The sequence below is a fragment of the Bradyrhizobium sp. MI1.7 genome, assembly GCF_055811795.1.
Genome location: NZ_JBVVPO010000067.1, coordinates 1 through 47,381, shown reverse-complemented (window position 1 = coordinate 47,381; position 47,381 = coordinate 1). Strand labels below are relative to the sequence as shown.

45 protein-coding genes are annotated in these 47,381 nt (G+C 65.2%); 25 read left to right on the top strand and 20 right to left on the bottom strand.

What is annotated here, in order from left to right; genetic code table 11:
- Positions 1–280: 280 nt before the first annotated feature.
- The 5 genes from AC0L3X_RS37865 (at position 281) to AC0L3X_RS37845 (ending at position 6,760) form a co-directional block, all read left to right on the top strand.
- Positions 281–2,548, top strand: coding sequence for an acyl-CoA dehydrogenase (locus AC0L3X_RS37865; protein ID WP_354131837.1), 2,268 nt, complete (start codon positions 281–283; stop codon positions 2,546–2,548).
- Positions 2,548–3,831 (top strand): acetyl-CoA C-acetyltransferase, encoded by a 1,284-nt coding sequence (locus tag AC0L3X_RS37860; RefSeq protein WP_354131836.1) that lies wholly within the window; start codon positions 2,548–2,550, stop codon positions 3,829–3,831. The genes AC0L3X_RS37865 and AC0L3X_RS37860 overlap by 1 nt, the downstream gene beginning before the upstream one ends.
- Positions 3,832–3,833: 2 nt before the next feature.
- On the top strand, positions 3,834–5,930 hold the full coding sequence (locus AC0L3X_RS37855; RefSeq protein ID WP_354131835.1) for a 3-hydroxyacyl-CoA dehydrogenase NAD-binding domain-containing protein: 2,097 nt from the start codon (positions 3,834–3,836) through the stop codon (positions 5,928–5,930).
- Positions 5,931–5,937: 7 nt separating this feature from the next.
- Positions 5,938–6,348 carry an acyl-CoA thioesterase gene (locus tag AC0L3X_RS37850; RefSeq protein WP_063985193.1) on the top strand — a complete coding sequence of 137 codons (411 nt, stop codon included), beginning with the start codon at positions 5,938–5,940 and terminating at the stop codon, positions 6,346–6,348.
- 220 nt (positions 6,349–6,568) lie between these two features.
- Positions 6,569–6,760, top strand: a complete 192-nt coding sequence (locus AC0L3X_RS37845; protein WP_028134810.1) for a hypothetical protein — start codon at positions 6,569–6,571, stop codon at positions 6,758–6,760.
- 317 nt (positions 6,761–7,077) lie between these two features.
- On the opposite strand, the gene AC0L3X_RS37840 is transcribed toward AC0L3X_RS37845, so the two are convergent.
- Together AC0L3X_RS37840 and AC0L3X_RS37835 are read right to left on the bottom strand one after the other, a co-directional pair.
- Complete coding sequence (locus tag AC0L3X_RS37840) at positions 7,078–7,473, bottom strand: nuclear transport factor 2 family protein (RefSeq protein ID WP_354131834.1); 396 nt, start codon at positions 7,471–7,473, stop codon at positions 7,078–7,080.
- A 327-nt stretch (positions 7,474–7,800) separates the two neighbouring features.
- Positions 7,801–8,265 (bottom strand): nuclear transport factor 2 family protein, encoded by a 465-nt coding sequence (locus AC0L3X_RS37835; RefSeq protein WP_354131833.1) that lies wholly within the window; start codon positions 8,263–8,265, stop codon positions 7,801–7,803.
- Between the two features lie 154 nt (positions 8,266–8,419).
- Between AC0L3X_RS37835 and AC0L3X_RS37830 the strand changes: the two genes are divergently transcribed.
- Positions 8,420–9,118, top strand: coding sequence for an HAD family hydrolase (locus AC0L3X_RS37830; protein WP_039146404.1), 699 nt, complete (start codon positions 8,420–8,422; stop codon positions 9,116–9,118).
- Between the two features lie 91 nt (positions 9,119–9,209).
- Entirely contained in the window at positions 9,210–10,055 is an 846-nt protein-coding gene (locus AC0L3X_RS37825) for a DeoR/GlpR family DNA-binding transcription regulator (protein WP_014497447.1), read from the top strand.
- A 4-nt stretch (positions 10,056–10,059) separates the two neighbouring features.
- Here AC0L3X_RS37825 and AC0L3X_RS37820 read toward each other — a convergent pair whose 3' ends face one another.
- Both AC0L3X_RS37820 and AC0L3X_RS37815 read right to left on the bottom strand, forming a co-directional pair.
- Positions 10,060–10,485, bottom strand: coding sequence for a type II toxin-antitoxin system VapC family toxin (locus AC0L3X_RS37820; protein WP_208085075.1), 426 nt, complete (start codon positions 10,483–10,485; stop codon positions 10,060–10,062).
- Complete coding sequence (locus tag AC0L3X_RS37815; protein WP_208085076.1) at positions 10,482–10,763, bottom strand: type II toxin-antitoxin system Phd/YefM family antitoxin; 282 nt, start codon at positions 10,761–10,763, stop codon at positions 10,482–10,484. Before AC0L3X_RS37815 ends, AC0L3X_RS37820 begins: the two co-directional genes overlap by 4 nt.
- Before the next feature lie 229 nt (positions 10,764–10,992).
- Between AC0L3X_RS37815 and glpD the strand changes: the two genes are divergently transcribed.
- The 7 genes from glpD to AC0L3X_RS37780 all read left to right on the top strand — a co-directional run bounded on the left by glpD (position 10,993) and on the right by AC0L3X_RS37780 (position 18,707).
- Positions 10,993–12,543: a glycerol-3-phosphate dehydrogenase gene (gene glpD, locus AC0L3X_RS37810; protein ID WP_354131832.1), complete on the top strand. Its 1,551-nt coding sequence runs from the start codon at positions 10,993–10,995 to the stop codon at positions 12,541–12,543.
- Positions 12,540–13,616, top strand: coding sequence for an ABC transporter ATP-binding protein (locus AC0L3X_RS37805; RefSeq protein WP_354131831.1), 1,077 nt, complete (start codon positions 12,540–12,542; stop codon positions 13,614–13,616). The genes glpD and AC0L3X_RS37805 overlap by 4 nt, the downstream gene beginning before the upstream one ends.
- Positions 13,617–13,628: 12 nt before the next feature.
- Positions 13,629–14,714: an ABC transporter ATP-binding protein gene (locus tag AC0L3X_RS37800; protein WP_063985187.1), complete on the top strand. Its 1,086-nt coding sequence runs from the start codon at positions 13,629–13,631 to the stop codon at positions 14,712–14,714.
- Positions 14,714–15,688, top strand: coding sequence for a carbohydrate ABC transporter permease (locus tag AC0L3X_RS37795; protein ID WP_063985186.1), 975 nt, complete (start codon positions 14,714–14,716; stop codon positions 15,686–15,688). The genes AC0L3X_RS37800 and AC0L3X_RS37795 overlap by 1 nt, the downstream gene beginning before the upstream one ends.
- Positions 15,688–16,494: a carbohydrate ABC transporter permease gene (locus tag AC0L3X_RS37790; RefSeq protein WP_063985185.1), complete on the top strand. Its 807-nt coding sequence runs from the start codon at positions 15,688–15,690 to the stop codon at positions 16,492–16,494. The genes AC0L3X_RS37795 and AC0L3X_RS37790 overlap by 1 nt, the downstream gene beginning before the upstream one ends.
- 10 nt (positions 16,495–16,504) lie before the next feature.
- Positions 16,505–16,834 (top strand): DUF2160 domain-containing protein, encoded by a 330-nt coding sequence (locus AC0L3X_RS37785; protein ID WP_135216342.1) that lies wholly within the window; start codon positions 16,505–16,507, stop codon positions 16,832–16,834.
- Positions 16,835–16,964: 130 nt separating this feature from the next.
- Positions 16,965–18,707 carry an ABC transporter substrate-binding protein gene (locus AC0L3X_RS37780; RefSeq protein ID WP_354131893.1) on the top strand — a complete coding sequence of 581 codons (1,743 nt, stop codon included), beginning with the start codon at positions 16,965–16,967 and terminating at the stop codon, positions 18,705–18,707.
- Positions 18,708–18,930: 223 nt separating this feature from the next.
- Here AC0L3X_RS37780 and AC0L3X_RS37775 read toward each other — a convergent pair whose 3' ends face one another.
- The 3 genes from AC0L3X_RS37775 to AC0L3X_RS37765 form a co-directional block, all read right to left on the bottom strand.
- A complete protein-coding gene (locus AC0L3X_RS37775; protein WP_354131830.1) occupies positions 18,931–20,031 on the bottom strand; it encodes an alkene reductase in 1,101 nt (366 codons plus the stop codon).
- Between the two features lie 173 nt (positions 20,032–20,204).
- Positions 20,205–20,708, bottom strand: a complete 504-nt coding sequence (locus AC0L3X_RS37770; protein ID WP_063985181.1) for a DUF1993 domain-containing protein — start codon at positions 20,706–20,708, stop codon at positions 20,205–20,207.
- 107 nt (positions 20,709–20,815) lie between these two features.
- Positions 20,816–22,117, bottom strand: coding sequence for a lytic murein transglycosylase (locus AC0L3X_RS37765; protein WP_354131829.1), 1,302 nt, complete (start codon positions 22,115–22,117; stop codon positions 20,816–20,818).
- A 325-nt stretch (positions 22,118–22,442) separates the two neighbouring features.
- On the opposite strand from AC0L3X_RS37765, the gene htpX reads away from it, so the two are divergent.
- Together htpX and AC0L3X_RS37755 are read left to right on the top strand one after the other, a co-directional pair.
- A complete protein-coding gene (gene htpX / locus AC0L3X_RS37760; RefSeq protein ID WP_354131828.1) occupies positions 22,443–23,399 on the top strand; it encodes a zinc metalloprotease HtpX in 957 nt (318 codons plus the stop codon).
- Between the two features lie 149 nt (positions 23,400–23,548).
- Positions 23,549–24,190, top strand: coding sequence for a tetratricopeptide repeat protein (locus AC0L3X_RS37755; protein ID WP_014497431.1), 642 nt, complete (start codon positions 23,549–23,551; stop codon positions 24,188–24,190).
- Positions 24,191–24,436: 246 nt separating this feature from the next.
- On the opposite strand, the gene AC0L3X_RS37750 is transcribed toward AC0L3X_RS37755, so the two are convergent.
- On the bottom strand, positions 24,437–24,790 hold the full coding sequence (locus AC0L3X_RS37750) for a hypothetical protein (protein WP_071916202.1): 354 nt from the start codon (positions 24,788–24,790) through the stop codon (positions 24,437–24,439).
- A gap of 162 nt (positions 24,791–24,952) precedes the next feature.
- Positions 24,953–25,312, bottom strand: a complete 360-nt coding sequence (locus AC0L3X_RS37745) for a hypothetical protein (protein WP_473317241.1) — start codon at positions 25,310–25,312, stop codon at positions 24,953–24,955.
- Positions 25,313–25,984: 672 nt separating this feature from the next.
- On the opposite strand from AC0L3X_RS37745, the gene AC0L3X_RS37740 reads away from it, so the two are divergent.
- Positions 25,985–26,278, top strand: coding sequence for an antibiotic biosynthesis monooxygenase (locus AC0L3X_RS37740; RefSeq protein WP_014497428.1), 294 nt, complete (start codon positions 25,985–25,987; stop codon positions 26,276–26,278).
- Positions 26,279–26,424: 146 nt separating this feature from the next.
- On the opposite strand, the gene AC0L3X_RS37735 is transcribed toward AC0L3X_RS37740, so the two are convergent.
- Positions 26,425–27,870, bottom strand: a complete 1,446-nt coding sequence (locus AC0L3X_RS37735) for a helix-turn-helix domain-containing protein (RefSeq protein ID WP_063985175.1) — start codon at positions 27,868–27,870, stop codon at positions 26,425–26,427.
- 241 nt (positions 27,871–28,111) lie between these two features.
- On the opposite strand from AC0L3X_RS37735, the gene AC0L3X_RS37730 reads away from it, so the two are divergent.
- From AC0L3X_RS37730 to AC0L3X_RS37720, 3 genes are all read left to right on the top strand, one after another.
- A complete protein-coding gene (locus AC0L3X_RS37730) occupies positions 28,112–29,746 on the top strand; it encodes an isocitrate lyase (RefSeq protein WP_354131827.1) in 1,635 nt (544 codons plus the stop codon).
- Between the two features lie 30 nt (positions 29,747–29,776).
- On the top strand, positions 29,777–29,986 hold the full coding sequence (locus AC0L3X_RS37725; RefSeq protein WP_008137787.1) for a DUF4170 domain-containing protein: 210 nt from the start codon (positions 29,777–29,779) through the stop codon (positions 29,984–29,986).
- 183 nt (positions 29,987–30,169) lie between these two features.
- On the top strand, positions 30,170–30,724 hold the full coding sequence (locus AC0L3X_RS37720; RefSeq protein WP_354131826.1) for a hypothetical protein: 555 nt from the start codon (positions 30,170–30,172) through the stop codon (positions 30,722–30,724).
- 134 nt (positions 30,725–30,858) lie between these two features.
- Here AC0L3X_RS37720 and AC0L3X_RS37715 read toward each other — a convergent pair whose 3' ends face one another.
- Positions 30,859–31,740 (bottom strand): metallophosphoesterase family protein, encoded by an 882-nt coding sequence (locus AC0L3X_RS37715; RefSeq protein WP_354131825.1) that lies wholly within the window; start codon positions 31,738–31,740, stop codon positions 30,859–30,861.
- A 128-nt stretch (positions 31,741–31,868) separates the two neighbouring features.
- On the opposite strand from AC0L3X_RS37715, the gene AC0L3X_RS37710 reads away from it, so the two are divergent.
- The gene (locus AC0L3X_RS37710; protein WP_354131824.1) at positions 31,869–32,360 is read left to right on the top strand and encodes an NUDIX domain-containing protein; all 492 of its coding nucleotides are present in this window, start codon (positions 31,869–31,871) and stop codon (positions 32,358–32,360) included.
- 50 nt (positions 32,361–32,410) lie between these two features.
- On the opposite strand, the gene AC0L3X_RS37705 is transcribed toward AC0L3X_RS37710, so the two are convergent.
- From AC0L3X_RS37705 to AC0L3X_RS37695, 3 genes are all read right to left on the bottom strand, one after another.
- Positions 32,411–32,815, bottom strand: coding sequence for a VOC family protein (locus AC0L3X_RS37705; RefSeq protein ID WP_354131823.1), 405 nt, complete (start codon positions 32,813–32,815; stop codon positions 32,411–32,413).
- A gap of 55 nt (positions 32,816–32,870) precedes the next feature.
- Positions 32,871–33,251 (bottom strand): DUF2304 domain-containing protein, encoded by a 381-nt coding sequence (locus AC0L3X_RS37700; RefSeq protein WP_063985170.1) that lies wholly within the window; start codon positions 33,249–33,251, stop codon positions 32,871–32,873.
- A 64-nt stretch (positions 33,252–33,315) separates the two neighbouring features.
- Positions 33,316–34,065: a glycosyltransferase family 2 protein gene (locus tag AC0L3X_RS37695; RefSeq protein WP_354142005.1), complete on the bottom strand. Its 750-nt coding sequence runs from the start codon at positions 34,063–34,065 to the stop codon at positions 33,316–33,318.
- Positions 34,066–34,190: 125 nt separating this feature from the next.
- On the opposite strand from AC0L3X_RS37695, the gene AC0L3X_RS37690 reads away from it, so the two are divergent.
- From AC0L3X_RS37690 to AC0L3X_RS37680, 3 genes are read left to right on the top strand one after another with little or no spacing between them, the layout of a single operon-like run.
- Positions 34,191–35,363: a hypothetical protein gene (locus AC0L3X_RS37690; protein ID WP_354131821.1), complete on the top strand. Its 1,173-nt coding sequence runs from the start codon at positions 34,191–34,193 to the stop codon at positions 35,361–35,363.
- 53 nt (positions 35,364–35,416) lie between these two features.
- Positions 35,417–35,932, top strand: a complete 516-nt coding sequence (locus AC0L3X_RS37685) for a GNAT family N-acetyltransferase (RefSeq protein ID WP_166350180.1) — start codon at positions 35,417–35,419, stop codon at positions 35,930–35,932.
- A gap of 30 nt (positions 35,933–35,962) precedes the next feature.
- Positions 35,963–36,445, top strand: a complete 483-nt coding sequence (locus tag AC0L3X_RS37680) for a GNAT family N-acetyltransferase (RefSeq protein ID WP_354131892.1) — start codon at positions 35,963–35,965, stop codon at positions 36,443–36,445.
- A 131-nt stretch (positions 36,446–36,576) separates the two neighbouring features.
- Here the strand turns inward: AC0L3X_RS37680 and AC0L3X_RS37675 are convergent, their stop codons facing one another.
- The 6 genes from AC0L3X_RS37675 to AC0L3X_RS37650 form a co-directional block, all read right to left on the bottom strand.
- On the bottom strand, positions 36,577–38,964 hold the full coding sequence (locus AC0L3X_RS37675; protein WP_354131820.1) for a TonB-dependent receptor: 2,388 nt from the start codon (positions 38,962–38,964) through the stop codon (positions 36,577–36,579).
- 147 nt (positions 38,965–39,111) lie between these two features.
- The gene (locus tag AC0L3X_RS37670) at positions 39,112–39,516 is read right to left on the bottom strand and encodes a DUF2946 domain-containing protein (RefSeq protein ID WP_063985167.1); all 405 of its coding nucleotides are present in this window, start codon (positions 39,514–39,516) and stop codon (positions 39,112–39,114) included.
- Between the two features lie 145 nt (positions 39,517–39,661).
- The gene (locus AC0L3X_RS37665) at positions 39,662–41,725 is read right to left on the bottom strand and encodes a hypothetical protein (RefSeq protein ID WP_354131819.1); all 2,064 of its coding nucleotides are present in this window, start codon (positions 41,723–41,725) and stop codon (positions 39,662–39,664) included.
- A gap of 7 nt (positions 41,726–41,732) precedes the next feature.
- Positions 41,733–44,546, bottom strand: coding sequence for a DUF4159 domain-containing protein (locus AC0L3X_RS37660; RefSeq protein WP_354131818.1), 2,814 nt, complete (start codon positions 44,544–44,546; stop codon positions 41,733–41,735).
- The gene (locus tag AC0L3X_RS37655) at positions 44,543–45,487 is read right to left on the bottom strand and encodes a DUF58 domain-containing protein (RefSeq protein ID WP_063985164.1); all 945 of its coding nucleotides are present in this window, start codon (positions 45,485–45,487) and stop codon (positions 44,543–44,545) included. Before AC0L3X_RS37655 ends, AC0L3X_RS37660 begins: the two co-directional genes overlap by 4 nt.
- Positions 45,487–46,485 (bottom strand): AAA family ATPase, encoded by a 999-nt coding sequence (locus AC0L3X_RS37650; protein WP_071916189.1) that lies wholly within the window; start codon positions 46,483–46,485, stop codon positions 45,487–45,489. The genes AC0L3X_RS37655 and AC0L3X_RS37650 overlap by 1 nt, the downstream gene beginning before the upstream one ends.
- A 257-nt stretch (positions 46,486–46,742) precedes the next feature.
- Between AC0L3X_RS37650 and AC0L3X_RS37645 the strand changes: the two genes are divergently transcribed.
- Positions 46,743–47,357: a DUF1285 domain-containing protein gene (locus AC0L3X_RS37645; RefSeq protein ID WP_473317240.1), complete on the top strand. Its 615-nt coding sequence runs from the start codon at positions 46,743–46,745 to the stop codon at positions 47,355–47,357.
- Positions 47,358–47,381: the final 24 nt, after the last annotated feature.

Sequence of the window (47,381 nt, the reverse complement as noted above, 5' to 3'; positions counted from 1 at the left end):
CCATTTTTCAGCAATTGCGACGAGAGCGGTGGGGACGCGTCGCGATTGGCACCCAAAGCCACCGAAGATGGTGAGCTCTGGCTCACACCCCCCCCACCCCCCCGACGGGGCATTCAGCCCGATTCCCCTCCCCGGAACTGCCCCCACGCCCCGGCCGTTATGGCCCCCGGGGCGGCCGCTCGGCCGCGTCAATTCGCGTCTTTTTGCTCGCGAAGTGTTCACTTACCCCGGCCACTTTCCGCTAAAATGCCGATAACCGCGCCGATGCATGAGGTCAGCCATGAGCTTCCGCCGCGACACCATCACAAAGCCGATCTTCTCCTGGGCGCGCGGCGTGCTGCCGGCGATGTCCGACACCGAGCGCGAGGCGCTGGAGGCCGGTGACGTCTGGTGGGATGCCGATCTCTTCACCGGCAACCCCGATTGGTCGAAGCTGCTGAAGGTGCCTCAGGCGACGCTGACCCCCGAGGAGCAGGCCTTTCTCAACGGCCCGGTCGACGCGCTCTGCGCCATGCTCGACGAGTGGAAGATCTTCTGGGAATGGCGTGACCTGCCGCCAGACGTCTGGCACTTCGTCAAGCGTGAGAAATTCTTCGGCATGATCATTCCGAAGGAATTCGGTGGTCTCGGCTTCTCGCCCTATGCCCATTCAGAAGTGGTGCGCAAGATCTCGACCCGTTCGATCGCCGCCGCCGTCACCGTGATGGTGCCGAACTCGCTCGGGCCCGGCGAGCTTCTGATGCGCTTCGGCACGAAAGAGCAGCAGGAGCGCTGGTTGCCGCGCCTCGCCGACGGCCGCGACATTCCGTGCTTCGGCCTGACCAGCCCCGAAGCCGGCTCCGACGCCGCCTCGATGGTCGACACCGGCATCATCTGCAAGGGCGATTTCGAGGGCCGCGAGGTCATTGGCCTAAGGCTCAACTGGCACAAGCGCTACATCACGCTCGGCCCGGTCGCGACGCTGCTCGGGCTCGCCTTCAAGGCCTACGATCCTGATCATCTCGTGGGCAGTCAGGAAGAGCTTGGCATCACCGTCGCGCTGATCCCGACCAATCTGCCCGGCGTCAAGATCGGCCATCGTCATCTGCCGTCGATGCAGGTGTTCCAGAATGGCCCGAACTGGGGCCGCGACGTCTTCATCCCGCTCGACTATGTCATCGGCGGCAAGGAGAGACTCGGGCAGGGCTGGAAGATGCTGATGACGGCGCTTGCCGCCGGCCGCGGCATCTCGCTGCCGTCGCTGTCGGCAGCCGGCGCTGCTTATGCCGCCCGCACCACCGGCGCCTATGCCCGCATCCGCGAGCAGTTCGGCATCTCCATCTCCAAATTCGAGGGCGTCGAGGAGCCGCTCGCGCGCATCGTCGCGACCGCCTACCAGCTCGACGCGGCGCGCCGGCTGACCTGCGCGGCGCTGAATGCCGGCATCCATCCCGCCGTCATCTCCGGCATCATGAAGCTGCACGCGACCGAGCGGATGCGCACCGCGGTCGACGACGCCATGGACATCCATGGCGGCAAGGCCGTGATCGACGGTCCGCAAAACTATCTCGGCAATCTGCACCGCGCCGTGCCTGTTGGTATCACGGTCGAGGGCGCCAACATCCTGACCCGCAACCTTATCGTGTTCGGGCAGGGCGCGATCCGCGCGCATCCCTATCTGCTCGACGAGATGAACGCGCTTGCGGACACCGACCGCGAGCGCGGGCTCACCGCCTTCGACAAGGCGTTCTGGAAACATGCCGGCCATAGTTTCCAGACGCTGTTGCGTGCGTTCGGCCGGAGCTGGAGCTTCGGCGCCTTTGCGCTTGCGCCGGATGCGGGCGATGCCACGCCATTCTACCGCCAGCTCGCGCGCTACTCCGCGGCCTTTGCGCTCTGCGCCGACATGGCGCTGCTCACGCTCGGCGGCGCGCTCAAGCGCAAGGAGATGCTGTCGGCGCGCTTTGGCGACATCCTCTCCGAGCTCTATCTGCTCTCGGCCGCGCTGAAACGCTGGCAGGACGAGGGCCGGCAGAAGGAAGACTTCGCTGCGCTGGAATGGTGCATGGCGACCGGCTTCAAAACCATCGAGAACCGGCTTGCCGAAATCCTCGCCAATCTGCCCAACCGTTTTGTCGCTTTAATCCTCAAGCTCGTGGTCCAGCCCTTCGGCGCGCGGGTGCTCGGCCCGTCCGACCGTGTCGTGCACCAATGCGCCAGTCTCGTGCTGGAGCCGTCGGCCGCGCGCGAGCGTCTCACGCCGGATCTCGCCCATGTCGACGACGACGGCGGCTTTGCCCGGCTGGAGCGCGCGTTCAAGCTGGTTGCGGGTGCCGATGCCATCGCCAAGCGCATGCGTGCGGCGCATGTCCGGGACTGGAAGGATGGCGTCGCCAAGGGCGTGATCACGCAGGCCGAAGGCGAGCAGCTTGCGGCCGCTCAAGAAGCCGTCACAAAAGTGATCGAGGTCGATGATTTTGCGCCCGAAGCGCTGTCGCCGATTTACAAGAAAACCGGAGATGTGCATCAGTTCTTCCAGGAACTCGGTGAACAGAGGGCGGCGAGCTGATGGCACGACCGGTTTTCATCGTCGACGGCAGCCGGACGCCGTTTCTCAAAGCGCGTTCGGGGCCGGGACCGTTCACGCCGGTCGATCTCGCCGTCCAATGCGGCCGGCCGCTGCTGACGCGTCAGCCGTTTTCGCCCGATGATTTCGACCAGGTCATCCTTGGCTGCGTCAACGTGATCGCGGACGAGATGAACCCGGCTCGCGTCGCGGCGCTCCGGCTCGGCATGGGCGAGGACATGGTCGCCTTCACCGTGCAGATCAATTGCGGCTCCGGCATGCAGTCGATCGACACGGCTTACCGCTACATCCGCGAGGGCCATGCCGACATGGTCCTCACCGGCGGCACCGAGGCGCTGAGCCACGCGCCGCTGGTCTGGCCGAATTCCGGTGTGCGCTGGTTCGCCGGCCTTGCCACCGCCAAGGGTATGGCCGCGAAGCTCGCTGCCGCCTTCAAGCTGCGGCCGCGCTATCTCAAGCCGATCATCGGCCTGGAGCGCGGCCTCACCGATCCCATCACCGACTTGAACATGGGCCAGACCGCCGAGGTCGTCGGCCATCTCTTCGGCATCACGCGGGCACAGTCCGACGCCTATGCCGCCGAGAGTCATCGCCGGCTCGCGCATGCGCAGGCGGAAGGTTTTCTCAAGGGCGAGGTCGAGACCGCGTTCTCCCGCGACGGAAAATTCTTCGACCATGACGACGGCGTGCGGCCGGACTCGACGGCCGAGACGCTCGCAAAGCTCCGGCCAGTGTTCGAACGCCCCTGGGGCCAGGTCACCGCCGGCAATTCGTCGCAGATCACCGACGGCGCCTCCTGGGTGATCCTCGCCTCCGACGCGGCGGTCGCAAAGCACAAATTGACGCCGAAGGCCGTTATCGTCGACAGCAACTGGGCCGCGCTCGATCCCAGCATCATGGGACTGGGACCCGTAATGTCGGCGACGCCGCTGCTTCAACGCAACGACCTCACCGTCAAGGACGTCGAGACCTGGGAGCTGAACGAGGCCTTCGCGACGCAGGTGCTGGGCTGTCTCGCCGCCTGGAACGACGACAAATTCTGTCGCGAGATCCTTGGCCTCGACGGCGCGGCCGGCGAGATCGACCGTGACAAGCTCAACGTCGATGGCGGCGCCATCTCGCTCGGCCATCCCGTCGGCACCTCCGGCAACCGCATCGTGCTGCATCTCGTCAATGCGATGAAACGGCTTGGCACGCGCCGCGGCGTTGCGACCGAATGTATCGGCGGCGGGCTCGGCGGCGCCATGCTGATCGAGGCGGTGTGACCATGGATTCCAGGATCATGACCGCGCTCGGCAACCGCGTGCTGGAGCTTGGGCCCAGGCCTGCGACCGACGGCCCCTACAAGCACTTCAAGCTGACGCGCGATGCCGACGGCGTCGCCTGGCTGCTGTTCGACCGCGCAGATGCTAGCGCCAACACGCTGTCCGCGGACGTGATGGAGGAGTTCGATGCCGTGCTCGCGGCGATCGAGACCGAACGTCCCGCAGGCCTTGTCATCCGCTCGGCAAAGCCGTCCGGCTTCATTGCGGGCGCCGACGTCAACGAATTCCGCGGCGCCAGCGATCCCGAGATGGTCGAGACACGCATCCGCGCGGCGCATGCGGTGGTCGATCATCTGGAGGCTTTGAGGTTGCCGACGGTCGCGGTCATCCATGGCTTCTGTCTCGGCGGCGGGCTGGAGGTCGCGCTGGCCTGCCAGTCGCGCATTGCGATCGACGGCGCGCGCTTCGGCTTCCCGGAGGTGATGCTCGGCCTGCATCCCGGCCTCGGCGGCACCGCGCGCTTCACCGCGCTGGTGAACCCGACGCAGTCGATGGCGCTGATGCTGACCGGCCGCACCATCGATGCGCGCCGCGCCAGATCGCTCGGCCTCGTCGATACCGTGACGCAGGAGCGGCACGTCCGCAACGCGGTGAAGGATGCGCTGTTCGGCCGCTTGAAGCGGGCGCGTCCGGGCCTTCTGACTCACGCGGCCAATTTCGGTCCCGTGCGCGGGCTGCTGGCCAGGCGCATGCGCTCGGAGGCGGCGAAGGCCGCGCCCCGCGAGCATTATCCGGCGCCTTACGCGCTGATCGATCTCTGGGAGACCCATGGCGGCAGCAAGGCCGCGATGCTGAAGGCCGAGCAGGCCTCGTTCGCCAGGCTGATGGTGACGCCGACCGCGCAGAATTTGATCCGCGTGTTCTTCCTGCGCGAGCAGATGAAGAAGACGGCCGGCGGCGGCAACACGATCAAGCACGTCCATGTCATCGGCGCCGGCGCCATGGGTGGTGATATCGCGGCGTGGTGTGCGGGGCAGGGGCTGCGCGTCTCGCTCGCGGACATGAAGCCGGAGCCGGTCGCCGGCGCGGTGAAGCGCGCGGCCGAGCTTTACGGCAAGATCATTCGCAGGCCGACCGAGGTGCGCGATGCGCTTGATCGTCTGATCCCCGACATGGACGGCGAGGGCGTTCGCAACGCCGATCTGATCATCGAGGCGGTGCCGGAAAAGCTCGAGCTGAAGCAGAAGGTCTATGCGGGCCTCGAGCCGAAGATGAAGCCGGGCGCGATTCTTGCGACCAACACGTCGAGCATTCCGCTCCAGGATCTGCGCACCACGCTGGCGCGGCCCGATCGTCTCGTCGGCCTGCACTTCTTCAACCCGGTGTCGCGGCTGCAGCTGGTCGAGGTCGTCAGCCATGACGGCAACGACGCGCAGGTGCTGAAGGAGGCGCTCGCCTTCGTCGGCGCGATCGACCGTCTGCCGCTCTCCGTGAAGAGCTCGCCCGGGTTCCTCGTCAACCGTGCGCTGACGCCCTACATGCTGGAGGCGATGGTGATGCTGGATGAGAGGATCGACCAGCGCCTGATCGACGCGGCGGCCGAGCAGTTCGGCATGCCGATGGGGCCGATCGAGCTCGCCGACCAGGTCGGGCTCGACATCTGCCTCGACGTCGGTGACATGCTGCGGACCAAGTTCGGCGATCTGCTCCCGCCGACGCCGGCGTGGCTGCGCGAGAAGGTCGCCAAGGGCGAGCTCGGCCGCAAGACGGGCAAGGGATTCTACACCTGGAAGGACGGCAAGGCGGAGAAGGCGCCGTTGCCCGAGACCGGCCCGCGCGTCACCGACGAGATGATCGACCGCCTGGTGCTGCCGATGTCCAATGTCTGCGTCGCGGCACTCCGCGAAGGTATCGTCGACGATGCCGATGCGGTCGACGGCGCCATGATCTTCGGCACTGGATATGCACCGTTCCGCGGCGGTCCGCTGAACTACGCGCGCACGCGCGGCGTGGAAAATGTCGTATCCACCCTGCGCGCGCTGGCCGAGCGATTCGGCGGGCGCTTTGCGCCCGATCCGGGCTGGGACAATTTTAGGTGAGACCGACATGACCGAGAAGTCCGACACCGAGCCGCGCGGCGATCTCTGCATTCGCACGCTGGCAATGCCCGCCGACACCAACGCCAACGGCGACATCTTCGGCGGTTGGCTGCTCAGCCAGATGGATGTCGGCGGCGGCGTGTTCGCATCGAAGCTCGCGAGGTCGCGTACGGTCACCGTGGCGATCGAGGCGATGAATTTTCGCAAAGCGGTCTATGTCGGCGATCTCGTTTCGGTCTATGCCAATCTCGTCCGCGTGGGCCGCACCTCGATGACCGTGCATCTCGAAGCCTGGGCGCTACGGCGCAGGGAGCTCCAGCCGATCCTCGTCACCGACGGTCATTTCACCTACGTCTCGATCGATGATGACGGCCGTCCGCAAGCGATCCAGCGCAACGATCCGCCGATCGCGACGTAATCGCGCGCGACGCTCTGCCCCATCTCACGCAAACTTGCGGCACGCCAAACGCGGCGCGACTGAGTCACCGCGTCGCGGCTTCGCCTAGAACAAGTCATAAAACGGATGAGGTCCCGGCGTACTCAATTGCGTGTCGATTCGGGGTGGAAACGGCCTCAAGTGCTCAGGAACCTTTGGGCAGGATTGCCGTTATTTGCCCGCACTGAGGAATCTACGGACCATGCCGGACAGCTACATTATCGAAGTCGACTCGCAAACCGCAGGTATCGTCGTTCGTTCTCAGGGAGGCTATTGTTTCTTCGCCTCGTCCCACCGCTTCAATCGCCTTGAAGGCCAGCTCTTCCGCAACGCACGCGAAGCCGAGCGTGCCGCGCGCAAGCTGGTTAATGGCGATGTGAAGGAAGCGGCGTAGGCGCCTTCCGCTGGTGATTTCTGACGCGCAAAGCGTGGTCGGAATTTTTTGCAGCCCTTGATGCCGCTGCCTTTTCCTTCTCCCTTCATGTCCGCCGAAGCCTTGGCGAAGGCGGATGTGGGAGAAGGTGGCGCGAAGCGCCGGATGAGGGGTTGTTTCCGCGAATTCAATCGTGAGAGGGTCGCCCGCGGGGGCAACCCCTCATCCGTCTCGCCGTTGTCGCCATAGCCGATGCAAAGCATCGGCGTTCTCAAGAACGGCGGCCGAAGGCCGCCTATGCCACCCTCTCCCACAGGGGGAGGGGGTAAGAGCGTCGATCACAACTTCGTCGCGGAGCGCGACAACAACTTCCACTCGTCGCCTTGCTTCAGCCAGTTCATCAGGATGTGAAGGCTGTTTGCCACTTTCTGTCCGCCGGTCATCATCTCGGCCAGCCAATGGAAGCGCACGATCGCGGCGGGACCAACGATCTTGATGGTTGGATCCTTGTACGTAATCGACAGGAATTCGGTCTTGCCGTCGGTGGCGTTGGCGATAAAGGCCGCCTTATCCTCGAGGAAGCCGCTGGAATGGCTGTAGCTCAGATCGTCCGCGCACAGCGCGCCGAGGGCCTTCGGATCGGCCGCGATCTGGGCGAGGCGAAATGCCTCGACGTTCTTTGCCACCGCCTCGTGGTCCGTCGTGGCAGCATGGTCGTGATTGAGTGTCATCATATCCTCCGTCCTTGATCTTGCGCCCACTGTTGCAGCCGCACTTGATTGTGTCGAGCGCCAGGTCGCAATCGTCGTCGCAATACGCTGCATTGCGCCAGGCGGCGCGATTTCTGACGCGCAAAGCGTGGTCGGAATTTTTTGCAGCCCTTGATGCCGCTGCCTTTTCCTTCTCCCCTTGTGGGAGAAGGTGGCGCGAAGCGCCGGATGAGGGGTTCTATCGGCGCATTCGGAAGCGAGAGAGTTACTCGCCGAAGCATACCCCTCACCCGTCTCGCCGCTGCGCGGCGAGCCACCCTCTCCCACAGGGGGAGAGGGTAAGAGTCGCCATCACAACTTCGTTGCCGCCCGGGACAGCAGCTTCCAATCGTCGCCCTGCTTCTGCCAGTTCATCAGGATGTGAAGATTGGTCGATACTTTTTTCCCATCGGCCGCCATTTCCTGTTCGCCCATCCAGTGGAAGCGCACGATCGCGGCGGGGCCGACGACCTTGATGGTCGGGTCCTTGTACTCGATCGACAGGAATTTTGATTTGCCGTCGGTGGCGTTGGTGACGAAGGTCGCCTTGTCCTCGACCTTGCCGTTGGAATGGCTGTAGCTCACCTCATCGGCGCAGAGCGCGCCGAGCGCCTTGGGATCGGCCGCGATCTGGGCAAGGCGGAAGGCCTCGACCTTCTTCGCCACGGCTTCCTCGTCCGCCGAAGCGGCCAGCGCCGGTGCGAGAGCAAGCGCAGAGACCGCAAGGGTTGAGACGGCAAGAGTCGAGAGAGCCAGATCGCGTCGGTTGATCGTCATCGTTTCCTCCTTTTTGATCTTGCGCGGAGTGTTGCAGCCGCGCGCGACTTTGTCGAGTGTCGCTTGGCGGTCATGTCGATGCGTCATTGCGCGATCGGGGCTGCATTGATACGTGTTTCGCATTGATGCATCGTGCATTCGGGAAAGTACGGAAATGATCGAGGCCAAAGGGCAGGCGCAGGGGCAAGTGACGGGCAGGGCGCTGCTGTTCGACATCGACGGCACACTGGCCAACACCGACCCGCTGCACCTCAAGGCGTTCAACCAGGTGCTTGGGCCGCGCGGCCATGTGTTCGATCACGCGCGCTTTTCGAGGGAGCTGCAAGGCTTCGCCAATGCGTCGATCGGCGAACGCTTTCTGCCCGACGAAACCGTGGAACGGCGCGCCGTGATCCTCGGAGAGAAGGAGGTCGTCTTCCGCACACTCGTCGCCGGACAGATCGAGCCGCTTCCGGGTCTGATGGCGCTGCTCGACCGCGCGGATGCCGCCGGCATTCCCATGGTCGCCGTGACCAACGCGCCGCGTCTGAATGCCGAGCTGTTGCTCTCCGGTCTCGGCATCACGCACCGCTTCAGGGCGCTTGTGATCGGCGACGAGCTGCCGCACGGCAAGCCGCACCCGCTGCCCTATCAGGAGGGGCTGCGTTTCGTCGGCGGCAGCGCGACGGCTTCGATCGCGTTCGAGGATTCCCGCTCCGGCGTGCAGTCGGCGACGGCCGCCGGCATTCCGACCATCGGCATCCGGACGAGCCTCAGCCATGCCGACCTTGTTGGCGCCGGCGCGGTTGCCTCCGCCAGCGCGTTCGACGATCCGGAACTGCTCGCGCGTCTCGCCGCCGCGATGGCATGGTGAGAGGCTTTGTCCGTTAACCGTGATCGCTGAGCGCATTGACCGAACGTGCGAACCGCCGCACCATGCGCTTTCCTGATTTGAGGCCATCGCCGTGACCGGATTGACCCATCGCCAAGCCGAAATCCTCAACATCGCGCGCGCCTCGGGGCGCGTCATGGTCGAGGAGCTCGCGCGCCGGTTCGAGGTCTCGGCGCAGACGATCCGCAAGGATCTCAACGATCTCTGCGAGCGCCGCTCGCTCACCCGTATCCACGGCGGCGCCATCATCGCCTCCGGCGTCGAAAACCTCGCCTACGAGGCGAGGCGGTTCGTCGCCGCCGACGAAAAGAAGGCGATCGGGGCTGCGGCCGCCTCGCTGATCCCGAACGGCTGCTCGCTCTTCATCAACATCGGCACCACGACCGAGGAGGTGGCGAGCGCGCTGACCTCGCACGAGGACCTCCTCGTCATCACCAACAATCTCAACGTCGCGATGCTGCTCTACCGCCATCCCCGCATCGAGGTGGTGGTCGCCGGCGGCACGGTGCGGCGGGCCGACGGTGCCGTGGTCGGCTCGACCGCGACGCAGCTCATCGGCCAGTTCAAGGTCGACTACGCCATCATCGGGGCATCCGCGATCGACGAGGAGGGTGCGCTGCTCGACTTCGACTATCGCGAGGTGCAGGTGGCGCAAGCCATCATCGCCAATGCCCGCAGCGTCATGCTGGTTGCCGACTCCACCAAGCTGCGACGCAGCGCGCCGGTGCGCATCGCCCATATCACCCAGATCCAGACCTTCGTGACCGACCAGGAGCTGCCCGAGCGCCTCGCCACCATCTGCCACAGCAAGGGCATCGAGGTGATGGCGGCGATGCCGAAGGGGGCGGATATCGATGATGCGACGGCCGATGCTCAGGATGCGGCACCGGAAGCCGCGCCGGTGGTGCGGCTGAGATAGCGGCTTACGCGTTGCTCCATGGGTTGAGCAGCGGAACGCCGAAGGCCGCAAAATCCTTCACATTGCGTGTGACGAGCGTGAGATTGTTGGCGAGCGCGGTGGCCGCAAAGAAGCCGTCCATCACGGACAACGCAACGCCATTGCGACGGCTCTGCGCCATCAGGTCGCCCCAGCGCTCGGCGACCACGTGGTCGATCGGCAGGATGCGCTGCGCGAACCGAGCCGGCAGGTCGTGGGCGAGCCAAGCGGCCAGCGCGGCGCGCCGACGGCCATCATCCAGCAGGGCGATACCGCAGCGAAGCTCGGCGATCGAGGCAACGCTGATGAACGCGCGATCCTCATCGACCGTATCGAGCCATGCCAGGACTTTCGCGGAAGGCGCCGGCCGCTGAACCTCCGACAGCACGTTGGTGTCGAGGAGCAGGTTCACGGCATCTCGTCGCGCGGTTCATCCTGCACCCGTTCAAGTTCGAGGTCGGCACCGCGCAGCGGCGAAGCCAGCAGGAATTCGGCCAGCGTGCCTTTGCGCGCCGTCTTTCGCGCCCATTCATCCGCGGAAACGACAACCGCATTGGGCCTGCCGTGTCGGGTGATGATCTGGGGGCCAGTTTGGGCGCGATCGACCACCTCGGACAGGCGTGCCTTGGCATTGGCGAGCGTCCACGTGTCAGTCGACGGCGAATCGGGGGTGGTGCTGCGGTCTGTCATGCCGAATATAACCAATATAACTATTATGACTATATAGGCTCTACGTGACTATTCAAGTTCGTATTGCGGTTTGGAATGGCACCAGATGTGCCCATTCCCATGGCGAATTGCCCACGAGAAAGTTCCTCTTTCACTTCCTTTCGCCTCTCTTTCATCTTGCTTTCGTTTTTCGGTGTGATCTAATCAAAAACGAAAGTAGTCGCTCGAAGGAACGAGCGGTCGCCGGGGGATGCGTCTGTTGGAGCGTATTTTCGACCTCGCCATTATCGGAGGCGGTGTTAACGGCTGCGGCATCGCGCGCGACGCGGTGGGCCGGGGCAACACGGTTTTCCTGTGCGAAATGAACGATCTGGCGAGCGGGACCTCGTCCTGGTCGACCAAGCTGGTGCATGGCGGCCTGCGCTATCTCGAATATTACGAGTTTCGCCTGGTCCGCGAGGCGCTGATCGAGCGCGAGATCCTTTGGGGCATCGCGCCCCATATCATCCGTCCCCTGCGTTTCGTTTTGCCGCATCACGCCGGCCTGCGCCCGGCCTGGCTGCTGCGCCTCGGCCTCTTCCTCTATGACCATATCGGCGGCCGGCACCTGTTGCCGGCGACGCGTTCGGTCGATCTCAGGCGCGACGAGGTTGGCCGTCCGCTGATCCCGAACCGCTACAGCCGCGCGTTCGAATATTCCGACTGCTTCGTCGACGACGCCCGTCTCGTCGTGCTCAACGCGCGCGATGCCGCGGACAAGGGCGCTGAGATCCGCCCCCGCACCCGCGCGACGGATATCAAGCAGTCCGGCGGCATCTGGACCGTCAGCATGGTCAACACGCTGACCGGCGAGCGTTCGCAGGTCCAGGCCCGCGCGGTGGTCAATGCCGGCGGCCCCTGGGTCGAGGATGTGCTCGGCCGCGGCGCCGGCGTGAACGCGAAGGCCAAGGTGCGCCTGGTGCAGGGGTCGCACATCGTAGTCAAAAAGCTCTACGACCACGACCGCGCCTACATGTTCCAGAACGCGGACGGCCGCATCATCTTCGTGATTCCGTACCAGGACGATTTCACGCTGATCGGCACCACCGATCGCGATTATGACGGCGATCCCGCCAAGGTGAAGGCGACGCCCGAAGAGATCGAGTACCTTTGCGCCGCCGCGAGCGAATATCTGGCCAAGCCGGTGACTTCAGCGGACGTGGTCTGGACCTATTCCGGCGTGCGGCCGCTCTATGACGACGGCGCCAGCGAAGCCAAGGCGGCGACGCGCGACTACGTGTTTGAGCTCGACACACCCGGCGGCGTGCCGCTGCTCTCGATCTATGGCGGCAAGATCACGACCTACCGCCGGCTCGCCGAAGAGGCGTTGGAACGGCTCGCGCCCTATCTTCGCAGTGCGAAAGCGCGCGAAGGCTGGACCGGCAAATGGCCGCTGCCCGGCGGGGACATGGGCGTGTCCGACGTCGACGGCCTGATCGCCGAGCTCCAGCGCGGCTATCCCTTCCTCAGCCATGAGCATGCGCGGCGCCTCGCGCGCGCCTATGGTACCCGCGCCATCAAGCTGCTTGGCGATGCCAAGTCGGCCGCCGATCTCGGCCAGGCCTTCGGCGCGACACTGACCGAACGCGAGGTCCGCTACCTCATGGCCAATGAATGGGCGGTCACGGCGGAAGACATCGTCTGGCGCCGCTCCAAACTTGGCCTGCGACTATCTGCCGACGAGGTTGCTGCATTGAACGACTGGATTGCAACCCACGCTGTGCCGCAAAGTCCCCTGCTGGAAGCGGGAGGACGCTCATGACCGTGACGCTCGATCATGTGACCCGGACCGTCGAGGGGATACCGCACATCCGCGACGTCTCGCTGACGCTCGAGAGCGGCACGCTTAACGTGCTGCTCGGGCCGACGCTGTCAGGCAAGACCTCGATCATGCGGCTGCTCGCCGGCCTCGACAAACCGACCTCAGGCAAGGTGCTGGTCAACGGCAAGGACGTCACCGGTGTCGACGTGCGTAAGCGTTCGGTCGCGATGGTCTATCAGCAGTTCATCAACTATCCCTCGCTGACGGTCTACGAGAACATCGCCTCGCCGCTGCGCGTGCAGGGCAAGCCGCGCGAGGAGATCGAGAAGCGTGTCGCGGAAGCCGCGCGGCTGCTCCGGCTCGAGCCGTTCCTGAAACGCACGCCGCTCCAGCTCTCCGGCGGCCAGCAGCAGCGCACCGCGATGGCGCGCGCGCTGGTGAAGGGCGCCGATCTCGTGCTGCTCGACGAACCGCTCGCCAATCTCGACTACAAGCTGCGCGAGGAGCTGCGTACCGAGCTGCCGCGCATCTTCGAGGCGTCCGGCGCGATCTTCGTCTATGCCACGACCGAGCCGACCGAGGCGCTGCTACTCGGCGGCAACACGGTCTGCATGTGGGAGGGGCAGGCGCTCCAGATCGGCGAGACGCCGAACGTCTACCGCCGTCCGCAGACGCTGCGGGTCGCCCAGGTGTTCTCCGATCCGCCGCTCAACCTCGTCGGCATCGAGAAGAAGAACGGCTCTGTGCAATATGCGGGCGGCATCGCCGCGCCGGCCTCCGGGCTCTATTCATCGCTCGCCGACGGCGCCTATCGCGTCGGTTTCCGCGCGCATCAGCTCGCCCTCGCCAACGGCGAGGCCGACCGTCATGCCTTCCACGCCACGGTGACGGTGACCGAGATCACCGGTTCGGAGAGTTTCGTGCATCTGACCCGCGACGGATCGAACTGGGTGGCGGTGCTGCACGGCGTGCACGAGTTTGAGCCCGGCCAGACCATCGATGCCGTGCTCGATCCCAATGATATCTTCGTCTTCGACGCGGCCGACCGCCTGGTCGCCGCGCCGGGCTCTTGAGGGAGATGCGACATGGCCCGCATTGACCTCGTCGATCTCGCCCACTCTTACGGCGGCAATGATGCGCCGCAGGACAGCTTTGCGCTGAAGCCGGTGACCATGACCTGGCGGCAGGGCGGTGCTTACGCGCTGCTCGGGCCGTCCGGCTGCGGCAAGACCACGCTGCTCAACGTCATCTCCGGCATCATCACGCCGTCGCGGGGGAAAATCCTGTTCGACGGCCAGGACATCACACCGCTGTCAACCCAGAAGCGCAACATCGCCCAGGTGTTCCAGTTTCCGGTGATCTACGACACCATGACGGTGGGGCAGAACCTGGCGTTTCCGCTGAAGAACCGCGGCGTGCCAAAGGCCGAGATCGACAAGCGCGTCGCCGAGATCGGCCGCCTGCTCGACCTTGAGCCCTATCTCAATCGCAAGGCGACGCGCCTCACGGCGGATGCCAAGCAAAAAATCTCGCTCGGCCGTGGCCTGGTCCGCTCCGACGTCGCCGCCGTGCTGTTCGACGAGCCGCTGACCGTGATCGATCCCGAGCTGAAATGGCAGCTCCGCTCCAAGCTGAAGGCGCTGCATCGCGAGCTCGACCTGACGATGATCTACGTCACCCACGACCAGACCGAGGCGCTCACCTTTGCCGACACCGTTGTTGTCATGCATGACGGCCGCGTGGTGCAGAGCGGCACGCCCGCCGAGCTGTTCGACAAGCCGGCGCACACCTTCGTGGGCTATTTCATCGGCTCGCCCGGCATGAACATCCTGCCGGCCGAGGTGAAGGGTCGCGAGGCGCGCATCGGCGGGAATGTCATCGCGCTCAACCGCAGCTATGACAGCCTGCCTGCCGGCGCCAAGATCGAGATCGGCGTGCGTCCGGAGTTCGTCGACGCCGTCGCGCCCGCACCCGGATTGCTCAGTGCGAAGATCGACCGCATCGACGACCTCGGCCGCATCCGCTTCGCGCGCGTCCGCATCGGCGAGGCCAAGATCGCGGCGCGCGCGCCGGCGGGCTTCACCAGCGCGGATGGCACCGCCGGGCTGAAATTCGATCCGGCGCATGTCCACGTCTATGCCGACAGCCTTCTGGTGGAGGGAGCCGCCTGATGGACAAGACCGTCAACCAAAAAGCCTGGTTCCTGGTGCTGCCGGTGTTCCTGGTCGTGGCCTTCTCGGCGGTGCTGCCGCTGATGACGGTCGTGAACTATTCGATGCAGGACACCTTCGGCAACAATCAGTTCTTCTGGAACGGCGTCGGCTGGTTCAAGGAGCTGCTCGATCCCTCGACCGATCTCGGCGGCCGATTCCTCGCCTCGCTCGGCCGCAATCTGTTCTTCTCGATGGTGATCCTCGCGATCGAGGTGCCGCTCGGCATCGTCATTGCGCTGTCGATGCCGCGTCAGGGCTGGACGGTGGCGGCCTGCCTCGTCATCCTCGCGCTGCCGTTGCTGATTCCGTGGAACGTGGTCGGCACGATCTGGCAGATCTTCGGCCGGCCCGACATCGGTCTGATGGGCTATGTGCTCAATGCGATCGGCATCGACTACAACTACGTCTCCAACGCCGTCGATGCCTGGGTTACCGTCATCGTGATGGACGTCTGGCACTGGACCAGCCTGGTCGCGCTGCTGTGCTACGCCGGTTTGAAGTCGATCCCCGAGGCCTATTACCAGGCAGCTCAGATCGACGGCGCCTCGCGCTGGGCCGTCTTCAAGGCGATCCAGCTGCCGAAGATGAACCGCGTGCTCCTGATCGCCGTGCTGCTGCGCTTCATGGACTCGTTCATGATCTACACCGAGCCGTTCGTGGTGACGGGTGGCGGACCCGGCAACTCGACGACCTTCGTGTCGATCGAGCTCGTCAAGATCGCGCTCGGCCAGTTCGACCTCGGCAAGGCCGCGGCGCTCTCGCTGGTCTATAATCTGATCATCCTGATCGTCTGCTGGATCTTCTATACCGTCATGACCAATGCCGGCGTCGAACGCAAAGTCCAGGCCGAGACCGAGCCGGCGACGGAGCCCAAGCCTTCGGCCGTGCTCAAGCCCGTGACTGCACTCAAGCCAAAGGAAGGAGTGGCCTGATGCACTCAATTCCCGGCCGCCGCGTCATCATGGCGCTGTTTCTGATCTTCCTGTTGTTGCCGATCTACTGGCTCGTCAACATGAGCTTCAAGACCAACGCAGAAATCGTCTCGACGATGACGCTGTGGCCGCATGCGCCGACGCTGCAGCATTACAAGCGCATCTTCACCGACGAGAGCTGGTACTCCGGCTACATCAACTCGCTCAAATACGTCGTCCTCAACACCATCATCTCGATCTCGGTGGCGCTGCCCGCGGCCTACGCGTTCTCGCGCTACCGCTTCCTCGGCGACAAGCACCTGTTCTTTTGGCTGCTGTCGAACCGCATGGCCCCGGCGGCGGTCTATGCGCTGCCGTTCTTCAACCTCTATTCGGCGATCGGCCTGTTCGATACGCCGTGGGCGGTCGCGCTCGCGCATTGCATCTTCAACGTTCCGCTGGCGGTGTGGATCCTCGAAGGCTTCGTCTCCGGCGTGCCGCGCGAGATCGACGAGACCGCCTTCCTCGACGGCTATTCGTTCCCGCGCTTCTTCATCAGGATCCTGGTGCCGCTGATCGCGAGCGGCATCGGCGTCGCCGCCTTCTTCTGCTTCATGTTCTCCTGGGTCGAGCTCCTGCTCGCGCGGACGCTGACCTCGGTGCAGGCAAAACCGATCGCGGCGATCATGACGCGTACGGTATCGGCCGCGGGCATGGACTGGGGCCTGCTGGCCGCAGCCGGCGTGCTTACCATCATCCCGGGCGCCCTCGTGATCTGGTTCGTCCGCAATTACATCGCGAGCGGTTTCGCGCTCGGTCGGGTGTAGGGAGGCATCGATGGAATCTATTGCATGGATGGCCTGGACGCTGCCGACGGCGATCTTCTTCGTGGCGCTCGCCTCCACCCTCGCGGTCATGACTTACCTCGCCGCGGTCTATCCCGAAGCCGAGCGCGTCGGCGTGCTCAGCATTCCGACGACGCGGGGCGATCGCCTGTTCATCTCCCTGATCACGGCGGCCGTCATCCACCTTCTGTGGATCGCCTTCGCCGGCACCGATACACTCGCCACCCTGCCGATCGGCGAGGAAGGTTTTGAGATTTCGAGCCTCTGGCTCGCAAGTGGAATTTCGCTGGCCACGGCCGTGCTCATTTTTCGCACGGTCTGAAGCTCGCGAAGGGACGGCCAGATCCGGGGGCAACCCGGGCCTGTATAAAATTTTGTCGCTGCAACGGAGGAACAACATGCGACAGTTTAGGAGAAGGAAAGGTCCATTGACCAAGAATAGCTTTCTGACCATGTCCAGCGCCGCCGCCATCGTTGCGGTGTCGTTCGCCGTCTCGGCGCCGGTCCGCGCCGCCGACGACGCCGCGATCCAGAAGTGGATTGCGGAATTCCAGCCCTCGACGCTGTCGAAGGACGAGCAGAAGAAGGAGCTGGAGTGGTTCGCCAAGGCCGCCGAGCCCTTCAAGGGCATGGAGATCAACGTCGTCTCCGAGACCATCGCGACCCACGAATACGAGTCGCAGACGCTGGCAAAGGCGTTCTCCGAGCTCACCGGCATCAAGCTCAAGCACGACATCATCCAGGAAGGTGACGTCGTCGAGAAGCTGCAGACGCAGATGCAGTCCGGCAAGAACGTCTATGACGGCTGGATCAACGATTCCGATCTGATCGGCACGCACTTCCGCTACGGCCAGACCATCGCACTGTCGGATTACATGACCGGCGAGGGCAAGGACGTCACCGATCCCCAGCTCGACGTCAACGACTTCATCGGCAAGTCGTTCGGCACCGCGCCGGACGGCAAGCTCTATCAGCTGCCCGACCAGCAGTTCGCGAACCTCTATTGGTTCCGCTACGACTGGTTCACCAACGCGGACTACAAGGCCAAGTTCAAGGCCAAGTATGGCTACGAGCTCGGCGTGCCCGTGAACTGGTCGGCCTATGAAGACATCGCCGAGTTCTTCACGAACGACATCAAGGAGATCAACGGCGTCAAGGTCTACGGCCATATGGACTATGGCAAGAAGGATCCCTCGCTCGGCTGGCGTTTCACCGACGCCTGGCTGTCGATGGCCGGTAACGGCGACAAGGGCATCCCGAACGGTCTGCCGGTCGACGAATGGGGCATCCGCATGGAAGGCTGCCGTCCGGTCGGCTCCTCGGTCGATCGCGGTGGCGACACCAACGGTCCGGCCGCGGTCTACTCGATCACCAAGTACCTCGAGTGGATGAAGAAGTATGCCCCGCCGCAGGCCCAGGGCATGACCTTCTCCGAGTCCGGTCCCGTGCCGGCTCAGGGCAACATCGCCCAGCAGATGTTCTGGTATACCGCCTTCACCGCCGACATGGTGAAGCCGGGCATCGCCGTGATGAACGCGGACGGTACGCCGAAGTGGCGTATGGCTCCGTCGCCGCACGGCTCGTACTGGAAGGAAGGCATGAAGCTCGGCTACCAGGACGCCGGCTCGCTCACGCTGTTGAAGTCGACCCCGGCTGACCGCCGCAAGGCGGCCTGGCTCTACTTGCAGTTCATCGTTTCCAAGACGGTGTCGCTGAAGAAGAGCCATGTCGGTCTCACCTTCATCCGTGAATCCGACATCTGGGACAAGTCGTTCACCGAGCGTGCGCCGAAGCTCGGCGGCCTGATCGAGTTCTACCGCTCGCCCGCGCGCGTGCAGTGGACCCCGACCGGCAACAACGTGCCTGACTATCCGAAGCTCGCGCAGCTCTGGTGGCAGAACATCGGCGATGCGTCGTCCGGTGCGAAGACGCCGCAAGCTGCGATGGATGCACTCGCGGCCGCTCAGGACTCCGTCATGGAGCGCCTCGAGAAGTCCGGCGTGCAGGGCGCCTGCGGTCCGAAGCTGCACAAGAAGGAGACCGCCGAGTTCTGGTACGCCAAGGCCCAGAAGGACGGCACCATCGCGCCGCAGCGCAAGCTCGCCAACGAGAAGCCGAAGGGTGAGACGGTCGACTACGACACGCTGATCAAGTCGTGGCCGGCGTCCCCGCCCAAGCGCGCGGAAGCGAAGTAAGCGGCGCGTAGCGTCATCAAACACGAAAGGCCGGGAGCGATCCCGGCCTTTTTCTTTTGGTGAGTTAGGCGCTGTCCCCACATCGTCATTGCAAGCGCAGCGAAGCAATCCAGAGTCTTTCCACGGAGGCAGTCTGGATTGCTTCGTCGCTACAGTGCAAAATTGCTTTGCAATTTTGTCACGAGCTCCTCGCAATGACGGAGGATGGAGCGACGGCGCAGCCTTACTCCGCCGGCTCGGCCGCGAGCGTCGGATAATCCGTGTAGCCCTTGGCGCCGCCGCCGTAGAACGTGTTCTTGTCCCAATCGTTCAGCGCCGCGCCCGTCTTCAGCCGCTCGACCAGGTCGGGGTTGGAGATGAACGGCTTGCCGAACGCGATGAGATCGGCTGCATTCGCGTCCAGCACCTTGGTCGCGAGATCGAAGTCGTAGCCGTTGTTGGCGATGTAGGCGCCGGTGAAGCGCTTGCGCAGGCCCGCATAGTCGAACGGGGCGATGTCGCGCGGGCCGCCGGTGGCGCCTTCGACCACGTGGAGATAGACCAGCTTGAGTGCGTTGAGGCCGTCGACGATGTGATCGAACAAGGCCTGCGGATTGGAGTCGGAGAGGTCGTTGGCCGGCGTCACCGGCGAGATGCGGATGCCGGTACGGTCGGCGCCGGCCTCGGCGGCAACGGCCTTGGAGACCTCGAGCATCAGCCGCGCGCGGTTTTCGATGGAGCCGCCGTAAGCATCGGTGCGCTTGTTGGCGCCGTCCCTCGCGAACTGGTCGAGCAGATAGCCGTTGGCGCCGTGGATCTCGACGCCGTCGAATCCGGCCTCGAGCGCATTCTTGGTGGCGCGCTTGAAGTCGTCGATGATGCCGGGAATTTCAGACAGCTCGAGCGCGCGGGGCTCGGAGACGTCGGCGAAGGTGCCGTTGACGAAGGTCTTGCCCTTGGCGCGGATCGCGCTCGGCGCCACCGGGGCTGCGCCATTGGCCTGGAGATCGACATGCGAGATGCGGCCGACATGCCAGAGCTGGATGAAGATCTTGCCGTCGCGCTCATGCACGCGGTCGGTGACCTTGCGCCAGCCGGTGACCTGGTCCTTGCTGTAGATGCCGGGCGTGTCCTGGTAGCCCTGGCCCTGCTGTGAGATCTGGCTCGCTTCGGTGACCAGGAGACCTGCGGAGGCGCGCTGGCCGTAATAATCGGCAGCAAGCGGGCTCGGCACGAACGTGCCGGGCGCGGCGCGGTTGCGCGTCAGCGGCGCCATCACGAGGCGGTTTGCCAGCGTGATCGGGCCGAGCTTGTAGGTCTCTAGCAATTTGGTCGGGCGGCTCATGGGAATGCTTCCAGGCGGTGAGAGATCACGAACACTTGTGCATCGCGACAATCAGCGCAAGGGAGGAGCCATACGGAAAGTGCAGGCGAGCTACGCGGCCTGGCCCGCGTAGCATGATTCATGTGCAATCCCGGCCATGACAGCGGATTTGCGCTGCCACGGCCTGCGATCCCTCAGTTCGCGCCGAGGAAATCGCGCTTGCCGATCTCGACGCCGTTGTGACGCATGATGCCGTGAGCGGTGGTGGCGTGGAAATAGAAGTTCGGCAGCGAGACCCCGCTGAAGAACTGCTGGCCCTTGAGTGTCATGGTCCGGTCCGGGCCCGCCGGGAAGGTCACGTCCTTGGTGTCGGCGCCTTCGAACTGCTCCGGCTTGTACGATTTCACGTAGTCGATCGTCTTGGCGAGCCGCTGCTTCAGCTCCTCAAACGTCTTTTCCGTGTCGGGCATCGAAGGCACCTCGCTATGGGTCAGCCTGGCGCAGCCCTTGGCGGCGAAATCGCTGGCGAGCTGGATCTGCTTCGACAGCGGCAGCATGTCCGGGAAGAGGCGCGAGCCGAGCAGGACGCCCGGGTCGATCTTTTTGGCCGCGCAATGCGCCTCGGCTTTGGTGAGCAGGCCGGTCAGGCTGTTCAGCATTTGCAAGTACGCGGGGACGACGGCGTCGTGGAAGGACATGTGATGCTCGCTTGTGAATGGGAAATCTCAGGAGAAACCTGAGCCACTCACATGGGAGCATCACGGAAAATTACAATCGCGAGAGCGGCTTGTGCGGTGCGAAAATTCTACCGGATCATCCCCGCCGGCTGCGCCTGGGCCGTGCCGCCGCGCATCCGCGCGAGCAGCTCGGCGGTCGGCCAGGAATCGGCGGGCAGGCCGTATTTGATCTGCATCGCCTTCACGGCGGCGCGGCTCTGCTGGCCCAGCACGCCGTCGACCTTGCCGACGTTGAAGCCGGCCTGGACCAGGAGCTGCTGCAATTGCTTCAGCTCGTTGAACGGCAGTTGCGCGACCGGTTGGGCCGGCTTGCGCATCGGAGCCGCGCCCGCGATGCGGGTGGCGAGATAGCCCGCGGTGGTCGAATAGATCAGCGAGTTATTCCACTCGGTGTAGGCCGCGAAATTCGCATACGCCATGAAGGCCGGACCAAAGCGTCCCATCGGCAGCAGTACGGACGCCGCGAGATTGTCGTTCGGCAGCGGACGGCCGTCGGGATAGGTGACTCCCAACTGCGCCCATTTCGAGCGCGGCTGCTGCACCGTGAGGTCGGTCTGATCCCAGGGCAGGTTCTGCGGCACCTTGATCTCTTCGAGCCACGGCTCGCCGCGCCGCCACTTCAATCCGTTGGCGATGTAGTTCGCGGTCGAGCCGATCACGTCGTCCTCGCTGCGCAAGAGATCGCGGCGGCCGTCGCCGTCATAGTCGACGGCGTAGTTGACGTAATGCACCGGCAAGAACTGCGTCTGCCCGAGCTCGCCGGCCCAGGAGCCGACCATCTCGTCGGGTGTGAGATCGCCACGGTCGATGATCTTCAGCGCGGCGATGGTCTCGTTCACGAACATCTCCGAGCGCCGGCAGTCATAGGCCAGCGACACCAGCGATTTCAGCGTCGGCAGATTGCCCATGTTGACGCCGAAATCGCTCTCGAGGCCCCAGAACGCGGCGATCACCGCCGGCGGCACGCCGTATTCCTTTTCGGCGCGTGCGAACGCAGCCGCGTGGCTCTTGATGTGCTGCTGGCCGTTCTGCATGCGATAGGGCGCGGCCATGCGGCCGGCAAATTCGGTGAAGAGCTGGCCGAACACGCGCTGGCCGCGGTCGCGATTGACGATGCCCTGGTCGTAGACGAGGTAGGGCGAGGCTTCCGATATCGTCCGCTGCGACACGCCGGCGGTAACGGCCTGCTTTTTCACGTCGGCCAGGAAGCGATCGAAGCTCGCGCCATTGTGGCACGAGGCCGCGCGCGGCGACGGGGTTGTGGCTTTGGGCGCGATGGGCTTGGCGGGTGGTGGCGCGAACTGGGCGGAGGCGGGGAGGGCGAAGGCGAGCAGAGCGGCGGCCGCGATCGCAAATCGGGTCTGGAGCATGAGGTTTCCGGCGGGGAGAAGGGCGCGTGTGGAATCTTGCTAAAGCTTAAGTGAATTGAGCGCCTCAAACCATCCCTTCGTCATGGCCGGGCTTGTCCCGGCCATCCACGCCTTTCGGGCCTTGTGTAGAGGAAGAACGTGGATGCCCGGGCCTTCGCCGCGCCGAAGCGGCTTCGGCCGCGCAGGCGGGACAAGCCCGGGAATGCAATGTTGGGCATAGCCGCGGCCCCGCGACGCACCTTGAAACCTTGCATCCGGGCCGGGGTCATCCCTACCTGAATAGCGCCGGCCGATGGCTCGCCTGCGGCCGCCCTGGGAGACGGCCATGAACTATCTGCGTACCGCAATGCTGCTCGCCGGCCTCACCGCCCTGTTCATGGGCGTCGGCTATCTGATCGGCGGCGCCACCGGCGCCATGATCGCGCTCGTCATTGCCGCCGCGACCAATCTCTTCACCTACTGGAACTCCGACCGCATGGTGCTCCGCATGTACGGCGCCCATGAGGTCGACCGCGCCAGCGCGCCGGAGCTGGTCGGGCTCGTCGCCGAGCTTGCGGGCCGCGCCTCGCTGCCGATGCCGCGTGTGTTCGTGATGGACGAGGCTCAGCCCAACGCGTTCGCGACCGGGCGCAACCCGCAGAATGCCGCGGTCGCCGTCACCACCGGCCTTGTGCATCAGCTCAGCCGCGAGGAGCTTGCCGGCGTGATCGCGCACGAGCTCGCGCATATCAAGCATCACGACACGCTGCTGATGACTGTTACCGCGACCATTGCCGGTGCGATCTCGATGCTGGCGCAGTTCGGCATGTTCTTCGGCGGCCATCGCGACAACAACGGCCCCGGCATCGTCGGCTCGATCCTGATGATGATCCTCGCCCCGATCGGCGCCATGCTGGTGCAGATGGCGATCAGCCGTACCCGCGAATATGCCGCGGACAATCTCGGCGCGCGCATTGCGGGCCAGCCGATGTGGCTGGCGTCGGCGCTGCTGAAGATCGAAGGCGCCGCGCATCAGGTCCCGAACTATGAGGCGGAGCGAAATCCCGCGACCGCGCACATGTTCATCATCAACCCGCTGTCGGGCCATGGTGTGGACAATCTGTTCGCCACCCATCCTTCGACGCAGAACCGTATCGCGGCGCTCCAGCAGCTCGCGGCCGAGCTCGGCGCGCAGGCATCTCCGTCGGTCGGCGCCAACGAAAACTACCCGCCGCGGAGCCCGTGGGGGCAGTCGTCTTCGCGCGGTCCTTCACCTGGTCCTTCCCGTGGCCCTTGGGGCTGATGCGGAACCGGCCGGAATCGCGCCCGGCTTTGTGACCAGCTTTTGTGACCTGGCGCACACAGGATGGTCCCGGCCGGTGTTAACACCATGGCGAGACTGTTCCTTCGAAAGGGGATGCGTGGCCGGTCCTCTGCCTGCCACGGTCGAAGATGACCAAAGCTGCGGTACCATTGTTGATCGTCCTGGGCGTGCTCATCGGCCTGTCCACGCACACGGTCGTCAATTGCGGGGACGAGGACGAGCCCGACATCTGCTCGGCGGTGATCGGATTCTCGCCGCTGCGGGGATCGCTGATCGCGTTCGCCTATGAAGGGCGCGGACGGATCGCGTTGCGCCACGGCGACTGGCAGCGGGCGATCGCGGATTTCGACGAGGCCATCCACCTCAATCCCAACCGCGCCTCGCTGTATCGCGACCGGGCGCAGGCGCGCCGGCAGAACGGCGACCTGGAGCTTGCCATCGAGGACTACGACGAGGCGATCGCACATGATCCCAGGCACGCCGCGCCCTATCACCAGCGCGGTCTCGCGCTCGCCGCCACCGGCGATCTCGATCGCGCCATCCTGAGCTACAACACGGCGGTCCGTCTCGACCCGTCGGATGCGCAGGCCCGCCTCGACCGCGGCCTTGCATTCCTCGCCCGCGGCCAGGCCGACGACGCACGCGCCGATTTCGAAGCGGCTCTCGCGCTGCCGGCCGGCAAGGACGGCCGCACCCGCGACGCAGCCCGCGCCAAGCTCGCCGAGCTCGCGAGCGCCGAGCCGAACCAGGCCCCCGCGCCGAGGCGGTAGAGATATCTAGAGCCGCATTCGCCGCTGCAACCCTCTCCCCTTGCGGGAGAGGGTGGCTCGCCGCGGCCGCGGCGAGCCCGGTGAGGGGTTTATCTCCACGATTGATCCTCTCGCCGGCGAGTCCGCGGCGAGAACCCCTCATCCGGCGCCATAGCCGAAGCTTCGCTTCGGCGTTCTTAAGAACGGCGGCCGAAGGCCGCCTATGCCACCTTCTCCCACAAGGGGAGAAGGAAGAAAGCAGGGCGACTACTTCGCCTTCTTGGCTTTGGCCTTCTTGGCCTTCGCGGCCTTCTTCACCGGCTTCTCTTTCGCCTTCTTCTCCACCTTCGCCGGGATCGGCGTGCTGGCGACCAGGCGCATCGAGCGGGCGTAGCTGTCGGCGACGTTGTCGGCGGACATCTGGAGGCGCTTGGCGGCGGCGGTGGCCTGCTCCATCGTGGCCTTGGCCATCATCTTGAAGCGGTCGCCGGTCTCCTTGCCCTTGGCCTTGGCCGCAAGGCCGTTGAAGCGATCCCGGCGCTCCTTGGCGCGGGTCAAAAGGCCCGTATGCAGCTGTCTGGCCAGTTGCCGGATCACGACATCCAGGTCGGCGTCCGCCATGTTGTTCTATCCTCTTAAAACGGTATCGATGCGGGCGGGACTATGCAGATCGGGCCCCGCCTTGGCAATTCCCGGCGGCGCGTCATCCGCAGCTTCCGGTTACCAAACCAAAAAAGCCGCGCATTTTTGCGCGGCTTTCTGGGGTGGCTTGGCGCAGACGCCTTATTTTAGCGAGGCAACCGGACCGCTCGCCGGTGCTGGATCGGGGTCGAAGCCGAACACGCCGACCAGATATTTGTAATAGTCCGGCATCTTCTCCTTGAGCGCCTCGCGCGACTTCGGGTCGTGGAATTCGCTCTTGCCGGCCAGGAAGATGCTGGCTGTCACGGCAAAGAATTCCATGGGATTCTTCATCGCATAGGATTCCTTGGGTAACATATCCTTGGACTTGGCAAGGGCGTAATAGCCAATCACGCCCTTGTTGGCGTAGCCGTCCGGCAACAGCCGCGCGTGATAGGCGTGCAGCAGCTCGTGCAGCAGCACGGCTTCCTTCTCGTAGCGCATCATGTCCGGCCGCAGCATGATCACGCCGAGGCCCGAATCGACCGCGAGGTCGACGGCGTTCGGATTGGTCCAGCGCTGCTTGTCGGGGTCCCCAGACCGTCAGCGTCCGGGGTGCGGTGCGCTGGATGTCCGGCGTGACCCGGCCGTAGCATGCGGTCGCGGCGCCTTCGTCGAGGCAGGCGAGCTCGCTCGCGACGATCGGAACGGTGTGGAAGAAGCGCAGCACGCGCGGCGACAGGCCGGAAGCTTCGACGACGTCGATCTGCTGCTTCAGATTGTCGGTGAGCTTGTCGACGTCCTTGCGCTCGGAATTCTCCGTCAGGTCGAACATGTAGCCGCGGTAGCTCTGGAAGCCCGGCGGCAGCGCCTGCGCTGCCCCGGCCGACGCGTCGAGCGATCCGGCATGGGATGGATTGGCGAAGAGCGCGCCCACAACGGTCGCGGTCAGCAGCAGCGCAACGCGCATGATGAACCCCCTGATGTCACTTCACCCGGCAGAATAGGCCGTCGCCGTTTGCGAAAAGTGAGTGGGGCGAGACTAAGGCACCGATGTTGAGGCGTGCTTAACCGTTGGTTGCAGATCGCGGGAATGGATTAGTGGCGGGTTAACCAAGCGTGGATTGGTCGCGCGCTTCGGCGTAGGATCGAAGCCGGGCACATGCCCGACAGCAATAGCCGGAGGAGGATGCCATGTATGCCGCCATCCGTCAGGCCAAGGCGAAAAGCGGGAGCGCCGAAGAGCTGGCGCGCCGCATCAAGGACGGCGCCGTTCCGATCATCAGCGACGTCGACGGTTTCCGTGCCTATTACGTCGTCTATGCCGGCGACGACACGGTCACCGCGATCTCGATCTTCGACAAGTTCGAGCAGGCGGAGGAGGCGAACCGGCGCGCGATCGCCTGGATCGAGAAGGATCTCGGCCCGCTGCTCGCAGGGCATGCGAGCGCCGCAGCCGGGCCGGTGATCGTGCATACGCTGGCGTAGGTGTTAGGCGGGTCAGTCGGGCCACATCTTCCGCTGTCATCGCCCGCGAAGGCGGCGATCCAGTACTCCGTGACAGCAGTGATGGAGCCGATGGGCCGCGGCGTACTGGATGCCCCGCCTTCGCGGGGCATGACACCGGAGCCCCCTCATAACTCCCGTGCGTTCGAGAACGCGAAAGAGCTCACCCGTCTTGTCGTCTCATCCAAAATCAGCGTACGCGTGATCGGCGGCTCGGCGCGCTGGGCGCAGTTTTCGCGTTCGCAGAGGCGGCAGTTGACGCCGATCGGCGTGCCCTCCGTTTTCTCCAAATCCAGGCCGGAGGCGTAGACGAGGCGGGCGGCGTGACGGATCTCGCAGCCGAGGCCGATGGCGAAGCGCGGCTGCGGCAGCGGATGCGGCGCGACGGGGCGTCGCACCATCTGCGCGATCGAGAAATAGCGCGTGCCGTCGGAGAGCTCGATCACCTGCTTCAACAGGCGATCCGGCGTGTCGAAAGTCGAGTGCACGTTCCACAACGGACAGGTGCCGCCGAATTTCGAGAACGGGAACGTGCCGGAGGAAAAGCGTTTCGACACGTTGCCGGCATTGTCGACGCGCAGCAGGAAGAACGGAATGCCGCGCGCGTTCGGCCGTTGCAGCGTGGTGAGGCGATGGCAGACCTGCTCGAAGCCGGAATTGAAGCGCTGCGCCAGCACGTGGATGTCGTAGTTCAAGGCCTCCGCCGCGGCGAGGAAGGCCGGGTATGGCATCATCACGGCCGCCGCAAAATAGTTGGCGAGCGTGATGCGGAACAGGCGGCGTGGCGCGTCGTCGAGCGGGCCGGCGCGGCCGATGATGGTCTCCAGGGCTTGCGCGCATTCGCCCAGGCCCAGCTGGAAGGCGAGCTGGAACGCGCGGCCGGGCGGATCGACCAGCTCGGAGATCAGGAGCTGGCGGCGATGGCGGTCGAAACGCCTGAGCGTCTCGCGCATCACGTCGACCGGCATGATGCGGGTCTGGATCGAATGCTTTTCGCGCAGGCGTGCGGATAGCGCGGCATAGAGCCCTTCGGCCGGCACGTTCAGTTCGTCGCGAAGCGTCTCCGCGGCCTGTTCCAGCTCCGGAAAATAATTGCGGTTGGCCTCGATCAGCTCGCGCACGCGCTCGACGGGATTGGCCTCATAGCGCGTGCCGACGTCGCGGTCGGCCATGTGCGCCGCGGCCAAGGTCTCGCCCTGGCGGGCCTCGGCATAGGCGGCATAGAGCCGTTGCAGCGCATGGGTGACGCCGGGACAGAGCTCGGCAAGGTCGCGCAGTTCCTGCTTGGGAACGTCGATCTGGCGGAACAGCGGATCGGAGAAGATCTCGTTCAGCTCGGCGAAGAAGCGGTCCTCGTCGGCGGTCGCGAGGTCGCGCAAGTCGAGGTCATAGGTCTCGGCCAGCCGCAGCAGGATCTGCGCCGTCACCGGGCGCTGGTTGCGCTCGATCAGGTTGACATAGCTCGGCGAGATCCCGAGCCCCTCGGCGATCTGGGTCTGTGACAGCCCCAATTGCTGCCGGATCCGCCGGAAGCGCGGGCCGACGAACAGCTTTTTCCCCGAGACGGCGGGCATTTTCTGATCTCCCAAGGGTACGACAAGCGCATCAAGGACAGTCTTATTGACCTATAATATTTACAAGATTTACAAAATAACATCTATTACATGTTCTGATGTTACATGACATCACCATTCGAATACAAGGCCTCTGTACGAACTTCGCTTTCTGGCGTTTAGCTCATGACACGCATTTCGCAATGCACTGTCAAAAATGTCGATGACAAGTTGAGTTGTCATCAGCGAAAGGATCGAGCAGATGAATTACCAGCCCCGTGGCATCAACGCCCTGCAGAGCCCGGCCTCGTATCAGAGCGAGGTCGAGGCAGCCCAGGCGCTCCTCAAGACCCAGCCGACCTGGAACGGGGTGTCCGCCGAGGCCGTCGCGCGCATGCGCCTGCAGAACCGCTTCAGGACCGGTCTGGACATCGCTCGCTACACCGCGGCGCTGATGCGGGCCGACATGGCGGCCTATGACAACGATCCGACCAAGTACACCCAGTCGCTGGGCTGCTGGCACGGCTTTATCGCCCAGCAGAAGCTGATCTCGGTCAAGAAGCACTTCGGCGGCAAGACCGATCGCACCTATCTGTACCTGTCCGGCTGGATGATCGCGGCGCTGCGCTCCGAATTCGGCCCGCTGCCCGACCAGTCGATGCACGAGAAGACCTCGGTGCCCGCGCTGATCGAAGAGCTCTACACCTTCCTGCGCCAGGCCGACTCGCGTGAGCTGAACGACATCTTCCGCAGACTCGACAAGGCGCGCAAGGAAGGCGACAAGACCAGGGAGAAGGAGCTGATCGAGAAGATCGACAACTTCCAGACCCATGTCGTGCCCGTCATCGCCGACATCGACGCGGGCTTCGGCAACGCCGAGGCGACCTATCTGCTCGCCAAGAAGATGATCGAGGCGGGTGCCTGCGCGCTCCAGATCGAGAACCAGGTCTCGGACGAGAAGCAGTGCGGTCACCAGGACGGCAAGGTCACCGTGCCGCACGAGGTGTTCCTGGCGAAGATCCGCGCCTGCCGCCATGCTTTCCTCGAGCTCGGCATCGAAGACGGCGTCGTCGTGACCCGTACCGACTCGCTCGGCGCCGGCCTGACGCAGCAGATTGCCGTCAGCCACAAGCCCGGCGACCTCGGCGATCAGTACAACAGCTTCCTCGATTGCGAGGAAATCACGCCGGAGAACGCCCGCAACGGTGACGTCATCATCAACCGTAACGGCAAGATGATGCGTCCCAAGCGCCTCCCCAGCAACCTCTACCAGTTCCGTCCCGGTACTGGCGAAGACCGCTGCGTGCTCGACAGCATCACCTCGCTGCAGAACGGTGCCGACCTGCTCTGGATCGAGACCGAGAAGCCGCATATCGAGCAGATCGCCAAGATGGTCGATCGCATCCGCAAGGTGGTTCCGAACGCGAAGCTGGCCTACAACAACTCGCCGTCGTTCAACTGGACCCTCAACTTCCGTTGGCAGGTTTACGACGCGATGAAGGAAGCCGGCCAGGACGTCAGCAAGTACAACCGTGCCGAGCTGATGAAGCCGGAATACGACGATACGCCGCTGGCGAAGGAAGCCGACGAGCGCATCCGCACCTTCCAGGCCGACTCAGCCAAGCGTGCCGGCATCTTCCATCACCTGATCACGTTGCCGACCTACCACACGGCAGCGCTCTCGACCGACAATCTGGCGAAGGAATATTTCGGCGACCAGGGCATGCTCGGCTACGTGAAGAACGTGCAGCGCGCCGAGATCCGCCAGGGTATCGCCTGCGCCAAGCATCAGAACATGGCCGGCTCCGACATCGGCGACGACCACAAGGAATACTTCGCGGGCGAGGCTGCCCTGAAGGCGGGCGGCGCCCACAACACGATGAACCAGTTCGGCTAACGCACCACGCTATTCGACAGGAGACTGACAATGACCAAAGGCAGCAATTTCTGGGTGATCGGCGGCGAGTTCGGTTCGATGAACTTCCACAAGCTCGTGGAAGGCTCGGCCCAGGTGCAGGGTCCGTTCAAGACCCGCAAGGAAGCCGAGGATGCCTGGCGCTCGGTCTCGGAAGAGAACCGCCACAAGGCCGGCGTCCGCTTCTCGATCGTGGAAGAGCCGTCGCGGGTTTCGGCCTGACAATCTGAACTAAGAAGACGTCCAAGGACGGAGGGTCCCATCCGGCGCAAGCCGGGTGGGATCGTCTGTTTTTGGGACAGGTCAATCGGCTGTGGGCGCCGTAAGTCTCTGGAATTGTGGACCCTTTGCGGAGGGTGTGGTTGCTGATAGGTTAATGGAGGAAAGTCGAGGACGAGGCCGACAATGTCAGAGCCTGAGACCAGCGGGACCCATCCCAGCCAGCCGCGCCCGGTACGGCTGCGCGACGCGCTGCTGCGCGCACGGATCGAGGCCGCCGACCGGACCGGTGTGGTGGTCGATTTGCGCGACGCAGAGGTGGCGCGGCTGGAGATCCTCAACGACGCGCTCGATCCCCTGTTCGCGCAGGTGCCCGACCAGATCGACCTGTTCGATCGCGGCATCAGCCAGGGCGATACGCCCAGGCTCTGGATCGATGTCGTCGCACACATCATGATGGGGCGCGACAAGCGGATGTACCGCTTCGTCCAGGACACCCGCTTCGGCCGTATCGTGCTCGCCGAATCGCACGACACCGCAGCGATCGTCGAGGCCGTGACGGACTACGTCGCCCGCCGCATGATCGAGCGCGAGCACGCCATGGTGGTGCCATCAGAGCCGAAGCCCGCGGCTGCCGAGCTGCCGCGCCGTTCGCGCCTCTGGCCGTTCGTGTTCGGATTCATTTTCGGCGCGGCCGCCTTGTTCGGCCTCGCCGTGCTGGCGGCCCTGCGGAGCTGGTGAGACGCCCTCCGCCGTCATTGCGAGTGCAGCGAAGCAAACCAGGAATCTTTCCGCGGAGAGACTCTGGATTGCTTCGCGGAGCCTGTCATCGGGCCGCGCTTCGCGCGGACCCGTTGGCTCGCAATGACGGCGAACTAGATCAGCCTTGCCTGCTTGATCTGCCGGATCTGAAATCCGGATCCGAGGCCCCGCACGGTCTGCTCGCAGCGCCAGCCGGCATTGTCTTTCTCGATCGTGAACAAATTATACGCTGCCGCCGGGTAGCGCCCGTGGGCGAGCGCGGAGGCCGACGGCACGCCGACCGCGGGGATGTTGCCGTTGGGGCCCTCGAACCACATCGTCGAATGAATGTGGTCGTGCCCGTGCAGGATCAGCTCGACGCCGTGACGCTTGATCAGTGCCAGCAGCGCACCCGCATCGGTCATCCGTTTCTGGCGCGCGCCGGACTTCAGGGGATGATGTACCAGCAGCACGCGGAAAGCGTCCTCGGCGGCGAGGCGGTCGAGGACCGCTTCGAGGGACGCGAGCTGATCGCGGCCGAGCGTGCCTGTCGCCATCAGCGGCAGGGTCGGCACCGCCGTGGACAGGCTGATCAGCGCGAGCGGCCCGCGCCGGCGTACGCCCGGAAAGCCGACGCTGCCGTCATCGCCAGTGAGATAAGGCGCAAACGTCTCGCCGAAGCGGTGAGAGGTGGCGCGGACATAGGCATCGTGATTGCCGGGAATGGTGGTGACGCGGTCGGGCGGACCGACGCCGTCGAGCCAGGCGCGCGCCGGCGCGAACTCCGCCTCCAGTGCCAGATTGACGAGATCGCCGGTGACCGCGATGTGGTCGGGCGTCTGCGCCTGGACGTCGGCGACGAGCGCGTCGAGCACCTCGCGGCGCTGGTACTTGTGCCGGTTGCGCGTCCAGTTGACGTAGCCGAGCGCGCGCTTGCCCGCGAGCTCGATCAGCCGTGGCTTCGGCAACGGCGGCAGATGCGGGTCGGACAGATGGGCGAGCGTGAAGGGGGCCATGGCGCGCGATTGCCTCGCTATTCGTCCGCTGTAATGGCAAGGTCGCGAGGACTGTGCAAGCGGGGCCCGGGCAGGGGCCTCTTGGGAGTCTTCTCGGGAGTTTTCTTGGGAGTTTCTTTGGGAGCCTGATGGGGGATCGTCTGAACCGCGTCCGACGGACATTCGAGCCGCTGCTGCGGCGAATCTTCCACGCCTATTTCCTGCTTGTCCGCGGCATGACGCTCGGCGTCCGCGCCGTGGTGCTGGATTCCGAGAACCGGGTGTTCCTGGTCAGGCACAGCTACATCACCGGCTGGTATCTGCCCGGCGGCGGCGTCGATCTCAGCGAGACCATGGAGCAGGCGATGCGGCGCGAGCTCAAGGAGGAGGGGGACATCGATCTCACCGGTGACGCGGTGCTGCACGGCATCTTCCTCAACAGCCACGTCTCCCGCCGCGACCACGTCGCGGTCTACGTGGTCAGGCAGTTCAAGCAGGATCGCGTCCCTGAGCCCAACCACGAGATCGTCGAATGCGGATTCTTCGCGATCAATGCGCTGCCCGAGGGCACCACGCACGGCACGCGGCAAAGGCTCGCGGAAGTGCTGGATGGCAAGCCGCCGACCGCGACGTGGCGGTGAGGAGATTTGGCGCTGAAGCGATCTGACGTTGAAGCGATCCGGCCGAATCCTCAAGCCCGAAACGGCTGCCCGATCCCCAGCAGGTTGCCTTCGCTGTCGCGGAACCAGGCGCCCCGCTCGCCAGTACCCTTGCTCGGATAGTTTCCCGCGATCTCCGCAATTCCATCGACGGTCTTCAAGCCGGGCAAATCATAGTCCTCGAACGCGACGCCGCGTGTGCGAAGTTCGCGCACAGTTGCCTCGATATCCTCGACTTCCCACCCCATTTGCGTGTGCGTGCCGGATTGCGTGCCGGCCGAGACGAATATCGCAAACTCGCCGGCCGCACAGACGTAACGGAGCCCACCCTCGCGCTGCTCGACCGGCTCGAGCCCGAGCTTTTCCGAATAGAACGCCCGCGCGCGGTCGAGGTCTTTGGCTGGAAGCCGGGTTGCCACCTTCGCGTTCTTCAGCATACCCGCTCTCCCTGTCTTTGCCTCGCGACGACGCTGGATTTCCTCGGCTACGCGCTCATGACTCGACGCCCTGACGGCCCTGCTTCGCCTGCAACTCCAGCACCAGCAGGCTCTGCTCCTGGATCAGCGCGCAGTTCTGCCGCTCCAGCCTGTGCAGTCGCGCCGTCATGTTGTGCATGAACGCGAACACCACCAGGAACAGGGCGCCGAACATCACGACGAACGGAAACACGACGCCGGTCAGATGGCTGACGAGATAGGCCAGTGTCGGAAACAGCGTGAAGCCCGCGGGGATGATCGCCACCATGGACAGCATCAGGAAGTCATAGAGATCGAACTTGCCTTGCATCGTCTTGCGCAGCAGCACCAGCATGTAGATCAGCGCAAAGGCGGAGACGACGACGACCGTCTCCGGACTTGGAAGGGCATCTGTCACGGCTGCCTCCTCAGGATGTTCGACGAGATGATGAGACCACAAATCGGAACGGGGACGCTCGGCGTCATGACGCCCTCACGAGGCGCGCGAGCAGGATATAACCGAGGACGCGGATCATGTAACTCGCCGACTTCAATCCGTCGATCGAGCTGACGCCGGTCTCCCGCGCCCGCATCTCGACCGCCACTTCGCTGACCGTGAGGCCTGCGCGCATGGCCCAGGCCAGCGAGATCGGCTCCGGAAAATCCGTCGGATACGCTTTTGCGAAGAAGGCGATGGCCGAACGGTCGAGCAATCGCATGCCGCTGGTCGGATCGGTGATGCGGCCGCCGCTGAACAGGCCGTTGAGCGCAAGCACGATCAGCCTGATGCCGGCGCGCCGCATGCGCGTGGAGCAGAAACCGGCATGGTCGATGAAGCGGCTTCCGATGGTGATGTTGGTGGGGTCGTTGCGATAGGCCTCCAGAAGCGTCTCGATGGCGCGCGGATCATGCTGCCCGTCGCCGTCGATCTGGATGCAGAAATCAAAATCCTGACGCGCCGCGTATTTGATGCCGGTCTGCACGGCGCCGCCGATGCCGAGATTCTGCGCGAGGCGGGCGACCGGCGAGCGGCAGCTTGCCACCGCGGACGTCGCGTCCGACGAGCCGTCGTCGACGACCAGAGTGTGGTAGCCGCGGCCGGTCGCCGCGATCTCGCTCAGCAGGCCGCCGACCGAGGCCTCCTCGTTGAAGCATGGAATGATGATGAGGACCCGCGACGTGCCCTGCTGCGGTGCGGCAGCACCGTTGCGGTACGTGTCAGTTGAACCCAAGCCCAGTCCCATATCGGCCACGTCTGCCCCACCCCCAGAATCCCCACTTTGCTATACTTGCCGGTGCTTTTCATGTACAGGCGGCGGGCCATTTCAAGCTGCGGGGGGCCGCCCGGCGAATGCCGATGAGAGCTGTTAAAGTATTTTTTTCAATTGTGTTTCTGGCAATTCTGGCCAGCAACATCAGGCTGATCTCGCATTGGAGCGAGAGCCGCGGCGTCTATGACGACATCTGCTATCTCAGGCAGGCGCATCTGTTCCAGCGCTTCGGCTGGCAAGGGCTCGACACCAGCCTCGCCCGTGAAACCGACGGCTATCTCGCGGCCAAGTTGCGCAGTATCGATTTTCCGAACTGGAACGAACCGACGCGGGCACCCTGCCACACCCAGACTGCCGACGGCAGCAAATGGGTGATGACGCCGCCGCCGGGCACGGGCTTCGTGCTGGCGCTGTTCCCGGAGGGATTCCAGGTCGTTCCGCTCTATATGCTGGCCAACGCGATCGTCGCCGGCCTTGCGCTGTTCGGCTTGTGGCGGGCGCAGGAGAAGGTCGGCTTGACGCTCGCCGCATTGCTCGGCGCGCTCTCGATCTACTTCATGATCAATCCGACCAAGGCGAGCTATTCGATGGCGCCGACCATGGTCGTCTGCGCGCTGGCGGGTTTGTTCACCGCAAGACTGTTCGTCGATGAAGACCGGCGGCGCCTGCTGATGGTCGCTGCCGTCGGCGTGCTGCTCGGCCTGTCCGCGAGCTTTCGGATCGCCAACGTGGTTCTGTCGGCCGGCTATTTCCTGTTCTTCGGATTGTCGTTCCTGATCTGGCGTAACCGCGAGACGTTCATTTCGGGTCTCGCGCTCGGCCTTTCGTTCCTCGTCGGGCTGTTGCCGGTGTTCGCAGCGAACCTGGTCAATTCAGGCAATCCGCTGGTCTCGGCCTATGGCGGCCAGGATACGGCCCCGCCGAGCCTCGACCCGGCCGTGCTGTTGGCCTATCTCCGCGACACGCAATTCCCGTTGATCGTGATCGCCTGCGTCGGGACCGCGCTGCTGTGGCGCTTCGCCGGCCATGGCGGCGTCAGGAAACTCGCGTTGCTGGTGGGGGGCAATCTCGCGCTGAATCTGGCGTTCTTTGCCACGCATCCGGTCTTCACGCAGTACTACGTCATCCCGATCCTGATGCTGTCGCTGTGGACGCTGCTGTTCGCGGCGGTCCTCAGTCGCGGTCCGGCACAGGGTTTTATCGCCCACGAGGCCGATGGACCGCGGCCGTCTGAGATGTTATCCCGCATCTCGCATTGACGCGTTTTCCTGACGCGAACCTGAAACCACTTCGCTCGAAGACGCATGCCGACATGACCGATCTCTCGCTCACCATCCTTCCGGAAGCCGCCGGCGACGCCCAGGCGATCGAACGGCTGCACGAGCGCACCTTCGGCCCCGGCCGTTTCGTGCTCAGCGCTTACCGCATTCGCGAGCATGTCGACCATCTGCTCGACCTATCCTTCACCGCCCGCATCGGCACGCTGCTGGTCGGCTCGGTCAGGCAATTGCCGGTGCTGGTCGGCGAGACGCAGGCCCTGCTGCTCGGGCCGCTCACCGTCGAGCCGCCGTTCCGCGACCGCGGCATCGGCCGTCTCCTGATGGAGCGCGCGCTGAAGGACGCCAAGGAGAAGGGGCACCGTCTGGTGCTGCTGGTCGGCGACGAGCCCTATTACAGCCGCGTCGGCTTCAAGCCGGTGCCGAAGGGCCGCGTCACCATGCCGGGCCCGGTCGACGCCGCGCGCGTGCTGGTGTTCGAGCTCGTCGACGGCGCTTTCGAGGGCGTGTCGGGGCAGGTAACGCCCGACTGGAGCAAGGCGCGAGGCTAGGGCTACGATACCTCTTGCGGAGTATCCATGATGCAGGTGCGGCCCGCTGATGCCGGTGAAGTCGATCATATCGCTCAGCTGTGGCACGATGCCTGGCATGGGTCGCATGCCTCGCTTGCACCGGCAGAACTGGTCCGCCTCCGCACGCTCCCGAATTTTCGCGATCGGCTGGCGGTCATGCTTCCCGACATCCGCGTCGTCGGCGCGGCTGGCGCGCCGCTCGGTTTCTGCGCCGTCAGGGCCGACGAATTGTATCAGCTCTTCGTATCGCCGAAGGCGCACGGCGCGGGCGTGGCCGCGGCGCTGATCTCCGACGCAGAGGCCCGCCTTGCCGCGCGCGGCGTGGAGCTGGCGTGGCTGGCCTGCGCCGTCGGCAACGCGCGCGCTGCGCGGTTCTACGAGAAGAGCGGTTGGCGCAACGCCGGCACCTTCGTGATGATGACGGACACCTCGAACGGGCCGTTCCCCGTCGATCAATGGCGCTTCGAGAAGCGGCTGACGCGCAGCCCGTAGCCCGGATTTCGCTCCGCTCCATCCGGGCTACGGTTCACTCAACGCGCGTGTGCCGGGGCCCGCGGGCCCCGGCTGTCGCAAGGCTAGAACTTGAAAAGGCTAGAACTTGAAAAGGCTAGAACTTGAAAAGGCTAGAACTTGAAGTTGGCAAACGCCCGCACGCCGATGCCGGGCATCAGAACCTCGTCCTTGGTGTAGGACACCGAGTTGCGGATGTTTTCGTTGAGGAGATTGTTGCCGACGATGCCGGCCGTCATCTCGCGCGCGCCGAACAGACGCGGATCGAGCTTGGTCTTGTAGCTGACCTCGGCCTTCAGCAAATTGTAGCCCGGCGTTGGCGTCTCCGCGATCACGGCGACGTTGTTCTGCGCGAAAGCGTGCAACAGGTTGACGCGCATCAGCCAGTTGTCATCGCGCCAGAACACGCCGCCGCCTATCCGCAGCGGCGGAATGCGCGGCACGTTGGTGCCGTCGGTGAAGGTGGCGCGCACCACGTCGAACTGGTTCTCGATGCCCCAGATGCCGCCCTGGAATGCGCCGACGTCGAGCTGCGACTGGAATTCGCCGCCGCGGAAATTGGCATTGCGTTGCGAATAGACGGCCTGGTTCAACTCGGCGCCCGGCGTGCCGCAGGACGCAAAACTGTCGTCGCACATCACGCCGGTGAGGCGGCGAAAGATGAAATTGTCGAAATGCGTGTAGTAGACGGTCGCCTCGAACCGGAACGGCCCCGTCGCCTTGCGCAGGCCGACCTCGACCGACTCAGCGGTCTCGATCGTGAGGTTCGGATTGCTGATGTCGAACGTCGCGGTCGCATCATGCGCACCGCGCGAGAACAGTTCGGCCGGCTTCGGCGCGCGCTCGACATATTGTGCGGTGATGCTGCCGACCATGCCGCCCGGCAGGTCCTGCAACAGGCCGATGCTGCCGCTCTTCGGCGTGAAGGACGGATTGCGTGCGATGCCCACCTGCGGCGTGCCGTCGGGTAGATAATCCGGCGGGAAGTTCGGCGTCGTGCCGTGCAGCTCGACATGCTCGATGCGGCCGGCGATCTGCGCCCGCGTCGCGTCCGTGAACTTGAACTCGTTGAAGGCGTAAGCGGCAACGCGGGTGTTGTTGTTGGGGTCCCACAGGCCGTTGAACAGCGTACCGGGATTGTCAGGGCTCGGCGCGGTCAATTCCTGATGGCCGACCTGAAAGCCCAGCGCCGTCGTCACCTCGGCGAAGCGCGCGTTGAACGGCATCAACTGCACCTCGGTGCGGATCTCCTGCTCCTTGTTGGTGAAGGTCTGCCGCACACCGTCGGTGTTGGGATCGGCGGGATCGGCAAGGCCGATCTCGTTGTGTCGATAATCCGTGGCGCCAGCCCAGAAGCGGATGGTGTCGATCGCGGCGGCATCGGGCCGGTACTCGCCCTTGACGTTGATCTTGGTCTGGTGCGCGTCGATCCGGGTGTTGTGGTCGGCGCCGTCGATGCCGGGGATATGGTAGAGCGAGTCGTTCTGCGTGATCGACGCGCCGATATAGCCGCCCTGGAAGAAGTAGGAGCCGCCGATCGAGGCGCCGTCCGTGCGCGACGCCGAATTGGGCTGGCGCCCGTTTGTGATGGTCCGGGTCTGGTCGGTCAAATAGGGGTAGCTCGGGATGCCGTAATCCGTCGTGTTGCGGCCGTAGACGTCGGCATGGAACGCGAAATTGCCGGCGCCGGTGTCGAGCAGCACGCCGCTCTCGACACCGCGATCGACCGAGCTGAACGCGGAACGCGTCTCGGCCGTGACGCAGGGCGATGTCCCGGCGGTTGCGAGTGGCGCCTTCACCGGCATGCCATAACTCTGGAACGGCTGGGCACCGCAGGTTGGCAGCGCGTCCGGAATCCGGTTGTTGGTCGCGCTGACGACGCCGCCGATCGAGGTCGAGCCGTAGCGGAGCGCGGCCGGCCCGCGCACCACCTCGACCTGATTGGTCGCGAGTGTATCGATCGGGACGAAGTGATCCTCGCCGAGATCGGATGCGCCGTTCGCATTGGTGCCGTTCTCGACGATGCCGACGCGGTTGACGTCGAGGCCCCGGATGATCGGCCGGCTGGAGGCGCCGGGTGCAAAGCTCGAGCCGGTGATGCCGGGCTTGGAGAACAGCAGATCGCCGAGCTGGCCGCCGCCCTCGCGGCGGATCTCCTCGTTCGGCACCACGGTGACGGTGGCGAACTGGTTGGTGACGATTGGCAGCACGCCCTGCTGGGGCGTGGCGGCCGTCGCTGGCGCCGCCGGCGTTGCTTCCGCCGCGCGTTGCTGGCCGCGCGACCGTCCGGTGCGCGCGACATGGACCGGGCTGCGGGTCGGCACCACCCTGCGCACGATCGGGCTCGGCGCCGTCACGGTGACGGCGGGGATCTCGGTCGATGATTTATCTTGCGCAGGCTGTTGTACCGGCTCTTGGGCGAGCGCCGATGTGGCGGCGGCGCCGAGCAGGAGCAGGCTTGCTCCACCCAGACGCTGCGCGCGTCGCAATTCAAATGACATAGTCCTGATTCCAGTCAGGCGCCGTCCGCAAGGTTTGGTGCTGATCGGAGGCGGCCTGCCGTCGCTGCGCGACGGAATTCGACTTCAACTTCTCCCGTGCGTTCGCCGGAAAGCGGCGAGCCGGGCGTGATCAAGTGATGTCTGGAGTCAGGACGCGGGAGGGGCGCGGGGCTGGAACGCCGTGCCGGCCGATTTCAGATGGACGAATTCGGCATCGGTGGTGAGCTGAAGCAGCTCGATCGCCTGCGGCAGCAGGAGCACAGGCGGCGTCGCGGATACGACGGTACCCGCCATCGCGACCACGGCGCAGATCGCGCAATTGTCCTCGCCCGGCTGCTCCCGGTCGGGGCCGGCGGGCGATTGCTTCTGGACCGCGGCGCGGTCGATCGAAGCGATGCTCTTGCCGCTGTCGGTCTGCTGGAGCGAGGACTGGGCGAGGGGAGCGGCCTGGGCGAACCAATGGCTGTGGCCGAACGTCAACGCGAACTGCACCAGCATCGCGAACAACGCGAGCCGGGCGCCGTGCCTGATATTCGACCGGAACCACTTCATCTGAAAAAGCCACCCCACATCGCGAGGCGCCGATCCCCTCGGCTTCCTGCGATGTTATAATGTAACATCGCAGGAGCGGTCAGCTTATGTCAACGGAAGTCAGACGATCTCGCGCGGGTGGCCGCGCGATGTGTCGTTCAGGCAACTAGCGCCCTTCGCGGACCCAGGTCGCGGCAAACGCGCCGAGCAGCAGCAGCAGGCCGATCAGGCCGGCAAAGATCGGCAGCACGCCGACGCCCTTCACGACGCTGGCGTCACGCATCCGCACGCCCATCCAGCCATCTCCGGCGAAGACGCTCGCCGAACGCACCGGCACGATGCGCGGCAGCTCGACGCTGGTGCCGTCGACCACGCGCACGGCGTTGCCGCCGGTCGCCTGCGTCAGCGGCTTCAGGGTTTCAGTCGTGGAGGTGACTTCCGAAAACTCCTTCGGATTGGTCGGGCCGACATTGATCAGCGCCTTCAGCGTGCCGTCGGTCGCCTGCCACAGGCCGAGCTCGCTGGCCGGCAGGCTGGCGCGCCACTCGCCGGGATCGGCCGGGCTGAGCGTCAGGTCCTGCGATACGCCGGACGGCGAGGTCACGCTGACCGGCTGGACGCTGTCCGACATGGTCTGACGCACCACGACGAGGTCCTTGCCCTGCACCTGGAGGCGCAGTGCCTCTTCATCGAGGTCCGGCTGCTTCATCAGCCAGTGCGACATCCGCCGCAGCAGGTCGAGATGCGGGCCGCCGCCTTCATAGCCGCGCGCCCACAGCCAGATATGGTCGGAGAGCAAGAGCGCGACGCGGCCCTCGCCGAAGCGCGAGAGGAACAGGAGCGGCTTGCCGTCGACGCCCGTCATCACCGGCGGGTTGACCGCATTGCGGGTGTCGACGGTGCGGAAGAAGCGGCTCCAGCGCGGCGGTTCGGAGGCCGAGCCTTCGAGGCCGCGCGTGACCGGATGGCGTTTTCCGATCTCCGACAGATGCGCATAGAACGGCTTTTCCGTCACGCCGACGGGCTCTGCCGGCAGCACCGAATCCAGCGGCGTGCGCCAGATGCTGGTGTTGGAGGCATAGTCGGGGCCGGCCGAGACCAGCACCGCGCCGCCCGCGCGGACATAGCGCGCGATGTTGTCGAAATAGGCGATCGGCAGCACGCCCTGGCGGGCGTAGCGGTCGAAGATGATCAGCTGGAATTCGTTGATCTTCTGCTGGAACAGCTCGCGGGTCGGAAACGCGATCAGCGACAGCTCGTTGATCGGCGTGCCGTCCTGCTTCTCCGGCGGACGCAGAATGGTGAAGTGCACGAGGTCGACGCTGGCGTCGGACTTCAGCAGGTTGCGCCAGGTGCGCTCGCCGGAATGCGGTTCGCCCGAGACCAGCAGCACGCGCAGCTTGTCGCGCACGCCGTCGATGGCGACGACCGCGCGGTTGTTCACCGGCGTCAGCTCTTTCTCGAGCGGCGAGGCCTCGATCTCGACGATGTTGGGGCCGGCATGCTTGATGTCGACGTCGACGCTTGCGCTTTGGCCGCTTCCCAGCGTGCGCTCGCCCAGGACCTCGCCGTCCCTGCGGATCGTGACCTTGGCGCGCTCGCCGGTGACGCCCTGGTCGTCGAGGCGGTAGGTGATGGTCTGGGTCTGTCCGACGATGCCGAAGCGCGGCGCGGCCGTGATCGCAATGCGGCGGTCGCGCTCGTCCTTCTGCCCGGTGATCAGCGCGTGCACCGGCGCCTGGAAGCCGAGCCCGGCGGTATTGGCCGGGATGTCGTGGACCCGGCCGTCGGTGATCAGGAACGCGCCGGCGACGCGGTCGACCGGCACGTCCGACAGCGCGGTGGCCAGCGCCCCGAACAGTTTTGTGCCGTCGGTCTCGCCATCGGCCTGTCCGGCGTCGACGACGCGGACCTCGAGGCCCTTGATCTTCTTCAGGCTGTCGACCAGCGCTTCCTGCGCTTGCGCGGCCTCGCGATTGCGGTTGCCGAAATTCTGGCTCGGGCTCTTGTCGACCACGACGGCGGCGACCGAGGTGAGGGGATCGCGGTCCTCGCGGGTGAAGGAGGGATTGGCGAGCGCCAGCAGGAACAGCGCCAGCGCGGCCACGCGCACGGCTGCACCGCGCGCACGCGCCACCAGCAGCACGAGCGCAACGACGACGATCGCGGCGAGCGCGAGCCACAGGACGATCGTGGGAACAAGCGGCGTGAACGCAATGCCGTAATTCATGTCGATCCTATTGCCCCAGCCGTTCGATCAGGGCCGGTGCGTGCACCTGGTCGGCCTTGTAGTTGCCGGTCAGGGTGTACATCACGATGTTGGCGCCGGCGCGGTAGGCGAATTCGCGCTGGCGGGCGTCGCCGCCGGACATCGGCAGCATGAACTGACCGTCGAGCCGCTGCGCCCAGGCGCCGGCCAGATCGTTCGAGGTGATGATGATGGGCGAGACGCCGTCGCCGCCGCGGGCCGGCCGCTGCGCGCTGTCGTCGTCCTCATCGCGCGGCAAGGCCTCGACCCAGGTCTGGCCGGTGCTGAAACGGCCCGGGAAGTCGCGCAACAGATAAAAAGTCTTGGTCAGCACGTGCTCGCGCGGCACCGGTTCGAGCTCGGGCACGTCGAGCGACGACAGGATCTCGCGCAGCGTCTGCATGCCCGGGGTCTGTGCGGCGCCGTTCTCGCCGGGCGGCACTTCGATCGCGTCGCGGGTGTCGAATAGCACGGTGCCACCCTGCTTCATGTAGGCGTCGATCTTGTTGATGGCATCCTGCGGCGGCTTGGGCGCGCCCGGCACGATCGGCCAGTAGATCAGCGGGAAGAAGGCGAGCTCGTCGCGTCCGGGATCGATGCCGACGGGATCGCCGGCCTCCAGCGCGGTGCGCTGCGCCAGGAACTGCGTCAGACCGGACATGCCGGCCTTGACGATGGAATCGACGTCGGCATTGCCGGTGACGACATAGGCGAGGCGGGTTTGCGACACCGCCTTCATGGCGAATTCGTCGGAGGCGCCATCGGCGCGCGACGGCGCGGGCGCAAGCGACACCAGGCCTGCAAGCGCCAGCCCGACGACGATCATGGCTGTCGCGGCGCGCCGGCGCAGCAGCGCGGCGATCCCGCCGCCGAGCACCGCGACGATGATGGCGTCGATCAGGAACAGCGCGAGCGCCGTCGACAGCAGCCAGCCGCGCAGGTCGCGCGGTTCGGCATTGGTGTAGGTCGCGTGCCGGGCGCGCAGGCCTGCGGTGTTCAGCGCGGCGATGCGGTCGGAAGCTGCGAGCGTGTTCACGGCGAGCGGTCCTTCTGCCGGACCATAGAAGCCGGGCGGATGATCAGGCGTAGCGCGGTCGCGATAATCCGCAGGCAGCGGCTTTGCGGTGGCCGGTGGCGGACCGAATGCGCCGAAGCCGTCGAGGATGTGCAGCGGCGCCACCGTCTCGGTGCTCGCCTCGGCCGCGACCCCGGGCCCGGGCTTGGCGGTGTAGCCGGACATGTCGACGACCCGGCGCAGCATTTCAACGAAGGTGCCCGACATCGGCAGGTCAGACCAGCGCATGTCGGCGCTGACGTGGAACAGGCTGACCAGGCCCTTGCCGCGATGCTCGCCGGTGACGAGCGGCGTGCCGTCTTCCAGCGAGGCCCAGCTCTTGGTGGCGAGCACCGCGTCGGGCTCGGCCAGCACCTGGCGGTTCACGGTGACGTCCTTGGGGACTGCGACGCCGGCAAACGGGCCGTTCGCCGCGAAGGCGGCGAGATGCTGCGGCTTCTCCCAGGTCAGGCTGCCGCCGAGCGTGCGGCCGCCCTTGCGCAGCTTGACCGGCACGAGATCGTCCTCGGCCTGCGCGAGCCTTGGACCGGCGAAGCGCACCAGCACGCCGCCCTGGTCGATCCAGGCGTTGAGGCGCTCGCGGATTTCAGGAGCGACGGTGCCGACATCGGCAAGGATGATCATCGGCAGCTTCTGGTCGAGGAATTGGGTGATGCCCTGCTGCGGCGAGCCCCGGTCGGCGAGCCGCACGTCGGCGAACGGCGCCAGCGCACGGGTCAGGTAGAAGGTCGGCGCCAGCAACGGCTGCGCGGTCTCGCTGGTCGTGCCGGTGACGATGCCGATGGCGCGGCGGCGCCACCGCTTGTCGAGCAGTTGCACCGCGCCGGCCGAACGCTCGCCCGATATCTCGAGCCGCGTGATGTCGTTGCGCAGCTCGACCGGCAGGTCGAACGAGGCTTCGGTCTCCTTGTCCTGCGGGCCGAACGAATAACGCGCTTCGCCGATCGGCGAGGACTTCTGGTCCAGCGCGCGCACGGTGCCGACGGCGATGCCGCTGTCGGTGCGCAGCACCTTCACCGTCATCTTGGCGGCGGCGTTCTCGGCGGCGACGAGCGCCAGCGGGGAGGACGTGCCGCCTTCGAACACCGTCAGGCTGCGATCTCCGATGGTCTTGCCAAGGCCCTGCACGAAATCCTCGCCACGGCCGGTATCGACGCCATCCGAGAGCCAGGCGATCTCGCAGTCGCCGGTGGCCTTCAGGAAACGGTCGATGGCGGTCAGGGTTTCAACGCGATCGATCGAGTAGGGCTTTGGCGCGAGCTGGCGCAATGCGACGCGCGCCGCACCCGCCGGCATCAGGGTGATGTCGCGGTTCGGCTCGGACAGCGGCACCAGCGCGATGGCGCGGCGGTCGTTGTCGGCATTGGCGATCAGCTCGTCGGCGGCCCTGACCCTGACATCCCAGTGCGATGCGGCGCTCCAGCCGTCGTCGAACATGATCATCAGCGGTGCCTTGCTGCCGGCGGCGCCTGTTTGCGGATTCCAGATCGGTCCGGCGGCGGCGAAAATGACGAGCGCCGCAGCCAATAGCCGCAGCGCGGTCAGCCACCACGGCGTCCGCGAGGGCGTCTCTTCTCTTGGCGCGATGTCGAACAGCAGGCGCGTCGGCGGAAACTCGATGCGGCGCGGCCGCGGCGGCATCACGCGCAGCAGCCACCACAGCACCGGCAGGCTGACGAGGCCGATCAGGAGCAGCGGTTCGGTGAAGGCGAGCGGCAATCCCATCATGCGGCCGGCCCCACCTTGATCGTCGTGGTGCGGGTGCCCGACTTGCTCACCTGCATGCCGGCATGCAGGAACAGCAAGAGCTCGGCGGCGGAGCGGTCGGTCGCGTGGGTGGTGAACAGCCAGTTGAGCCTGCTGGTCTCGGCGCGGATCTGGTCGCGGTGCAGCGCGAGCCGCGCGGTGTAGTCCTGCGCCCAGCTCTCGGCGCGGCCCGCCGTGATCACGCCGAAGCCCTCGGGCTCGACGAACTCGACGCGGCCGGAATAAGGGAACGACTCTTCGGCGGGATCGACCACCTGCACCATCGTGCCATGCGCGCCGGAGCCGGACAGGCCCGCGAGCGTGGATTTGATCTCCGCGATCGGCGACCAGAAATCCGACAGCACGATGATCTCGGCGAGCGCGGAAGGCACGAAGGACGGCGGCAGGCTCAGCCGGTCGGCATCGTCATGCAGCATCGCCTGCGCCATCTTGTCGATGACGCTGCGGCTCGCGGTCGGCGCCATCAGTCCGGGAATGCCGACGCGTTCGCCGCCCGAGACCAGCAGCTCGGCCAGCGCGAAGGCGACGATCAGCGTCCGCTCGAGCTTGGATTCGCGCGCGGTCTTGGAGGCGAACGCCATCGAGGGCGAGCGGTCGGGCCAGATCCACACCGTGTGCGAGGCTTCCCATTCAAGCTCGCGCACATAGAGATGGTCGTCGCGCGCCGAGCGGCGCCAGTCGACGTTCTGCGCCGGCTCGCCGGAGACGAAGCGGCGGTATTGCCAGAAATTTTCGCCGGAACCGGCGCGGCGCCTTCCGTGCAGGCCGTGGATGACGTTGGCGGCGATACGGCGGGCTTCGAGCACCAGGCGCGGCAGCGAAGCGGCGAGCGTACGGCTTTCGCCATCGGCACGTCGGATCGCGATGATCTCCTTCGCTGTGTGCCCGTTGTCTGCGGCCATCAACCGATCCGAGCCTTCAATTGTTTGATCACGTCCGGAATCGTGCGGCCTTCGGCGCGCGCCTGGAACGTCAGCGCCATGCGGTGCTTCAATATGGGCTCGGCGAGGTCGAGCACGTCGTCGATCGAGGGCGCCAGGCGTCCGTCGATCAGCGCGCGTGCGCGCACGGCGAGCATCAAGGATTGGCTGGCGCGCGGGCCGGGACCCCAGGCGATGAACTTGCCGGTCTCGCCGCTCTCCTCGCCCGGACGGGCCGAGCGGACCAGCGACAGGATCGCCTCCACCACGGAATCGCCGACCGGCAGACGGCGGATCAGCCGCTGCGCGGTGATCAGCGCATCTGCGTTCATCGATCCCTTCGCCAGCGTCTCCTCGGCACCCGTGGTCTCGAACAGGATGCGGCGCTCGGCGTCGCGATCGGGATAGTCGACGTCGATCTCCATCAGGAAGCGGTCGAGCTGGGCTTCCGGCAGCGGATAGGTGCCTTCCTGCTCCAGCGGGTTTTGCGTGGCCAGCACGTGGAACGGCTTCGGCAGGTCGTGCCGCGCACCGGCGACGGTGATGTGCTGCTCCTGCATCGCCTGGAGCAGCGCCGACTGCGTGCGCGGGCTGGCGCGGTTGATCTCGTCGGCCATCAGCAGCTGCGCGAACACGGGACCGGAGATGAAGCGGAAGGAACGCTTGCCGGCGGTGCTTTCGTCGAGCACTTCGGCACCGAGAATATCCGACGGCATCAAATCGGGCGTGAACTGGATGCGCTTGGCGTCGAGACCCAGCGTGATGCCGAGCGTCTCGACCAGCTTGGTCTTGGCGAGGCCGGGCACGCCGATCAGCAGCGCATGGCCGCCGGAGAGGATGGTGACGAGCGTGTTCTCGATCACCCGATCCTGGCCGAAGATGACGGACGCGATTGCGTCTTTCGCCGCGCGAATCTGGCTCGACACCTGCTCGGCCGAACGGACGATTCCGTCTTCCAGTTTCTCGACACTTTCCGCCATCCGTCAGCTCCTTAAGTCCGCCACGCGGCCCGCTTGCGTCGTCAAGTCATCACAAGTCGCACATGGGCCCTATGCTAGACTTGCAGGAAGGCCATGTATTCGTTGAATTAACCTATCCCCACCTTATCGGCTTAGGGATATGTAGGGCATCACGAAGTGGCGACCTCCACACCGGGTTAATCCGGTGTGGAACCGCGCACCCGGGTACAACGTAAAACCTGCACCAATCGTGCCAACAGACAGAGTCAGGGCAAACCATGGCGAACCAAGGGCAGAGCGCCGATCGAGGTCTTGAGGGGCTGACTGCCGCCGCCAAAAGTGCCGCCAATACCGAAGGCGCCACGAAGGGCCTGCCGCCGGTGCATCTGTGGAATCCGCCGTTTTGCGGCGATCTCGACATCCGAATCGCGTCCGACGGTACTTGGTTCTACATGGGCACGCCAATTGGACGACACGCCCTGGTCCGCCTGTTCTCGACCATCCTGAAGCGCGAGGGCGACAAGCATTTCCTCGTCACGCCTGTGGAGAAGGTCGGCATCCGCGTCGACGACGCGCCGTTCATGGCGGTCGAGATGCAGAAGGACGGCGAGGACAACCATCGCGTGCTCCGCTTCCGCACCAATGTCGACGACTGGGTCACCTGCGATGCCGCGCACCGGCTGCGCTTCGAACAGGCCAGGGAGGGCGGGCTGACGCCATATCTGCATGTCCGCGCCGATCTCTGGGCCAAGGTCACCCGCGCGCTCTACTACGATCTGGTTGACATGGGTGAGGAGCGGATGGTCGATGGCCAGCCGATGTTCGGCGTCGAGGGGGGCGGGGGCATGATAGCCAAGGCCGCCCCCGCGCACGGGGGGGGGGCCCAGTTATAAAAAAAAAAAAGAAAAGCCGGGCCG

Coding starts and splice junctions, on each gene's coding strand:
- AC0L3X_RS37865 (WP_354131837.1), top strand. CDS start 281: ATGAGCTTCCGCCGCGACACCATCACAAAGCCGATCTTCTCCTGGGCG.
- AC0L3X_RS37860 (WP_354131836.1), top strand. CDS start 2,548: ATGGCACGACCGGTTTTCATCGTCGACGGCAGCCGGACGCCGTTTCTC.
- AC0L3X_RS37855 (WP_354131835.1), top strand. CDS start 3,834: ATGGATTCCAGGATCATGACCGCGCTCGGCAACCGCGTGCTGGAGCTT.
- AC0L3X_RS37850 (WP_063985193.1), top strand. CDS start 5,938: ATGACCGAGAAGTCCGACACCGAGCCGCGCGGCGATCTCTGCATTCGC.
- AC0L3X_RS37845 (WP_028134810.1), top strand. CDS start 6,569: ATGCCGGACAGCTACATTATCGAAGTCGACTCGCAAACCGCAGGTATC.
- AC0L3X_RS37840 (WP_354131834.1), bottom strand. CDS start 7,473: ATGATGACACTCAATCACGACCATGCTGCCACGACGGACCACGAGGCG.
- AC0L3X_RS37835 (WP_354131833.1), bottom strand. CDS start 8,265: ATGACGATCAACCGACGCGATCTGGCTCTCTCGACTCTTGCCGTCTCA.
- AC0L3X_RS37830 (WP_039146404.1), top strand. CDS start 8,420: ATGATCGAGGCCAAAGGGCAGGCGCAGGGGCAAGTGACGGGCAGGGCG.
- AC0L3X_RS37815 (WP_208085076.1), bottom strand. CDS start 10,763: ATGACAGACCGCAGCACCACCCCCGATTCGCCGTCGACTGACACGTGG.
- glpD (WP_354131832.1), top strand. CDS start 10,993: ATGCGTCTGTTGGAGCGTATTTTCGACCTCGCCATTATCGGAGGCGGT.
- AC0L3X_RS37805 (WP_354131831.1), top strand. CDS start 12,540: ATGACCGTGACGCTCGATCATGTGACCCGGACCGTCGAGGGGATACCG.
- AC0L3X_RS37800 (WP_063985187.1), top strand. CDS start 13,629: ATGGCCCGCATTGACCTCGTCGATCTCGCCCACTCTTACGGCGGCAAT.
- AC0L3X_RS37795 (WP_063985186.1), top strand. CDS start 14,714: ATGGACAAGACCGTCAACCAAAAAGCCTGGTTCCTGGTGCTGCCGGTG.
- AC0L3X_RS37790 (WP_063985185.1), top strand. CDS start 15,688: ATGCACTCAATTCCCGGCCGCCGCGTCATCATGGCGCTGTTTCTGATC.
- AC0L3X_RS37785 (WP_135216342.1), top strand. CDS start 16,505: ATGGAATCTATTGCATGGATGGCCTGGACGCTGCCGACGGCGATCTTC.
- AC0L3X_RS37780 (WP_354131893.1), top strand. CDS start 16,965: ATGTCCAGCGCCGCCGCCATCGTTGCGGTGTCGTTCGCCGTCTCGGCG.
- AC0L3X_RS37775 (WP_354131830.1), bottom strand. CDS start 20,031: ATGAGCCGCCCGACCAAATTGCTAGAGACCTACAAGCTCGGCCCGATC.
- AC0L3X_RS37770 (WP_063985181.1), bottom strand. CDS start 20,708: ATGTCCTTCCACGACGCCGTCGTCCCCGCGTACTTGCAAATGCTGAAC.
- AC0L3X_RS37765 (WP_354131829.1), bottom strand. CDS start 22,117: ATGCTCCAGACCCGATTTGCGATCGCGGCCGCCGCTCTGCTCGCCTTC.
- htpX (WP_354131828.1), top strand. CDS start 22,443: ATGAACTATCTGCGTACCGCAATGCTGCTCGCCGGCCTCACCGCCCTG.
- AC0L3X_RS37755 (WP_014497431.1), top strand. CDS start 23,549: ATGACCAAAGCTGCGGTACCATTGTTGATCGTCCTGGGCGTGCTCATC.
- AC0L3X_RS37750 (WP_071916202.1), bottom strand. CDS start 24,790: ATGGCGGACGCCGACCTGGATGTCGTGATCCGGCAACTGGCCAGACAG.
- AC0L3X_RS37745 (WP_473317241.1), bottom strand. CDS start 25,312: ATGCTGCGGCCGGACATGATGCGCTACGAGAAGGAAGCCGTGCTGCTG.
- AC0L3X_RS37740 (WP_014497428.1), top strand. CDS start 25,985: ATGTATGCCGCCATCCGTCAGGCCAAGGCGAAAAGCGGGAGCGCCGAA.
- AC0L3X_RS37735 (WP_063985175.1), bottom strand. CDS start 27,870: ATGCCCGCCGTCTCGGGGAAAAAGCTGTTCGTCGGCCCGCGCTTCCGG.
- AC0L3X_RS37730 (WP_354131827.1), top strand. CDS start 28,112: ATGAATTACCAGCCCCGTGGCATCAACGCCCTGCAGAGCCCGGCCTCG.
- AC0L3X_RS37725 (WP_008137787.1), top strand. CDS start 29,777: ATGACCAAAGGCAGCAATTTCTGGGTGATCGGCGGCGAGTTCGGTTCG.
- AC0L3X_RS37720 (WP_354131826.1), top strand. CDS start 30,170: ATGTCAGAGCCTGAGACCAGCGGGACCCATCCCAGCCAGCCGCGCCCG.
- AC0L3X_RS37715 (WP_354131825.1), bottom strand. CDS start 31,740: ATGGCCCCCTTCACGCTCGCCCATCTGTCCGACCCGCATCTGCCGCCG.
- AC0L3X_RS37710 (WP_354131824.1), top strand. CDS start 31,869: ATGGGGGATCGTCTGAACCGCGTCCGACGGACATTCGAGCCGCTGCTG.
- AC0L3X_RS37705 (WP_354131823.1), bottom strand. CDS start 32,815: ATGCTGAAGAACGCGAAGGTGGCAACCCGGCTTCCAGCCAAAGACCTC.
- AC0L3X_RS37690 (WP_354131821.1), top strand. CDS start 34,191: ATGAGAGCTGTTAAAGTATTTTTTTCAATTGTGTTTCTGGCAATTCTG.
- AC0L3X_RS37685 (WP_166350180.1), top strand. CDS start 35,417: ATGACCGATCTCTCGCTCACCATCCTTCCGGAAGCCGCCGGCGACGCC.
- AC0L3X_RS37680 (WP_354131892.1), top strand. CDS start 35,963: ATGCAGGTGCGGCCCGCTGATGCCGGTGAAGTCGATCATATCGCTCAG.
- AC0L3X_RS37675 (WP_354131820.1), bottom strand. CDS start 38,964: ATGTCATTTGAATTGCGACGCGCGCAGCGTCTGGGTGGAGCAAGCCTG.
- AC0L3X_RS37670 (WP_063985167.1), bottom strand. CDS start 39,516: ATGAAGTGGTTCCGGTCGAATATCAGGCACGGCGCCCGGCTCGCGTTG.
- AC0L3X_RS37665 (WP_354131819.1), bottom strand. CDS start 41,725: ATGAATTACGGCATTGCGTTCACGCCGCTTGTTCCCACGATCGTCCTG.
- AC0L3X_RS37660 (WP_354131818.1), bottom strand. CDS start 44,546: ATGATGGGATTGCCGCTCGCCTTCACCGAACCGCTGCTCCTGATCGGC.
- AC0L3X_RS37655 (WP_063985164.1), bottom strand. CDS start 45,487: ATGGCCGCAGACAACGGGCACACAGCGAAGGAGATCATCGCGATCCGA.
- AC0L3X_RS37650 (WP_071916189.1), bottom strand. CDS start 46,485: ATGGCGGAAAGTGTCGAGAAACTGGAAGACGGAATCGTCCGTTCGGCC.
- AC0L3X_RS37645 (WP_473317240.1), top strand. CDS start 46,743: ATGGCGAACCAAGGGCAGAGCGCCGATCGAGGTCTTGAGGGGCTGACT.